61 protein-coding genes, 6 tRNA genes and 3 rRNA genes (1 of these 70 only partly in view) are annotated in these 54857 nt (G+C 55.3%); 61 read left to right on the top strand and 9 right to left on the bottom strand.

What is annotated here, in order from left to right; translation table 11 throughout:
* Positions 1-121: 121 nt before the first annotated feature.
* From A7J50_RS26450 to A7J50_RS26435, 4 genes are all read left to right on the top strand, one after another.
* Positions 122-715, top strand: a complete 594-nt coding sequence (locus tag A7J50_RS26450; protein ID WP_053258301.1) for an aminodeoxychorismate/anthranilate synthase component II — start codon at positions 122-124, stop codon at positions 713-715.
* Between the two features lie 9 nt (positions 716-724).
* On the top strand, positions 725-1774 hold the full coding sequence (gene trpD, locus A7J50_RS26445) for an anthranilate phosphoribosyltransferase (protein ID WP_064454373.1): 1050 nt from the start codon (positions 725-727) through the stop codon (positions 1772-1774).
* A complete protein-coding gene (trpC, locus tag A7J50_RS26440; protein ID WP_064454372.1) occupies positions 1771-2607 on the top strand; it encodes an indole-3-glycerol phosphate synthase TrpC in 837 nt (278 codons plus the stop codon). The genes trpD and trpC overlap by 4 nt, the downstream gene beginning before the upstream one ends.
* 143 nt (positions 2608-2750) lie before the next feature.
* Positions 2751-3446 (top strand): lipoate--protein ligase family protein, encoded by a 696-nt coding sequence (locus tag A7J50_RS26435; protein ID WP_064454371.1) that lies wholly within the window; start codon positions 2751-2753, stop codon positions 3444-3446.
* Here A7J50_RS26435 and crp read toward each other — a convergent pair.
* Positions 3443-4087, bottom strand: coding sequence for a cAMP-activated global transcriptional regulator CRP (crp, locus tag A7J50_RS26430; RefSeq protein WP_064454370.1), 645 nt, complete (start codon positions 4085-4087; stop codon positions 3443-3445). The genes A7J50_RS26435 and crp overlap by 4 nt on opposite strands.
* 249 nt (positions 4088-4336) lie before the next feature.
* Here crp and A7J50_RS26425 point away from each other — a divergent pair, with 249 nt between their 5' ends.
* Positions 4337-4759: an OsmC family protein gene (locus tag A7J50_RS26425; RefSeq protein WP_017138086.1), complete on the top strand. Its 423-nt coding sequence runs from the start codon at positions 4337-4339 to the stop codon at positions 4757-4759.
* A 64-nt stretch (positions 4760-4823) separates the two neighbouring features.
* Here A7J50_RS26425 and coq7 read toward each other — a convergent pair whose 3' ends face one another.
* From coq7 to hemJ, 6 genes are all read right to left on the bottom strand, one after another.
* The gene (gene coq7, locus A7J50_RS26420; RefSeq protein WP_053258296.1) at positions 4824-5471 is read right to left on the bottom strand and encodes a 2-polyprenyl-3-methyl-6-methoxy-1,4-benzoquinone monooxygenase; all 648 of its coding nucleotides are present in this window, start codon (positions 5469-5471) and stop codon (positions 4824-4826) included.
* A gap of 117 nt (positions 5472-5588) precedes the next feature.
* Entirely contained in the window at positions 5589-5927 is a 339-nt protein-coding gene (locus A7J50_RS26415; protein WP_003210943.1) for a histidine triad nucleotide-binding protein, read from the bottom strand.
* Between the two features lie 45 nt (positions 5928-5972).
* Complete coding sequence (locus A7J50_RS26410; RefSeq protein WP_064454369.1) at positions 5973-6761, bottom strand: SDR family NAD(P)-dependent oxidoreductase; 789 nt, start codon at positions 6759-6761, stop codon at positions 5973-5975.
* Positions 6762-6824: 63 nt separating this feature from the next.
* A complete protein-coding gene (locus A7J50_RS26405) occupies positions 6825-7790 on the bottom strand; it encodes a DUF805 domain-containing protein (RefSeq protein WP_064454368.1) in 966 nt (321 codons plus the stop codon).
* Positions 7791-7859: 69 nt separating this feature from the next.
* A complete protein-coding gene (locus A7J50_RS26400; protein ID WP_064454367.1) occupies positions 7860-8822 on the bottom strand; it encodes an NAD(P)H-dependent flavin oxidoreductase in 963 nt (320 codons plus the stop codon).
* 24 nt (positions 8823-8846) lie between these two features.
* Complete coding sequence (gene hemJ, locus A7J50_RS26395; RefSeq protein ID WP_064454366.1) at positions 8847-9275, bottom strand: protoporphyrinogen oxidase HemJ; 429 nt, start codon at positions 9273-9275, stop codon at positions 8847-8849.
* A 136-nt stretch (positions 9276-9411) separates the two neighbouring features.
* Between hemJ and argC the strand changes: the two genes are divergently transcribed.
* A complete protein-coding gene (gene argC, locus A7J50_RS26390) occupies positions 9412-10446 on the top strand; it encodes an N-acetyl-gamma-glutamyl-phosphate reductase (RefSeq protein ID WP_064454365.1) in 1035 nt (344 codons plus the stop codon).
* A gap of 164 nt (positions 10447-10610) precedes the next feature.
* Complete coding sequence (gene erpA / locus A7J50_RS26385) at positions 10611-10961, top strand: iron-sulfur cluster insertion protein ErpA (protein WP_003176443.1); 351 nt, start codon at positions 10611-10613, stop codon at positions 10959-10961.
* 78 nt (positions 10962-11039) lie between these two features.
* Here the strand turns inward: erpA and A7J50_RS26380 are convergent, their stop codons facing one another.
* Both A7J50_RS26380 and A7J50_RS26375 read right to left on the bottom strand, forming a co-directional pair.
* Complete coding sequence (locus A7J50_RS26380; protein WP_064454364.1) at positions 11040-12131, bottom strand: anhydro-N-acetylmuramic acid kinase; 1092 nt, start codon at positions 12129-12131, stop codon at positions 11040-11042.
* Between the two features lie 3 nt (positions 12132-12134).
* Positions 12135-13547 (bottom strand): peptidoglycan DD-metalloendopeptidase family protein, encoded by a 1413-nt coding sequence (locus A7J50_RS26375; protein ID WP_064454363.1) that lies wholly within the window; start codon positions 13545-13547, stop codon positions 12135-12137.
* Between the two features lie 209 nt (positions 13548-13756).
* Between A7J50_RS26375 and tyrS the strand changes: the two genes are divergently transcribed.
* From tyrS to A7J50_RS26105, 54 genes are all read left to right on the top strand, one after another.
* Positions 13757-14956 (top strand): tyrosine--tRNA ligase, encoded by a 1200-nt coding sequence (gene tyrS, locus A7J50_RS26370; RefSeq protein WP_064454362.1) that lies wholly within the window; start codon positions 13757-13759, stop codon positions 14954-14956.
* Positions 14957-15509: 553 nt separating this feature from the next.
* Positions 15510-17046, top strand: a 16S ribosomal RNA gene (locus tag A7J50_RS26365).
* A gap of 82 nt (positions 17047-17128) precedes the next feature.
* Positions 17129-17205 (top strand) — tRNA-Ile (locus tag A7J50_RS26360).
* Between the two features lie 30 nt (positions 17206-17235).
* A tRNA-Ala gene (locus A7J50_RS26355) sits at positions 17236-17311 on the top strand.
* Positions 17312-17561: 250 nt separating this feature from the next.
* Positions 17562-20453 (top strand): 23S ribosomal RNA (locus A7J50_RS26350).
* Positions 20454-20621: 168 nt separating this feature from the next.
* A 5S ribosomal RNA gene (gene rrf / locus A7J50_RS26345) occupies positions 20622-20737 on the top strand.
* Together the 16S, 23S and 5S rRNA genes with 2 tRNA genes alongside form the textbook arrangement of a ribosomal RNA operon.
* 168 nt (positions 20738-20905) lie before the next feature.
* Positions 20906-21865, top strand: a complete 960-nt coding sequence (birA, locus tag A7J50_RS26340) for a bifunctional biotin--[acetyl-CoA-carboxylase] ligase/biotin operon repressor BirA (RefSeq protein WP_064454361.1) — start codon at positions 20906-20908, stop codon at positions 21863-21865.
* On the top strand, positions 21855-22604 hold the full coding sequence (locus A7J50_RS26335) for a pantothenate kinase (RefSeq protein ID WP_064454360.1): 750 nt from the start codon (positions 21855-21857) through the stop codon (positions 22602-22604). The genes birA and A7J50_RS26335 overlap by 11 nt, the downstream gene beginning before the upstream one ends.
* A gap of 7 nt (positions 22605-22611) precedes the next feature.
* Positions 22612-23058: a hypothetical protein gene (locus A7J50_RS26330; RefSeq protein ID WP_064454359.1), complete on the top strand. Its 447-nt coding sequence runs from the start codon at positions 22612-22614 to the stop codon at positions 23056-23058.
* 142 nt (positions 23059-23200) lie between these two features.
* Positions 23201-23285, top strand: a tRNA-Tyr gene (locus tag A7J50_RS26325).
* 24 nt (positions 23286-23309) lie between these two features.
* Positions 23310-23383 (top strand) — tRNA-Gly (locus tag A7J50_RS26320).
* A 26-nt stretch (positions 23384-23409) separates the two neighbouring features.
* Positions 23410-23485 (top strand) — tRNA-Thr (locus A7J50_RS26315).
* A 161-nt stretch (positions 23486-23646) separates the two neighbouring features.
* Positions 23647-23722: transfer RNA gene (locus A7J50_RS26310), tRNA-Trp, on the top strand.
* A gap of 45 nt (positions 23723-23767) precedes the next feature.
* Positions 23768-24136 carry a preprotein translocase subunit SecE gene (gene secE, locus A7J50_RS26305; RefSeq protein WP_003194658.1) on the top strand — a complete coding sequence of 123 codons (369 nt, stop codon included), beginning with the start codon at positions 23768-23770 and terminating at the stop codon, positions 24134-24136.
* Between the two features lie 9 nt (positions 24137-24145).
* Entirely contained in the window at positions 24146-24679 is a 534-nt protein-coding gene (gene nusG / locus A7J50_RS26300) for a transcription termination/antitermination protein NusG (protein WP_003176436.1), read from the top strand.
* A gap of 117 nt (positions 24680-24796) precedes the next feature.
* Positions 24797-25228: a 50S ribosomal protein L11 gene (rplK, locus tag A7J50_RS26295; RefSeq protein WP_003210097.1), complete on the top strand. Its 432-nt coding sequence runs from the start codon at positions 24797-24799 to the stop codon at positions 25226-25228.
* On the top strand, positions 25228-25923 hold the full coding sequence (gene rplA, locus A7J50_RS26290) for a 50S ribosomal protein L1 (RefSeq protein WP_003232403.1): 696 nt from the start codon (positions 25228-25230) through the stop codon (positions 25921-25923). Before rplK ends, rplA begins: the two co-directional genes overlap by 1 nt.
* Before the next feature lie 199 nt (positions 25924-26122).
* Positions 26123-26623 carry a 50S ribosomal protein L10 gene (gene rplJ / locus A7J50_RS26285; RefSeq protein WP_056861893.1) on the top strand — a complete coding sequence of 167 codons (501 nt, stop codon included), beginning with the start codon at positions 26123-26125 and terminating at the stop codon, positions 26621-26623.
* A gap of 78 nt (positions 26624-26701) precedes the next feature.
* Positions 26702-27067, top strand: coding sequence for a 50S ribosomal protein L7/L12 (gene rplL, locus A7J50_RS26280; RefSeq protein ID WP_064454358.1), 366 nt, complete (start codon positions 26702-26704; stop codon positions 27065-27067).
* Positions 27068-27287: 220 nt separating this feature from the next.
* Entirely contained in the window at positions 27288-31361 is a 4074-nt protein-coding gene (gene rpoB / locus A7J50_RS26275) for a DNA-directed RNA polymerase subunit beta (RefSeq protein ID WP_064454357.1), read from the top strand.
* A gap of 64 nt (positions 31362-31425) precedes the next feature.
* Complete coding sequence (rpoC, locus tag A7J50_RS26270; protein ID WP_064454356.1) at positions 31426-35625, top strand: DNA-directed RNA polymerase subunit beta'; 4200 nt, start codon at positions 31426-31428, stop codon at positions 35623-35625.
* 216 nt (positions 35626-35841) lie between these two features.
* Complete coding sequence (gene rpsL, locus A7J50_RS26265; RefSeq protein WP_002555494.1) at positions 35842-36213, top strand: 30S ribosomal protein S12; 372 nt, start codon at positions 35842-35844, stop codon at positions 36211-36213.
* A 118-nt stretch (positions 36214-36331) separates the two neighbouring features.
* Positions 36332-36802 (top strand): 30S ribosomal protein S7, encoded by a 471-nt coding sequence (rpsG, locus tag A7J50_RS26260; protein ID WP_002555493.1) that lies wholly within the window; start codon positions 36332-36334, stop codon positions 36800-36802.
* A gap of 30 nt (positions 36803-36832) precedes the next feature.
* Positions 36833-38938: an elongation factor G gene (fusA, locus tag A7J50_RS26255; RefSeq protein ID WP_015886136.1), complete on the top strand. Its 2106-nt coding sequence runs from the start codon at positions 36833-36835 to the stop codon at positions 38936-38938.
* Positions 38939-38968: 30 nt separating this feature from the next.
* Positions 38969-40162, top strand: a complete 1194-nt coding sequence (gene tuf, locus A7J50_RS26250; protein WP_003176426.1) for an elongation factor Tu — start codon at positions 38969-38971, stop codon at positions 40160-40162.
* Between the two features lie 159 nt (positions 40163-40321).
* Positions 40322-40633: a 30S ribosomal protein S10 gene (gene rpsJ, locus A7J50_RS26245; protein WP_003186070.1), complete on the top strand. Its 312-nt coding sequence runs from the start codon at positions 40322-40324 to the stop codon at positions 40631-40633.
* 81 nt (positions 40634-40714) lie between these two features.
* Positions 40715-41350 carry a 50S ribosomal protein L3 gene (gene rplC / locus A7J50_RS26240; protein ID WP_007253310.1) on the top strand — a complete coding sequence of 212 codons (636 nt, stop codon included), beginning with the start codon at positions 40715-40717 and terminating at the stop codon, positions 41348-41350.
* Positions 41351-41362: 12 nt separating this feature from the next.
* The gene (gene rplD / locus A7J50_RS26235; RefSeq protein ID WP_003210082.1) at positions 41363-41965 is read left to right on the top strand and encodes a 50S ribosomal protein L4; all 603 of its coding nucleotides are present in this window, start codon (positions 41363-41365) and stop codon (positions 41963-41965) included.
* Positions 41962-42261, top strand: a complete 300-nt coding sequence (rplW, locus tag A7J50_RS26230; RefSeq protein WP_002555488.1) for a 50S ribosomal protein L23 — start codon at positions 41962-41964, stop codon at positions 42259-42261. The genes rplD and rplW overlap by 4 nt, the downstream gene beginning before the upstream one ends.
* Positions 42262-42275: 14 nt before the next feature.
* Positions 42276-43100 carry a 50S ribosomal protein L2 gene (gene rplB / locus A7J50_RS26225; protein WP_003210080.1) on the top strand — a complete coding sequence of 275 codons (825 nt, stop codon included), beginning with the start codon at positions 42276-42278 and terminating at the stop codon, positions 43098-43100.
* Positions 43101-43116: 16 nt separating this feature from the next.
* Complete coding sequence (gene rpsS / locus A7J50_RS26220; RefSeq protein ID WP_002555486.1) at positions 43117-43392, top strand: 30S ribosomal protein S19; 276 nt, start codon at positions 43117-43119, stop codon at positions 43390-43392.
* 11 nt (positions 43393-43403) lie between these two features.
* Positions 43404-43736 carry a 50S ribosomal protein L22 gene (gene rplV / locus A7J50_RS26215; RefSeq protein ID WP_003103908.1) on the top strand — a complete coding sequence of 111 codons (333 nt, stop codon included), beginning with the start codon at positions 43404-43406 and terminating at the stop codon, positions 43734-43736.
* Positions 43737-43749: 13 nt separating this feature from the next.
* Positions 43750-44436: a 30S ribosomal protein S3 gene (gene rpsC / locus A7J50_RS26210; protein ID WP_003176422.1), complete on the top strand. Its 687-nt coding sequence runs from the start codon at positions 43750-43752 to the stop codon at positions 44434-44436.
* Between the two features lie 12 nt (positions 44437-44448).
* Positions 44449-44862, top strand: coding sequence for a 50S ribosomal protein L16 (gene rplP / locus A7J50_RS26205; protein ID WP_003232424.1), 414 nt, complete (start codon positions 44449-44451; stop codon positions 44860-44862).
* Positions 44862-45053 (top strand): 50S ribosomal protein L29, encoded by a 192-nt coding sequence (gene rpmC / locus A7J50_RS26200; RefSeq protein ID WP_002555481.1) that lies wholly within the window; start codon positions 44862-44864, stop codon positions 45051-45053. The genes rplP and rpmC overlap by 1 nt, the downstream gene beginning before the upstream one ends.
* 2 nt (positions 45054-45055) lie before the next feature.
* Complete coding sequence (gene rpsQ / locus A7J50_RS26195; RefSeq protein ID WP_003176419.1) at positions 45056-45322, top strand: 30S ribosomal protein S17; 267 nt, start codon at positions 45056-45058, stop codon at positions 45320-45322.
* A gap of 23 nt (positions 45323-45345) precedes the next feature.
* Positions 45346-45714: a 50S ribosomal protein L14 gene (rplN, locus tag A7J50_RS26190; RefSeq protein WP_002555479.1), complete on the top strand. Its 369-nt coding sequence runs from the start codon at positions 45346-45348 to the stop codon at positions 45712-45714.
* Between the two features lie 11 nt (positions 45715-45725).
* The gene (gene rplX, locus A7J50_RS26185; protein WP_064454355.1) at positions 45726-46040 is read left to right on the top strand and encodes a 50S ribosomal protein L24; all 315 of its coding nucleotides are present in this window, start codon (positions 45726-45728) and stop codon (positions 46038-46040) included.
* A gap of 20 nt (positions 46041-46060) precedes the next feature.
* Positions 46061-46600 carry a 50S ribosomal protein L5 gene (gene rplE, locus A7J50_RS26180; protein WP_003176415.1) on the top strand — a complete coding sequence of 180 codons (540 nt, stop codon included), beginning with the start codon at positions 46061-46063 and terminating at the stop codon, positions 46598-46600.
* A gap of 13 nt (positions 46601-46613) precedes the next feature.
* Entirely contained in the window at positions 46614-46919 is a 306-nt protein-coding gene (gene rpsN, locus A7J50_RS26175) for a 30S ribosomal protein S14 (RefSeq protein WP_003176414.1), read from the top strand.
* Between the two features lie 208 nt (positions 46920-47127).
* Positions 47128-47520 (top strand): 30S ribosomal protein S8, encoded by a 393-nt coding sequence (gene rpsH / locus A7J50_RS26170; protein ID WP_010566853.1) that lies wholly within the window; start codon positions 47128-47130, stop codon positions 47518-47520.
* Positions 47521-47532: 12 nt separating this feature from the next.
* Positions 47533-48066: a 50S ribosomal protein L6 gene (rplF, locus tag A7J50_RS26165; RefSeq protein WP_003176412.1), complete on the top strand. Its 534-nt coding sequence runs from the start codon at positions 47533-47535 to the stop codon at positions 48064-48066.
* 10 nt (positions 48067-48076) lie between these two features.
* Positions 48077-48427, top strand: coding sequence for a 50S ribosomal protein L18 (rplR, locus tag A7J50_RS26160; RefSeq protein ID WP_003186037.1), 351 nt, complete (start codon positions 48077-48079; stop codon positions 48425-48427).
* A gap of 3 nt (positions 48428-48430) precedes the next feature.
* The gene (gene rpsE, locus A7J50_RS26155) at positions 48431-48931 is read left to right on the top strand and encodes a 30S ribosomal protein S5 (RefSeq protein WP_003176409.1); all 501 of its coding nucleotides are present in this window, start codon (positions 48431-48433) and stop codon (positions 48929-48931) included.
* A gap of 2 nt (positions 48932-48933) precedes the next feature.
* Positions 48934-49110 (top strand): 50S ribosomal protein L30, encoded by a 177-nt coding sequence (rpmD, locus tag A7J50_RS26150; RefSeq protein WP_003186033.1) that lies wholly within the window; start codon positions 48934-48936, stop codon positions 49108-49110.
* 3 nt (positions 49111-49113) lie between these two features.
* Entirely contained in the window at positions 49114-49551 is a 438-nt protein-coding gene (rplO, locus tag A7J50_RS26145) for a 50S ribosomal protein L15 (RefSeq protein ID WP_003176407.1), read from the top strand.
* Positions 49552-50880, top strand: coding sequence for a preprotein translocase subunit SecY (gene secY, locus A7J50_RS26140; protein ID WP_016969470.1), 1329 nt, complete (start codon positions 49552-49554; stop codon positions 50878-50880).
* A 27-nt stretch (positions 50881-50907) separates the two neighbouring features.
* Positions 50908-51024, top strand: coding sequence for a 50S ribosomal protein L36 (gene rpmJ, locus A7J50_RS26135; protein WP_002555468.1), 117 nt, complete (start codon positions 50908-50910; stop codon positions 51022-51024).
* A gap of 129 nt (positions 51025-51153) precedes the next feature.
* Complete coding sequence (rpsM, locus tag A7J50_RS26130) at positions 51154-51510, top strand: 30S ribosomal protein S13 (RefSeq protein ID WP_003210063.1); 357 nt, start codon at positions 51154-51156, stop codon at positions 51508-51510.
* Between the two features lie 30 nt (positions 51511-51540).
* Positions 51541-51930 (top strand): 30S ribosomal protein S11, encoded by a 390-nt coding sequence (rpsK, locus tag A7J50_RS26125; RefSeq protein ID WP_002555466.1) that lies wholly within the window; start codon positions 51541-51543, stop codon positions 51928-51930.
* Between the two features lie 18 nt (positions 51931-51948).
* On the top strand, positions 51949-52569 hold the full coding sequence (gene rpsD / locus A7J50_RS26120; RefSeq protein WP_003210056.1) for a 30S ribosomal protein S4: 621 nt from the start codon (positions 51949-51951) through the stop codon (positions 52567-52569).
* 22 nt (positions 52570-52591) lie between these two features.
* Positions 52592-53593 carry a DNA-directed RNA polymerase subunit alpha gene (locus A7J50_RS26115; protein WP_003176403.1) on the top strand — a complete coding sequence of 334 codons (1002 nt, stop codon included), beginning with the start codon at positions 52592-52594 and terminating at the stop codon, positions 53591-53593.
* Positions 53594-53634: 41 nt separating this feature from the next.
* Complete coding sequence (gene rplQ, locus A7J50_RS26110) at positions 53635-54021, top strand: 50S ribosomal protein L17 (RefSeq protein ID WP_007918448.1); 387 nt, start codon at positions 53635-53637, stop codon at positions 54019-54021.
* Between the two features lie 247 nt (positions 54022-54268).
* Positions 54269-54857, top strand: partial view of a catalase gene (locus A7J50_RS26105; protein WP_064454354.1) — the start only. 860 nt of this gene lie beyond the right edge of the window; 589 of the gene's 1449 nt are visible here — the first part of the coding sequence; it begins with the start codon at positions 54269-54271; its stop codon lies off the right edge, out of view.

Genomic DNA, 54857 nt, shown 5'->3' with positions numbered 1-54857 from the left:
CACCCGTTGTTCGACGCCCCTTGCCGGCTAACCCTGGCAACCGGAACGTGCGTCTGACAGCGGGACACTCTCTTGGAAGGCGGTCATTCGAAATCAGTGAATTCAAGAGGTTTGAACCCACATGTTGCTGATGATTGATAACTACGATTCCTTTACCTACAACGTTGTGCAGTACCTGGGCGAACTCGGTGCCGAGGTCAAGGTGGTGCGTAACGATGAACTGACGGTTGCCGAAATCGCTGCCCTGAACCCGGAGCGCATCGTGGTTTCGCCTGGCCCTTGCACGCCGACCGAAGCGGGCATCTCTCTCGAGGCCATCCAGTATTTCGCCGGCAAGTTGCCGATTCTGGGCGTGTGCCTGGGCCACCAATCCATCGGCCAGGCCTTTGGCGGTGATGTGGTGCGTGCGCGCCAGGTGATGCACGGCAAGACCAGCCCGGTGTTCCATAAAGACCTCGGTGTATTCCACGGCTTGAACCTGCCGGTGACGGTAACCCGCTACCACTCGCTGGTGGTCAAGCGTGAAACCCTGCCCGAGTGCCTGGAACTGACGGCCTGGACCCAACTGGAAGACGGCTCGGTCGACGAGATCATGGGCCTGCGCCACAAGACACTGAATATCGAAGGGGTGCAGTTTCACCCCGAGTCAATCCTGACCGAGCAGGGCTACGAGCTGTTCGCCAACTTTCTCAAGCAAAGCGGCGGCACGCGCTAAGGACTTTCCATGGATATCAAGACTGCCCTGAGCCGTATCGTCGGCCACCTGGACCTGAGCACCGCTGAAATGAGCGATGTGATGCGCGAGATCATGACCGGCCAATGCACCGATGCGCAGATTGGCGCGTTCATGATGGCGATGCGCATGAAGAGCGAAAGCATCGACGAAATCGTCGGCGCCGTATCGGTCATGCGTGAGCTGGCGGACAAGGTCGAACTCAAGACCCTCGACGGTGTGGTCGATGTGGTCGGCACCGGCGGTGACGGTGCGAATATTTTCAACGTATCCACGGCGGCGTCCTTTGTGGTCGCAGCGGCTGGCTGCACCGTGGCCAAGCACGGTAACCGTGCGGTCTCCGGCAAGAGCGGCAGTGCCGACCTGTTGGAAGCCGCCGGGATCTACCTGAACCTGACGCCAGTGCAAGTGGCGCGCTGCATCGACAGCGTCGGCATTGGCTTCATGTTTGCCCAGTCCCATCACGGCGCGATGAAACACGCCGCCGGCCCGCGCAAGGACCTCGGCCTGCGCACCCTGTTCAACATGCTCGGCCCGCTTACGAATCCGGCCGGTGTGAAACATCAGGTGGTAGGCGTGTTCAGCCAGGCACTGTGTCGGCCATTGGCTGAAGTCCTGCAGCGCCTGGGCAGCAAGCATGTGCTGGTGGTGCATTCCAAAGATGGCCTGGACGAATTCAGCCTGGCCGCCCCAACCTTTGTGGCGGAGCTGAAGAATGACGAGGTCACTGAATATTGGGTCGAGCCTGAAGACCTTGGTATGAAAAGCCAGAGTTTGCATGGACTGTCCGTAGAAAGCCCGGCAGCGTCTCTTGAGCTGATTCGTGATGCCCTGGGGCGCCGCAAGACTGAGAACGGCCAGAAAGCGGCAGAAATGATTGTGCTCAATGCCGGTGCGGCGCTGTATGCCGCGGATCACGCCTACAGTCTTAAAGAGGGCGTGGCCCTCGCTCATGATGCTCTGCACACCGGGCTTGCTCGCGAGAAACTCGAAGAGCTGGGTGCCTTTACTGCGGTGTTCAAAATGGAGAATGAAGGATGAGTGTTCCGACCGTTCTGGAAAAAATTCTGGCCCGCAAGGCTGAAGAAGTCGCCGAGCGCCGCGCCCGTGTCAGCCTGGCCGAGTTGGAAGGCCTGGCGAAAAGCGCCGATGCACCGCGTGGCTTTGCCAATGCCTTGATCAAGCAGGCCAAGGAAAAGCAGCCCGCCGTCATTGCCGAGATCAAAAAAGCTTCACCCAGCAAGGGCGTGATTCGCGAGATCTTCATTCCTGAAGACATTGCCAAGAGCTACGAGAAGGGCGGTGCCACGTGTTTGTCCGTGCTGACCGATATCGACTACTTCCAGGGCTCCGATCTGTTCCTGCAGCAGGCCCGCGCCGCGTGCAAGTTGCCCGTGATCCGCAAGGACTTCATGGTCGACCCTTACCAGATCGTCGAAGCCCGCGCCTTGGGCGCCGACTGCGTATTGCTGATCGTCTCCGCATTGGATGACGTGAAAATGGCGGAGTTGGCGGCAGTCGCCAAAAGCGTCGGCCTGGACGTGCTGGTCGAAGTGCACGACGGCGACGAACTTGAGCGAGCGCTGAAAACCCTCGACACACCGCTGGTGGGGGTCAACAACCGTAACCTGCACACCTTCGAAGTCAGCCTGGAAAACACCCTCGACCTGCTGCCACGTATTCCACGCGATCGCCTGGTGATTACCGAAAGTGGCATCGTCAACCGCGCCGATGTGGAACTGATGGAAATCAGCGGTGTGTATTCGTTCCTGGTGGGCGAGACCTTCATGCGCGCCGAGAACCCGGGCGCGGAACTGCAACGCCTGTTCTTCCCTGAGCGTGGCGTGGCCGTCAGCGGTTCGACCCTGGATTGATTGAAGTGCGGTTCAAATGTGGGAGCGGGCTTGCTCGCGAAGACGGAGTGTCAGTCGATAGATGTGCTCGCTGATCCACCGCATTCGCGAGCAAGCCCGCTCCCACATTTGGTTTTGTGTCTATTCATAGAAATAGGTGTTCGATGCTCAAGCCAGTGCCGATGACAGTTGAAGCAGGCCTTGCCGCCGAGCAGGACCTGCTGGCGGCCGTTTGCGCGGGCGAGCAAGAATTCGGCCTGCTGTTCTGGCAGCCCAGTGATCAGGCCTTGGTCATGCCGCGCCGGTTGAGCCGCTTGCCGGCTTTTGATGCGGCCAGCCAAGTCTCGGCCGATGCCGGTTGGCCGGTATTGCTGCGCGAAACCGGCGGTGAACCGGTGCCGCAGTCTGCTGCGACCGTTAATATTGCGCTGGTTTACGCACCGCCGCGCAGTGAAGGCGATCAAGGGCGGATCGAAACCGGCTACCAGCGTTTGTGCCAGCCGATCTGTGACTTTCTGATTGAGTTGGGCGGTGATGCCAGTGTCGGTGAGATTGACGGCGCCTTCTGCGATGGCCGTTACAACGTCAACCTCAACGGTCGCAAGATGGTGGGCACCGCCCAGCGCTGGCGGCAAAGCGGCGGCCGCCCGGTGGGCTTGGTGCACGGTGCTTTGTTGCTGGATAACGACCGCGAGGAGTTGATTGCGGCGGTCAATCGCTTCAATGAAGCGTGTGGCCTCGACCAGCGGGTGCGTGCCGACAGCCATATAGCCTTGCACGAGGCCCTTCCCGCGCCGGATGCGATCACCCGTCTGGATGCGTTGTACCGTCAGATGCTGGCCGGGTTCCTGCCGGTTTAACGCGTACCGAACACCACCATCGTCTTGCCTTTGACGTGCACGAGGTTGCGTTCTTCCAGGTCCTTGAGCACCCGACCGACCATTTCCCGTGAGCAGCCGACAATGCGCCCGATTTCCTGGCGCGTGACTTTGATCTGCATGCCGTCAGGATGGGTCATGGCGTCCGGTTGCTTGCACAGTTCCAGCAGGCAACGGGCCACGCGTCCGGTGACATCAAAGAACGCCAGGTCACCCACTTTGCGTGTGGTGTCGCGCAGCCGCTGGGCGATCTGACCGCTCAGGGCGTACAGGATGTCGGGATCATGCTGGGCCAGTTCGCGGAACTTCGTGTAACTGATTTCAGCGACTTCGCACTCGACCTTGGCCCGCACCCAGGCGCTGCGTTCCTGCTCTTTGCCCGCCTGTTCAAACAACCCCAGTTCCCCAAAGAAATCGCCGGTATTGAGGTAGGCGATGATCATTTCGCGGCCCTCTTCATCCTCGATCAGGATGGTGACCGAGCCCTTGATAATGAAGAACAGTGTTTCCGAACGTTCGCCCGCGCAGATGATGTTGTGCTTGGCCGGATAACGCCGGCGCTGGCAATGCATCAACAGTTTGTCGAGGTTCTTGATCTTGGGTGTGGGAGTAAGAGCAACCATGGTTGTATCCCGGAAAGACTGCACGGTGTGGTTGGATTTATTTTTTTATCCAGCGGTGTCGGCATTGAGACACGCTGTACAAAGGATGGCAATGCGCCATTGAATTGGCGCCAGCTTAACAGACACATTCTGCTTCGATTAAGGAATTTACCGGGCAAAGACTGCTATTTACAGCTTTCATGCTGGGCGCTGCTGTTTCAAAGCCCTGTGCTAAGCTGGCGACCCTTTTTTAGCAGTGGAGTCTGGGCGATGAAGGCACGCATCCAATGGGCGGGCGAGGCCATGTTCCTCGGTGAGTCGGGCAGTGGCCATGTAGTGGTCATGGATGGCCCGCCGGACGCCGGTGGCCGTAACCTGGGCGTACGCCCGATGGAAATGCTCCTGCTGGGGGTAGGCGGTTGCAGCAACTTCGACGTGGTCAGCATCCTGAAGAAATCCCGTCAGGCCGTGGAAAGCTGCGAAGCCTTCCTGGAAGCCGAGCGCGCCACCGAAGATCCCAAGGTGTTCACCAAGATCCACATGCATTTCGTGGTGAAGGGTCGGGCGCTGAAGGAAGCCCAGGTCAAGCGTGCCATTGAGCTGTCAGCTGAGAAGTATTGCTCGGCGTCGATCATGCTCGGCGCGGCCGGTGTGGCTATCACTCATGATTACGAGATCATTGAGTTAGGTTGAGACACACCGCAAAAGAAAAGGGCGCTTCGATAGCGCCCTTTTTTGTGGATCAGTTTTGACGCACTTAGATGCGATAGGTGCTTTTGGTCATCACTTTGGCCAGCAGGCTCATACCAAACCGCACCGGCGCCGGGAAGCGGAAGCCGCCCGCATCCAGTGCGCTATCTGCGTGATGTTCTTCATCAATACGCATCTGCTCAAGAATGGCGCGAGACTTTTCGTCCTCAGCCGGCAGTTGCTCCAGGTGTTCATCCAGGTGTTTGCAGACCTGATGTTCCGTGGCGGCGACAAAACCGAGGCTGACCTTGTCGCTGATCAAGCCGGCGGCGGCGCCGATACCAAACGACAAACCGTAAAACAGTGGGTTGAGCACGCTGGGATGGCTACCGAGCTGGCGAATGCGTTGCTCGCACCAGGCCAGGTGGTCGATCTCTTCTTCGGCCGCATGTTCCATCGCTGCCCGTACTTGCGGCAGCTTGGCGGTCAGCGCCTGGCCTTGGTACAACGCCTGGGCACAGACTTCTCCGGTATGGTTGATGCGCATCAGGCCGGCAACGTGGCGGGTGTCGGTCTCGCTCATCTGCGCGTCGGGCTGCACGATGGCAGGCGATGGGCGGTACGGTTGGCCGCTGAACGGCAACAGCGTGCGCATGGCCGTGTCGGCTTGCAGCAACAGACGGTCAATCGGCGAGTAGTGACGTTGGGTAGTCATGCTGACCTCCGGGAAGAATCTCGGCGGTCAGTTTACCGCAAGAGAGGGTGAAGCGTTTGCGCTGAGTCAAGGGCATTGGGTCGCAGCCCGGGGCTGCGACCGTGGTTGCAGGGTTGATCAGCCCGGTGGCCAGTTCATCTGGCGCTGACCCAGCACGTGCATATGAATGTGATAAACGGTCTGCCCGCCATCCTCATTGCAGTTCATGACCACGCGAAAGCCCTTCTCGCAGCCTTGCTCCACCGCCAATCGCTGAGCGGTGAACAAAATGTGTCCAGCGAGGGCTTTGTCTTCTTCGGTCAGGTCGTTGAGGGTACGAATAGGCTTTTTCGGAATCACCAGAAAATGCACGGGCGCCATTGGGGCAATATCGTGGAAGGCGAGGACCTGGTCATCTTCATAGATGATCTTCGCGGGTATTTCCCTGTTGATGATCTTGGTGAACAGAGTATCCACAGCTGTTTCTCCATTGTGAAAGTGCAGGGGAGTGTACCCAGCCAGTCAGCGTGGGCAATAGGCCTTGTTGATCGCACCGGCGATCTTGCGTGTCAGCCAGCGAGGGCTGAAACGCGGGCTGAAGGCCAGCCAACGGTTGCGTCGCCCGGGAATGATGATGGCTTTGTTTCTTTCCAGCGCACGCACGGTGTAGAGCGCAACTTCTTCGGGGCTCATCAGTTGCTTGCTGCGGTCCAGCTTGGCGGTGTCCATTTGGGCGGTGCCGAAGAACGCAGTGCGCGTAGGGCCGGGGCACAGTACCGAGACTTTGATGCCGCAGGTCTTCAACTCTTCGCGCAAGCCTTCGGAGAAGTGCAACACATACGCCTTGCTGGCGTAGTAACTGCTCATCCACGGGCCAGGCTGAAAGGCTGCGACCGAGGCAACGTTGAGAATCTGGCCCCCACCATTGAGGGCCATGGCGTTACCAAGGGCATGGCACATGCGGGTCAGGGCCAGGATGTTGACTTCGATCAGGTCTTGTTCAGTCATCCAGTCCTGGGCCAGGAATGGCCCGCTGGTGCCCATGCCGGCGCAATTGACCAGCAGGTCTATCTGGCGCTCACCTTCTTCAAGTTCCAGCAGAAACCCGGACAAGCGCAGCGGCTCGCCCAGGTCGCAGGCACGAAACAGCACCTCGACGCCGAAGCGTTGAGTCAATTCAATTGCAATGCTTTCCAACTGATCACGCTGGCGGGCCACCAGAATCAAGCTGCGGCCGCGACGGGCCAGTGCTTCGGCCAAAGCCAGGCCGATGCCGCTGGAGGCACCGGTGATCAGAGCGTAACGGGTCATGCCTTTCTCCATCGCAACGCCGCCGGGCCTGTGACAGAGGCATCACAGGCGGCGGGCGTTTCTTCACTGTTCTGGAGAGTCTACAGGTTCGGCCGTGTCGTCAGCACTTTGCGCGCCTTCTTCTTCATCAACAGTGACGCTTTGATCGGTGGCGTCATCGGAGGTGATGGAGCTGCTTTCGTAACTGCTGTCCATATTGGCTTCGAGTTGGTTCAAGTAGCCGTTCATACCCAGCGCCACCACAATGGCGAACATCACCGGAATGAATGCCAGCCACAGGGCAGCCAACACTTTTACCGCGGTGGAGTTGCGCGGAGGCGGCGCGCCGTATTGGTTGGCGCCTGCATTACCCGGCAATACCAGCAACAGGATCGGGAAGACGCTGTTCACCAAAGGCACCAGGTGCAGGAACCACAGCCAGCCCGACCAACCCAGGTCGTGCAGGCGTTGCACACCGATTTGCACACTGACCCAGACAATCGCAACAACCAGCGCGAAGCCCAGCAGCGAGCCGAGAATGATGCCGGCGGTCGGTGAGGCGGTCGCCACGGCAAAGCTCGCGGTGCTGATGATGCCGCCAGCGACCAGCATTGCCAGGGTCAACACCAGCGTCCAGGCGAGATACCGGAGACGGCCGATACGCCCGTTGATGGTGAAGACCTTGAGTGTCGAGTACTCCTCGGTGTGGTCACCCACTGCCGCACGCGGCGGAGCATAGGGCGAAGCAGCGGAACGCGAGAAGTCAGACGCGCGGGTATCCGTCTCGTGAGCTTCGGCCAGGCTGAAGGCCACGGGTTGCTCAGGTTCGATACGTGCATCGACCCCGGCGTTTTTCAGCGCCGTGAGGTAGGTTTCGGCATCGGAGCGGGACAGGTCACGCTTGAGCGCGACCGGGCGGCCGGTAAAAAGCTTTTCGATGGCTGCCACATCGCTTTTGAACAGTTCGGCGAGGTTCAGCTTGGCAGTGGTGCTTTCGACACCCGGGAGCAGGGCTCCGTCAAACACAATCTTGAAACGGTTGTCGCTCATGCGGGCATCCTTGTCACTTGAATCAGGGAAGGAGTACAGGCCGACTTCGGTCAGCAGGCCTGGCGGTTATCAGCGTGGCCAGCGAAGTTGTGCCGAGTGCTCGCGTGCCTTGCGGTATTCGGCATCCAGGCGGGCAATCAGTTCATCGACGCTGGGCAAATCATTAATCTCACCGACGCCCTGGCCGGCGGACCATACGGTCTTCCAGGCTTTGGCTTCGTCGCTCAACGGCTTGAGCTTGGAGCCGAAGTTTACTTCACCTTTGCCTTGTAAGGCAGCGAGGTCGAAACCGGCGTTTTCCAGGCTTTGGCGCATGAAGCTCGCCGGTACGCCGGAGACTGCGGGAGTGTGCACGATGTCGGCGGCGCGCGATGTGAGCAGCATCTCTTTATAGGCATCCGGGGCGTGGCTTTCAGTGGTGCCGATAAAGCGCGTGCCGAAATAGGCGAGGTCTGCGCCCAGCACTTGGGCGGCGAGGATCTCGTGCCCATGGTTGAGGCAGCCGGCCAGCAGCAGGGTTTTATCGAAGAATTGGCGAATCTCGGCAATCAGAGAAAATGGGCTCCACGTGCCGGCATGGCCACCGGCGCCTGCGGCCACGGCAATCAGGCCATCAACACCGGCTTCTGCGGCTTTCTCGGCATGGCGCCGAGTGGTCACGTCGTGAAACACCAGGCCGCCGTAGCTGTGCACGGCATCGACCAACTCCTTTACTGCGCCCAGGCTGGTGATGACGATCGGCACTTTGTGCTCGACGCAAATCGCCAAGTCGGCTTCCAGGCGTGGGTTGCTGTTGTGCACGATCAGGTTCACGGCATATGGCGCAGGGTTGTCCAGTTGCGCCAGGCCCGCTTCGATTTCTTCCAGCCAGGCCTTGAAGCCGCTGCTCTCGCGCTGGTTGAGCGCCGGGAAACTCCCGACCACCCCATTGCGACAGCACGCCAGGACCAGTTGCGGGTTGGAAATCAGAAACATCGGCGCCGCCACCACGGGCAGGCGCAGACGTTGTTCGAGCAAAGCAGGCAGTGACATTGGAGGTACCCCGAGTAATTGAAATTAGAACGGTTTGACCACGACCAAAATTACGATAGCCAGCAATATCAGAACGGGCACTTCGTTGAACCAGCGATAAAAGACATGGCTGCGGGTGTTTTCGCCACGGGCGAAGCGTTTTACCTGGGCGCCGCACATATGGTGGTAGCCGATGAGCAGCACCACGAGCGTCAGCTTGGCGTGGATCCACGCGCCGGATTGAAAGATGGCGGGGTTGAGGTAGATCAGCCAGCCGCCGAACACCAGGCTGGCAATCATCGCCGGGCCCATGATGCCGCGGTAGAGCTTGCGCTCCATGATGCTGAAGCGTTCTTTGCTGACGGTGTCTTCACTTTGGGCGTGGTAGACGAACAGGCGTGGCAGGTAGAACAGCGCGGCAAACCAGCAGACGATACTGACGATGTGGAAGGCTTTGACCCATAGATAGAGCATTTCTAGTTATTCCCAGGTTCACGGTAACTGAAGATAGTAGTGGCTCATGCGCCCTTACGTCACGTTGGCGGTTGTCGCAGGACGATACGGCCCCTATTATCGACGGCTTTCCAGTGGGTTCGTTGAGGGCAGGTTTATGGTCAAGGTCGGTATCGTCGGCGGCACGGGTTACACCGGTGTCGAGTTGCTGCGTCTGTTGGCTCAGCATCCGCAAGCTGAGGTGGTGGTCATCACTTCCCGATCCGAGGCCGGGCTGGCCGTTGCCGATATGTACCCGAACCTGCGAGGCCACTACGACGGCCTGGCGTTCAGCGTTCCGGACATCAAGACCCTTGGCGCGTGTGATGTGGTGTTCTTTGCTACCCCGCACGGAGTGGCCCATGCACTGGCTGGCGAACTGCTTGCTGCCGGTACCAAAGTCATCGACCTGTCGGCTGACTTCCGTTTACAGGACGCCGATGAGTGGGCCAAGTGGTACGGCCAGCCGCATGGCGCCCCTGAGTTGTTGGAGGAGGCGGTGTATGGCCTGCCGGAAGTCAATCGCGAGCAAATCAAGCAAGCGCGCCTGATTGCGGTGCCAGGTTGCTATCCAACCGCGACGCAGTTGGGGTTCCTGCCATTGCTGGAAGCGGGGTTGGCGGATACTTCGCGCCTGATCGCGGACTGCAAGTCGGGTGTCAGCGGCGCCGGTCGTGGTGCTGCAGTGGGTTCTCTGTACTCCGAGACGTCGGAAAGCATGAAGGCCTATGCAGTAAAAGGGCATCGTCACTTGCCTGAAATCCGCCAGGGGCTGCGTCGTGCTGCCGGTAAGGATGTGGGCCTGACCTTCGTTCCGCACCTGACGCCGATGATCCGTGGCATTCACTCCACGCTGTACGCAACCGTTGTTGATCGCTCGGTAGACCTGCAGGCGCTGTTTGAAAAGCGCTATGCCAATGAACCGTTCGTCGATGTGATGCCTGCCGGCAGTCACCCCGAAACCCGCAGCGTGCGCGGTGCAAACGTGTGCCGTATTGCGGTTCATCGGCCGCAGGATGGCGACCTGGTGGTGGTGTTGTCGGTGATCGATAACCTGGTCAAGGGCGCGTCGGGCCAGGCGGTACAGAACATGAACATCCTGTTTGGCCTGGATGAGAAGCTGGGCCTGTCCCACGCAGGCATGCTGCCTTAAGGCTTCGCGGTTGATTGCCAAAGGCCCGATGATCGGGCCTTTTGTGTTTTTAATGGCGGCAGCGCAGATTGATATACCGTAACAATAGTTGACCGCTTTTCTAGGAGAAGCGGATAATGCCCGCCATTACGCATATGGCGGCGGTACGCCGGGAGATTATCAGCATGAGCGTTGAATCCTTCACCCCCACGGCTTTGCAATTCACCCACGGTGCTGCGCACAAGGTGAAGAGCCTGGTCGATGAAGAGGGTAATGATCGCTTGAAGCTGCGCGTATTCGTTACGGGCGGCGGTTGTTCAGGGTTTCAGTACGGTTTTACCTTCGATGAAGATGTAGCCGATGACGACACCATCGTTGAGCGCGAGGGCGTCAGCCTGGTCGTGGACCCGATGAGCTTCCAATACCTGGCAGGTGCCGAGGTGGATTACCAGGAAGGTCTTGAAGGTTCGCGTTTCGTGATCAAAAACCCTAACGCCACCACGACCTGTGGTTGCGGGTCTTCGTTCTCGATCTGATCGGCAACGGAAACAAAAACGCCGCTTGGCTTAATAGGCCAAGCGGCGTTTTGCTGTCTGCAGATTCTGAAGGGGTAGTCAGGCGGGATAGATCGCGCCCAGTATCCGCAGCCCGTGTGCGCCGGTGACGCTGGGGCGGTTGGCGGCGATGCCTTCCAGGCAGCAATGGGCCAGCCAGGCGAAGGCCATGGCTTCAACCCAGTCGGGGTCCACGCCGTAAGTCGCGGTGCTGCTGACCAGGGTGGATGGCAACAGCGCCGCCAAACGGCTCATCAGTGCGGCGTTATGCGCGCCGCCGCCACACACCAGTAACGTTTCGGTGTCGGCTTGTGCCGCTTGCAGGGACTCGACGATGGTCAACGCGGTCAGTTCAAGCAGGGTTGCTTGTACATCCCGGGGTTGGAAGGCTGGCAATCTGCCAAGGTGATGTTGCAGCCATCCCAGGTTGAAGACTTCACGCCCGGTACTTTTGGGGCCCCGGGTCAGGAAGAATGGGTCGCTGAGTAGCGCGTTAAGCAACTGAATCTCGACTTTGCCACTGGCGGCCCATTGGCCGTCGCGATCAAATTGTTCGCCACGTTGATGGTGAATCCAGGCGTCGAGCAGGACGTTGCCTGGGCCGCAGTCGAAGCCGGCTACAGGTTTGCCGGTCTCGATCAGGCTAAGGTTGCTGAACCCGCCGATATTCAACACCGCGCGGTTGCCGGTATGTTCCCCGAACAATGCTTCATGAAAGGCAGGCACTAATGGTGCGCCCTGGCCCCCGGCGGCGACATCGCGACTGCGAAAATCACTGACGACAGTAATGCCAGTTAGCTCGGTCAGCAGGGCCGGGTTGCCGATCTGTACGGTAAAGCCCCGTGCAGGTTCGTGGCGAATAGTCTGGCCGTGGCTGCCAATTGCGCGAATGTCATGAGGCGTGAGGTGCTGCTGGCCCAGCAAGGCGTGGATGCCTTGGGCTGCAAGTGTCACCCAGTGTTGCTGGGCAATGGCCGAACGAGCGATTTCGTCCGGGCCGCTGGCGCAGAGGCTTAGCAGCTCTGCGCGCAGGGTGTCTGGCATAGGGATGTAGTGCGTGGCGATCAAGTTGATCGCCGGGTTTTGTTCGATCAGGGCGATATCCAGGCCATCAAGGCTGGTCCCGGACATCACACCTATATAGAGCGGCATACCTTAACGCTTCGCCGAGGCCAGCAGGGTGGAGCGCTCCTGGTCCATGCGTGCCATCAACGGCTGGCTTTGTTGCAGGAAGCGCGCGCGCTCGGCTTTGGCGATGGGGTCGGCCATCGGCAGCTTCTGACCCAATGGATCGACGTGGACGCCATTCACCTGGAACTCATAGTGCAAATGCGGGCCGGTGGACAGGCCCGTGGTGCCGATGTAGCCGATCACCTGGCCTTGCTTCACGTTACTGCCCGTGGAGACGCCTTTGGCGAACCCTTGCATATGGCCGTACAGCGTGCGGTAGGTGTTGCCGTGCTGGATGATTACGGTATTGCCGTAGCCACCGCGACGTCCGGCCAGCAGGACCTTGCCGTCCCCGGCCGCTTTGATTGGCGTGCCGCGTGGAGCGGCATAGTCGACGCCTTTGTGGGCGCGAATTTTGTTCAGGATTGGATGCTTGCGACCCATGGAGAAGCGCGAGCTGATGCGAGCAAAGTCCACTGGCGTGCGGATGAAGGCTTTGCGCATGCTATTGCCGTCAGCCGTGTAGTAGCTGCTATTGCCTTGTTTGTTGGTGTAGCGCACAGCGGTGTAGGTCTTGCCGCGGTTGGTGAAGCGCGCGGAAAGAATGGCGCCGGTGCCGACCACCTTGCCGTTGGCGACTTTTTGTTCGTATATCACGTCGAATTCGTCACCCTGGCGAATGTCCTGGGCGAAATCGATGTCGTAGCCAAACACGCTGGCCATGTCCATGGTCATGCTGTGTGACAAGCCGGCGCGGGCGGCCGATTGTGACAATGAGCTGTTGATCACACCGTGTACGTAGGCGTAGCGCATAACCGGTTTGGTGGTGATGCGGTTGAAGGCAAAGCCTTTGGCGCCCTTGGTGAGGGTAATGCTCTCGAGGTCGCTGACATTACTATGCAGATTCTTCAACTGGCCATTGGGTGCCAATTCGAACTCAAGCTTCTGGCCGTGTTTGAGCTGGGTGAATTGCTTGGCTTGTTTATCGCTGGCCAGCACCTCATTAACAGTAGCAGTGGGCAGGCCGACCTTTTCGAACAGCGTTGAAAGCGTATCGCCTTTGGCGACGATTACTTCGCGGTGCAGGGGATTCTTTGGGACAACCGCTGCAGGCTGCTCTTGAGCGGCGTGTTGAGTGTCTTCGGGAGTGCTTTCTATCTGTGCAAATGGTGATTCGGCTGGTGCGTTTGTGGCTTGTTGCGCGTCGGAAGCGTCTTGATCTTGTGTCAGTTGTTCAACTGGACTTTCCAGGTCAAGGCTCAGGGATGTTCGTTTGGCTTCTACGTCACTGGAAGGGAATACCAGGAGTGCCAGGCTGAGAAGGGCGGCGATACCACTTGCGGCGAGCAGGTGGGTCTTCGGGTAAAGCGGCGGCGCTTTAGACGGTTCTGTGGTCATAAGTAATTTTGACTTTGAAGATGAAATGGAAAAGATGAATGACATGATGAAGATGAAATAACTGTATAAAATATAACCAAATCATCTGTGGCGCAAGCTCGCGAACGCTGGGCTTGCTGAACGGTGTCCGTGCGCAGGGCAAAACTTGTAATTAGTCCCTGATCTTGTATGGTTGGTTCCCTTTTGAATCTGAGCCTTGCGGGTCTGTTATGAAGTCGGTTGAAGAGCAGCTAGCGCTGATAAAACGTGGTGCGGAAGAACTGTTGGTCGAGGCCGAGCTGATCGAAAAGCTCAAGCGTGGCCAACCCCTGCGTATCAAGGCTGGCTTTGATCCGACAGCGCCGGATCTACACCTGGGTCACACCGTGCTTATTAATAAGCTGCGCCAGTTCCAGGAACTGGGGCACCAGGTGATCTTCCTTATAGGTGACTTCACCGGGATGATCGGTGATCCGAGCGGCAAGAGCGCGACGCGTCCGCCGTTGACTCGTGAGCAGGTTCTCGATAATGCCGAGACCTATAAGACCCAAGTGTTCAAGATTCTCGATCCGGCCAAGACCGAGGTGGCATTCAACTCCACCTGGATGGATCAGATGGGGCCGGCGGATTTCATTCGCCTGACATCCCAGTACACCGTAGCGCGCATGCTTGAGCGTGATGACTTCGACAAGCGCTACTCCACCAATCAGCCTATCGCTATCCATGAGTTCCTCTACCCGCTGGTACAAGGGTATGACTCGGTGGCATTGCGCGCAGACGTTGAGCTGGGCGGCACTGACCAGAAGTTCAACCTGCTGATGGGGCGTGAGCTGCAGCGCGCATACGGTCAAGAGGCCCAGTGCATTCTGACCATGCCGTTGCTGGAGGGGTTGGACGGCGTCAAGAAGATGTCCAAGTCCTTGGGTAACTATGTGGGTATCCAAGAAGCGCCGGGTGTTATGTACGGTAAGCTGGTTTCGATTCCAGATGCATTGATGTGGCGTTACTTCGAGCTGTTGAGCTTCCGCTCGATGGACGAGATTAATGCACTGCGCGCTGAAGTCGAGGCGGGCGCCAATCCGCGTGATGTGAAGATCAAGTTGGCGGAAGAGATTGTGGCGCGCTTCCATGGTGAGGAGGCTGCGGCCAATGCTCACCGTGCAGCGGGTAACCGTATGAAGGATGGCGAGCTGCCGGATGATCTGCCGGAGATCGAATTGACTGCTGCTGAGGCGATGCCGATTGCTGCCGTCCTTAATAAGGCGGGTCTGGTGAAGAATTCCGCGGTTGCTCGCGACCTTTTGGGTTCCGGTGGTGTGCGTATAGATGGTGAGGTTGTGGATCGCACCTTTATATACGAGCTGGGCGCTACCCACGTTTGCCAGGCCGGCAAGAAGGCATTTGCGCGTATTACGCTCAAATCCGAATAAAGCTGGAATTAGGTGTTGACGGCGATTTATATCTGTCTATAATTCGCCCCACTTCCGGCGCAGTCGAAACGGAAAACTCCTTGGTAAACAAAGAATTACGCAGAGTTCGACAGCGAGTTGCTTCAGTTCATCGAAGCCCAGAAGGAGTTGGTAGGGCAGTGTTGTTTGGCTCTATTAACGTTTCGATCCTCTCGGTCGAAAGCGGAGAAAAAGAGGTGTTGACAGCAGCGTGTAACGCTGTAGAATTCGCCTCCCGCTAACGAGAGATCGGAAGCGCAAGTGGTTGAAGTTGTTGAAGAATTCTTCGAAAACTTCTGAAAATAATCACTTGACAGCAAATGAGGCTGCTGTAGAATGCGCGCCTCGGTTGAGACGAAAGATCTTAACCAACCGCTCTTTAACAACTGAATCAAGCAATTCGTGTGGGTGCTTGTGGAGTCAGACTGATAGTCAACAAGATTATCAGCATCACAAGTTACTCCGCGAGAAATCAAAGATGTAACCAACGATTGCTGAGCCAAGTTTAGGGTTTCTTAAAAACCCAAAGATGTTTGAACTGAAGAGTTTGATCATGGCTCAGATTGAACGCTGGCGGCAGGCCTAACACATGCAAGTCGAGCGGTAGAGAGAAGCTTGCTTCTCTTGAGAGCGGCGGACGGGTGAGTAATGCCTAGGAATCTGCCTGGTAGTGGGGGATAACGTTCGGAAACGGACGCTAATACCGCATACGTCCTACGGGAGAAAGCAGGGGACCTTCGGGCCTTGCGCTATCAGATGAGCCTAGGTCGGATTAGCTAGTTGGTGAGGTAATGGCTCACCAAGGCGACGATCCGTAACTGGTCTGAGAGGATGATCAGTCACACTGGAACTGAGACACGGTCCAGACTCCTACGGGAGGCAGCAGTGGGGAATATTGGACAATGGGCGAAAGCCTGATCCAGCCATGCCGCGTGTGTGAAGAAGGTCTTCGGATTGTAAAGCACTTTAAGTTGGGAGGAAGGGCATTAACCTAATACGTTGGTGTTTTGACGTTACCGACAGAATAAGCACCGGCTAACTCTGTGCCAGCAGCCGCGGTAATACAGAGGGTGCAAGCGTTAATCGGAATTACTGGGCGTAAAGCGCGCGTAGGTGGTTTGTTAAGTTGGATGTGAAATCCCCGGGCTCAACCTGGGAACTGCATTCAAAACTGACTGACTAGAGTATGGTAGAGGGTGGTGGAATTTCCTGTGTAGCGGTGAAATGCGTAGATATAGGAAGGAACACCAGTGGCGAAGGCGACCACCTGGACTAATACTGACACTGAGGTGCGAAAGCGTGGGGAGCAAACAGGATTAGATACCCTGGTAGTCCACGCCGTAAACGATGTCAACTAGCCGTTGGGAGCCTTGAGCTCTTAGTGGCGCAGCTAACGCATTAAGTTGACCGCCTGGGGAGTACGGCCGCAAGGTTAAAACTCAAATGAATTGACGGGGGCCCGCACAAGCGGTGGAGCATGTGGTTTAATTCGAAGCAACGCGAAGAACCTTACCAGGCCTTGACATCCAATGAACTTTCTAGAGATAGATTGGTGCCTTCGGGAACATTGAGACAGGTGCTGCATGGCTGTCGTCAGCTCGTGTCGTGAGATGTTGGGTTAAGTCCCGTAACGAGCGCAACCCTTGTCCTTAGTTACCAGCACGTAATGGTGGGCACTCTAAGGAGACTGCCGGTGACAAACCGGAGGAAGGTGGGGATGACGTCAAGTCATCATGGCCCTTACGGCCTGGGCTACACACGTGCTACAATGGTCGGTACAGAGGGTTGCCAAGCCGCGAGGTGGAGCTAATCCCACAAAACCGATCGTAGTCCGGATCGCAGTCTGCAACTCGACTGCGTGAAGTCGGAATCGCTAGTAATCGCGAATCAGAATGTCGCGGTGAATACGTTCCCGGGCCTTGTACACACCGCCCGTCACACCATGGGAGTGGGTTGCACCAGAAGTAGCTAGTCTAACCTTCGGGAGGACGGTTACCACGGTGTGATTCATGACTGGGGTGAAGTCGTAACAAGGTAGCCGTAGGGGAACCTGCGGCTGGATCACCTCCTTAATCGACGACATCAGCTGCTCCATAAGTTCCCACACGAATTGCTTGATTCATTGAAGAAGACGATAAGAAGCAGCCCGAAATTGGGTCTGTAGCTCAGTTGGTTAGAGCGCACCCCTGATAAGGGTGAGGTCGGCAGTTCGAATCTGCCCAGACCCACCAATTTTGTGTGGGAAACGCCTGTAGAAATACGGGGCCATAGCTCAGCTGGGAGAGCGCCTGCCTTGCACGCAGGAGGTCAACGGTTCGATCCCGTTTGGCTCCACCACTACTGCTTCTGAAGTTTTGAAAGCTTAGAAATGAGCATTCCATCGTTAAGGTGGTGAATGTTGATTTCTAGTCTTTGATTAGATCGTTCTTTAAAAATTTGGGTATGTGATAGAAAGATAGACTGAACGTTACTTTCACTGGTAACGGATCAGGCTAAGGTAAAATTTGTGAGTTACTCGTAATTGAGTATTATCGAATTTTCGGCGAATGTTGTCTTCACAGTATAACCAGATTGCTTGGGGTTATATGGTCAAGTGAAGAAGCGCATACGGTGGATGCCTTGGCAGTCAGAGGCGATGAAAGACGTGGTAGCCTGCGAAAAGCTTCGGGGAGTCGGCAAACAGACTTTGATCCGGAGATGTCTGAATGGGGGAACCCAGCCATCATAAGATGGTTACCTTACACTGAATACATAGGTGTATGGAGCGAACCAGGGGAACTGAAACATCTAAGTACCCTGAGGAAAAGAAATCAACCGAGATTCCCTTAGTAGTGGCGAGCGAACGGGGACTAGCCCTTAAGTGGCTTTGAGATTAGCGGAACGCTCTGGAAAGTGCGGCCATAGTGGGTGATAGCCCTGTACGCGAAAATCTCTTAGTCATGAAATCGAGTAGGACGGAGCACGAGAAACTTTGTCTGAATATGGGGGGACCATCCTCCAAGGCTAAATACTACTGACTGACCGATAGTGAACTAGTACCGTGAGGGAAAGGCGAAAAGAACCCCGGAGAGGGGAGTGAAATAGATCCTGAAACCGTATGCGTACAAGCAGTGGGAGCCCACTTTGTTGGGTGACTGCGTACCTTTTGTATAATGGGTCAGCGACTTATTTTCAGTGGCGAGCTTAACCGAATAGGGGAGGCGTAGCGAAAGCGAGTCTTAATAGGGCGTCTAGTCGCTGGGAATAGACCCGAAACCGGGCGATCTATCCATGGGCAGGTTGAAGGTTGGGTAACACTAACTGGAGGACCGAACCGACTACCGTTGAAAAGTTAGCGGATGACCTGTGGATCGGAGTGAAAGGCTAATCAAGCTCGGAGATAGCTGGTTCTCCTCGAAAGCTATTTAGGTAGCGCCTCATGTATCACTGTAGGGGGTAGAGCACTGTTTCGGCTAGGGGGTCATCCCGACTTACCAAACCGATGCAAACTCCGAATACCTACAAGTGCCGAGCATGGGAGACACACGGCGGGTGCTAACGTCCGTCGTGAAAAGGGAAACAACCCAGACCGTCAGCTAAGGTCCCAAAGTTATGGTTAAGTGGGAAACGATGTGGGAAGGCTTAGACAGCTAGGAGGTTGGCTTAGAAGCAGCCACCCTTTAAAGAAAGCGTAATAGCTCACTAGTCGAGTCGGCCTGCGCGGAAGATGTAACGGGGCTCAAACCATACACCGAAGCTACGGGTATCACGTAAGTGATGCGGTAGAGGAGCGTTCTGTAAGCCTGTGAAGGTGAGTTGAGAAGCTTGCTGGAGGTATCAGAAGTGCGAATGCTGACATGAGTAACGACAATGGGTGTGAAAAACACCCACGCCGAAAGACCAAGGTTTCCTGCGCAACGTTAATCGACGCAGGGTTAGTCGGTCCCTAAGGCGAGGCTGAAAAGCGTAGTCGATGGAAAACAGGTTAATATTCCTGTACTTCTGGTTATTGCGATGGAGGGACGGAGAAGGCTAGGCCAGCTTGGCGTTGGTTGTCCAAGTTTAAGGTGGTAGGCTGGAATCTTAGGTAAATCCGGGATTCTAAGGCCGAGAGCTGATGACGAGTCATCTTTTAGATGACGAAGTGGTTGATGCCATGCTTCCAAGAAAAGCTTCTAAGCTTCAGGTAACCAGGAACCGTACCCCAAACCGACACAGGTGGTTGGGTAGAGAATACCAAGGCGCTTGAGAGAACTCGGGTGAAGGAACTAGGCAAAATGGCACCGTAACTTCGGGAGAAGGTGCGCCGGTGAGGGTGAAGGACTTGCTCCGTAAGCTCATGCCGGTCGAAGATACCAGGCCGCTGCGACTGTTTATTAAAAACACAGCACTCTGCAAACACGAAAGTGGACGTATAGGGTGTGACGCCTGCCCGGTGCCGGAAGGTTAATTGATGGGGTTAGCTAACGCGAAGCTCTTGATCGAAGCCCCGGTAAACGGCGGCCGTAACTATAACGGTCCTAAGGTAGCGAAATTCCTTGTCGGGTAAGTTCCGACCTGCACGAATGGCGTAACGATGGCGGCGCTGTCTCCACCCGAGACTCAGTGAAATTGAAATCGCTGTGAAGATGCAGTGTATCCGCGGCTAGACGGAAAGACCCCGTGAACCTTTACTATAGCTTTGCACTGGACTTTGAATTTGCTTGTGTAGGATAGGTGGGAGGCTTTGAAGCGTGGACGCCAGTTCGCGTGGAGCCAACCTTGAAATACCACCCTGGCAACTTTGAGGTTCTAACTCAGGTCCGTTATCCGGATCGAGGACAGTGTATGGTGGGTAGTTTGACTGGGGCGGTCTCCTCCTAAAGAGTAACGGAGGAGTACGAAGGTGCGCTCAGACCGGTCGGAAATCGGTCGTAGAGTATAAAGGCAAAAGCGCGCTTGACTGCGAGACAGACACGTCGAGCAGGTACGAAAGTAGGTCTTAGTGATCCGGTGGTTCTGTATGGAAGGGCCATCGCTCAACGGATAAAAGGTACTCCGGGGATAACAGGCTGATACCGCCCAAGAGTTCATATCGACGGCGGTGTTTGGCACCTCGATGTCGGCTCATCACATCCTGGGGCTGAAGCCGGTCCCAAGGGTATGGCTGTTCGCCATTTAAAGTGGTACGCGAGCTGGGTTTAGAACGTCGTGAGACAGTTCGGTCCCTATCTGCCGTGGACGTTTGAGATTTGAGAGGGGCTGCTCCTAGTACGAGAGGACCGGAGTGGACGAACCTCTGGTGTTCCGGTTGTCACGCCAGTGGCATTGCCGGGTAGCTATGTTCGGAATAGATAACCGCTGAAAGCATCTAAGCGGGAAACTAGCCTCAAGATGAGATCTCACTGGGACCTTGAGTCCCCTGAAGGGCCGTCGAAGACTACGACGTTGATAGGTTGGGTGTGTAAGCGCTGTGAGGCGTTGAGCTAACCAATACTAATTGCCCGTGAGGCTTGACCATATAACACCCAAGCAATTTGCATGCTCCGAGCTGAAAAGCGAAAGAGACCAGATTGCGGTGTGTGAAGACGATAGAACCGAAAGTTCGAATCTCACAAAACACCGAAAGCTGTCACATACCCAATTTGCTGAAGCGAGGCCAACTGGCCACGACTCAGTACCCGAATTTCTTGACGACCATAGAGCATTGGAACCACCTGATCCCATCCCGAACTCAGCAGTGAAACGATGCATCGCCGATGGTAGTGTGGGGTTTCCCCATGTGAGAGTAGGTCATCGTCAAGATTAAATTCCAAAACCCCTGTTTGCTAACGCAGACAGGGGTTTTTTTTTGGGCGGTCGAAAAGTGCAAAGGGGCTTATTGCGGCCGCCTACAGTGCTAAACCCCGTCCTTTCTATGCAATGGCCTTATGCATGGCTATCATGCGTGCCTCATTGTGAGGCGATACTTGCATGCTGACGTTGTTAGAACTTCTGAAAGATGGCCGATTCCACTCTGGAGAAGCGCTGGGTGCTGCCTTGGGCGTCAGTCGCAGTGCTGTTTGGAAGCAGCTCCAGCATCTTGAGTCTGAATTGAACCTGCCCATTCATAAAGTCCGTGGCAAGGGGTATCAGCTTGCGTCCCCGTTGGTTTTCTTGAGCGCTAAAGAAATTGAAGCGAATGCTGCTTCTTTGGTGTGGCCCGTTTACATCTCTGACTCCATTGACTCCACTAATGCCGAAGCCTTGCGCCTTGTCGGCGCAGGCTGCACGGCGCCATTTCTGGTGCTTGCAGAGCAGCAAACTGCAGGAAGGGGTAGGCGAGGCCGTAAGTGGGTTAGCCCGTTTGCTCAGAATGTGTATTACAGCCTTGTCTTGCGCATTGACGGCGGGCTGCGGCAGTTAGAGGGGCTCAGTCTTGTTGTCGGCTTGGCGGTCATGCAGTGCCTCCGCGAGCTGGGTGTGAAAGGCGCGGCCTTGAAGTGGCCAAACGATGTCCTGGTGGGGCACAAAAAAATTGCCGGTATCTTGCTTGAATTGGTAGGAGATCCTGCAGACATCTGCCACGTTGTCCTTGGAATAGGTATCAACGTAAACATGCAAAAGGCTGCGGAGGTCGATCAGCAGTGGACTTCAGCACAGCTGGAAACAGGTTCTACTGTCGATCGCAATGACCTGGTTGCACGGCTGGGGCTGCAATTGCAAAGTTATCTGCAGCGACATAAAGCTTTCGGCTTTACTGCGCTCCAAGAAGAGTGGGAGCAAAATCATTTGTGGCAGGGACGGGCCGTATCCCTCATTGCGGGCGTTAACCAGATTGATGGGATTGTGCTAGGGATCGACCACCAAGGCGCGCTGCGCTTGAATGTCGATGGTGTCGAGAAAATATACAGCGGTGGTGAGTTAAGCCTGAGGTTGCGTGATGATTCTTGAGCTCGACTGTGGGAATAGCTTTATCAAATGGCGTGTACTCGATTCGCACATGGCTGGGGTATCTTCCGAAGGTATTGTCGGTTCGGATCTCGCATTGATTGAGAGTCTGGTAGCGATACCAGGGCTGTCTCTGACGCGTTGCCGTTTGGTGAGTGTTCGTGCTTCGCAGGAGACTGGGCAGTTGGTTGAGGCGTTGCAGGGGGCTTTTGGTGTTGTCGTCTCCTGTGCTGCTCCGGCGCGAGAAATGGCTGGCGTTCGTAATGGCTACGAAGAGTATGAGCGTCTTGGGCTTGATCGTTGGTTGGCAATGCTGGGGGGGTTCAAGTTAGCGTCAGGGGCCTGTCTGGTGCTCGACTTTGGTACGGCGGCGACTGCAGATTTCATTGCTGCTGACGGTGAACACCTTGGCGGCTTTATATGTCCAGGGATGCCCCTCATGCGCAGTCAACTGCGAACCCACACTCGCAAGATTCGCTACGACGACGTTGCGGCCGAGCAAGCTGTGGAGCGCCTCTCGCCCGGTCGAACGACTGTGGAGGCGGTTGAGCGAGGTTGTACGCTAATGCTCAGGGGGTTTGTATTGACTCAGCTTGAGCTGGCTCAAAGCTATTGGGGCGATAATTTCACGGTTTTTCTAACGGGTGGGGATGCTGACCTGGTCTCGGATGCTGTGCCGCAGGCTCGCCATGTTCCGGATCTGGTTTTTGTTGGTCTGGCGATGGCGTGCCCTTTGTCCTGAGGTATTTATGCGTTGGCTGTTTTTGCTTTTGCTCGTTCTCAATGCCTTCTATTACATTTGGCATCAACAAGAAGCGCCGTTGCGCGCTAAGGACGTAACGCCCCTGAGTCTCTATAAGGGCTCTCAGCAGGATATTCGCCTGTTAAGTGAGTCTTCTGATCCAATGGTTCGGCGTGATCGAGTAAAGGCCCCGGACGCACAAAATACCTGCTTATACATAGGTGGTTTTACTGATCAGAGGCAGGCGCAGTCGATGGAGCAGCGCCTTACAAGCCTGGATATAAAGGTCAAGGTGCAATTGCTCAATACTGCTGAGGCATCCGGCTACTGGCTCCGTGTAGCGCCGGAAAGCAGGCGCCTGGCTGACGATCTGCCGTTTGAAAACCTTGCTAAGGAATTCAATGAGTTAAAACATAAAATAATGTTGTGCGAAGGCGTTGCAACTGTCGAATAGTTTGAATAGAATGGCGCCCGCTTCGCAGTGAAGACCTTTACGGTCTACAGCGTGAAGCGAAGGTCAACGCAGCTAACCTCATATTTTTAATGAGAAAATGCTTGACAGAAGGCCGGCGTGATGTAGAATGCCGGCTCGCTTAGGAGGGGTTCCCGAGCGGCCAAAGGGATCAGACTGTAAATCTGACGTCTACGACTTCGAAGGTTCGAATCCTTCCCCCTCCACCATTTTTAGCGTGAGCTGCAAGCTCCGCGGGTATAGTTTAGTGGTAGAACCTCAGCCTTCCAAGCTGATGATGCGGGTTCGATTCCCGCTACCCGCTCCAAGTTTGCAGGTTGTGCACGGTGTTTTGCTCTTGTAGCTCAGTTGGTAGAGCACACCCTTGGTAAGGGTGAGGTCAGCGGTTCAAATCCGCTCAAGAGCTCCATATAACAAGGCAGATATGAAAATATCTGCCTTTGTTTTAACAGCTGCCTCGGCTTGATAGTGTTGTATCTGGCTTTGTCGTCAGGTGATTTCAAGTCTGTTGGGGTTGGTTGTTGTAATGTCTTTTTCAGGCCTGCATAATGGTCGGCCTGATTTTGTTTTAGGTCAGTAGCTCAATTGGCAGAGCGACGGTCTCCAAAACCGTAGGTTGGGGGTTCGATTCCCTCCTGACCTGCCAGATTCACGTGGTGTATCTGGCTTTCTTTTCACAGGATCTTCATAGATGACTCCTAAGGCTGAAGCTCAAAGCTCTCGTTTCGATCTCGTCAAGTGGCTCGCCGTAGTCGCGTTGGTGGTCGTAGGCGTTGTTGGCAATCAGTATTATTCTGCTTCGCCGATCCTGTACCGTGTGCTCGCTTTGCTGGCCCTTGCTGCTGTAGCTGCCTTTGTAGGCCTGCAGACTGCCAAAGGCAAGTCTTTCGCGGTCCTGGTAAAGGAAGCTCGCACCGAAATCCGTAAAGTCGTTTGGCCGACTCGCCAAGAAACCACGCAGACCACGTTGATCGTTGTGGCTGTTGTTCTGGTTATGGCGTTGCTGTTGTGGGGGCTTGATTCCCTGCTCGGCTGGCTTGTTTCCTTGATTGTTGGCTAAGGGTGTCCCGTGGCTAAGCGTTGGTACGTTGTGCATGCTTACTCGGGTTACGAGAAGCATGTTATGCGCTCTTTGCTAGAGCGCGTAAAGCTGGCAGGCATGGAAGATGGCTTCGGCGAAATTCTGGTTCCCACTGAAGAAGTGGTTGAAATGCGGAATGGTCAGAAGCGCAAAAGCGAACGCAAGTTCTTCCCTGGCTACGTGCTGGTTCAGATGGACATGAATGAAGGTACTTGGCACTTAGTCAAGGACACTCCTCGTGTCATGGGCTTCATTGGCGGTACTGCCGATAAGCCTGCTCCTATCACTGACAAAGAGGCGGAAGCGATTCTGCGTCGTGTTGCTGATGGTAGCGACAAACCTAAGCCGAAGACGTTGTTCGAGCCGGGTGAGGTTGTTCGTGTCACAGATGGTCCGTTTGCTGATTTCAACGGAACCGTCGAAGAAGTTAACTACGAAAAGAGCCGGATCCAAGTGGCAGTGCTCATTTTCGGTCGCTCTACTCCGGTAGAGTTGGAGTTCAGCCAGGTCGAGAAGGTCTAGCTGAGCAAGCATCCCAACCCCGCAGCCTTAGGCTGTGGGGTTTTGTCGTCACTGGGATAAACGCGCAAGTAACCGGGGAGCCTTTCGAGGCGTTTGAACCCGTAATTGGAGTGCCTCATGGCCAAGAAGATTACCGCTTACATCAAGCTGCAAGTGAAGGCCGCTCAGGCCAACCCAAGTCCACCTGTCGGCCCGGCTCTGGGTCAGCACGGCGTGAACATCATGGAATTCTGCAAGGCCTTCAACGCCCGTACTCAGGGTATTGAGCCAGGTCTGCCGACTCCAGTGATCATCACTGTATACAGCGACCGTAGCTTCACTTTCGAAACCAAGTCGACCCCGGCTTCGGTTTTGTTGAAGAAGGCTGCAGGTCTGACTAGCGGTTCCGCTCGTCCTAACACCGTTAAGGTTGGCACCGTAACTCGTGCTCAGCTGGAAGAAATCGCGAAAACCAAAAACGCGGATCTGACTGCAGCTGATATGGATGCAGCCGTGCGTACCATCGCCGGTTCTGCTCGTAGCATGGGCCTTAACGTGGAGGGTGTGTAATGGCTAAGCTGACCAAGCGCCAAAAGGCTATCGCCGGCAAAATCGAAGCAGGCAAGGCCTACAACTTTGTAGACGCTGCTGCCCTGCTGACTGAGCTGTCGACTGTCAAGTTCAGCGAGTCCGTTGACGTTGCTGTAAACCTGGGTGTTGACCCACGTAAATCCGACCAGGTCGTTCGTAGCGCTACTGTGCTGCCACACGGTACTGGCAAGACTGTACGTGTTGCTGTCTTCACCCAAGGCCCAGCAGCTGAAGCTGCTCTGGCCGCCGGCGCCGATCGCGTTGGTATGGACGACCTGGCTGCCGAAATGAAAGGCGGCGACCTGAACTACGACGTAGTTATTGCTTCCCCGGATGCAATGCGCGTTGTAGGTCAGCTGGGCCAGATCCTCGGTCCACGTGGTCTGATGCCTAACCCTAAAGTCGGCACCGTAACGCCAGACGTAGCTACCGCGGTTAAAAACGCCAAGGCTGGTCAGGTTCGTTATCGCACCGACAAAAACGGCATCATTCACACCTCCGTTGGCAAAGTCGGCTTCGACGCCGTCAAGCTGAAGGAAAACGTTGAAGCCCTGATCGCTGATCTTAAGCGTATCAAGCCAGCTTCCTCGAAAGGTATCTACGTTAAGCGCGTTACCCTGAGCACCACTATGGGCCCAGGTCTGGTCATCGACCAAGGCTCGCTGGACGTATAAGACACAAGTTGTCGCGAGAGATCGCGGCAACTGAAAAAATTGGGGTCCCTGCCTGGCGGGGGCTATCCAAGACCGTAGGCGGCGCAAGCCTTAAACCTCAAGCCTACGCAGATGGTGCTCCCGGTTCCTTACCGAATCAGACACCAAAACGACATCCGGCTTCGGCCAGATGAAACGGTAACAAGCAGGAGTTAAACCCGTGGCAATTAATCTCGAAGACAAGAAGGCCATCGTCGCTGAAGTCAACGAGGCTGCCAAAGCTGCTCTGTCCGCTGTCGTGGCTGATGCCCGTGGTGTGACAGTAAGCGCTATGACCGGACTCCGTAAAGAGGCTCGTGAAGCTGGCGTATACGTACGTGTTGTACGTAATACCCTGCTCAAGCGCGCTGTTGCTGACACTGAATACAGTGTCCTCAACGACGTGTTCACTGGCCCGACTCTGATCGCGTTCTCCAAAGATCATCCGGGTGCTGCTGCCCGTTTGTTCAAGGAATTCGCCAAGAGTCAGGATAAGTTCGAGATCAAGGCAGCTGCGTTCGAGGGCAAGTTCCTCGCAGCTAACCAAATCGACGTACTGGCAACACTGCCGACCCGTAACGAAGCTATTTCTCAGCTGATGAGCGTGATTCAAGGCGCTACCAGCAAGTTGGCTCGTACTCTGGCCGCAGTTCGCGAGCAAAAAGAAGCTGCCGCAGCCTAAGGCTGAGCGACTTCTTTCGCGTATTTTTGTTTATTTCGATGGCCGCGTAGGCCGTCCCCCAATTCAGGAAATACAGCAATGTCTATCTCCCAAGACGATATCCTCAACGCCGTAGCTGAAATGTCGGTTCTGCAGGTTGTTGAGCTGATCAAAGCTTTCGAAGAAAAATTCGGCGTTTCCGCTGCCGCTGCTTCTGCTGGCCCAGCTGCTGCCGCAGTTGTTGCTGAAGAGCAAACCGAATTCAACGTCATGCTGCTGGAAGCTGGCGAGAAGAAAGTAAACGTGATCAAGGCAGTACGTGAACTGACCGGTCTGGGCCTGAAAGAAGCCAAGGCTGTAGTTGACGGCGCTCCTGCCCAGGTTCTGGAAGCAGTGTCGAAAGACGCCGCTGACAAAGCCAAAGCAGTGCTGGAAGAAGCAGGCGCTAAAGTCGAGCTGAAGTAAGCATCGACCTTGCGTCTCCAGCCCAAGCGTTAAGCTGAAGGCTGATGGCTGGTGGCTCTTGCCACCGGCCTTTTTCCGTTCTTGGCTGTCGACTCGGTCGCCGCCATTAACGCGCTGTAGCCACCCGATGCGGTGGTGCAAACCATGGGGTTTGCGAGATTTTCTGGCTGCTCCCGTCGGGAGGGGCCAAACAAGCAGGTGACCAAGCTGGGGAACGCTGATGGCTTACTCATATACTGAGAAAAAACGTATCCGCAAGGACTTTAGCAAGTTGCCGGACGTCATGGATGTCCCGTACCTTCTGGCTATCCAGCTGGATTCGTATCGTGAATTCTTGCAAGCGGGAGCGACTAAAGATCAGTTCCGCGACGTGGGCCTGCATGCGGCCTTCAAATCCGTTTTCCCGATCATCAGCTACTCCGGCAATGCTGCGCTGGAGTACGTGGGTTATCGCCTGGGCGAACCGGCATTTGATGTCAAAGAATGCGTGTTGCGCGGTGTTACGTACGCCGTACCTTTGCGGGTAAAAGTCCGTCTGATCATTTTCGACAAAGAATCGTCGAACAAAGCGATCAAGGACATCAAAGAGCAAGAAGTCTATATGGGCGAAATCCCATTGATGACTGAAAACGGTACCTTCGTTATCAACGGTACCGAGCGCGTTATCGTTTCCCAGCTGCACCGTTCCCCGGGCGTGTTCTTCGACCACGACCGCGGCAAGACGCACAGCTCCGGTAAGCTCCTGTACTCCGCGCGGATCATTCCGTACCGCGGCTCGTGGTTGGACTTCGAGTTCGACCCGAAAGACTGCGTGTTCGTGCGTATCGACCGTCGTCGTAAGCTGCCGGCCTCGGTACTGCTGCGCGCGCTCGGCTATACCACTGAGCAAGTGCTGGATGCTTTCTACACCACCAACGTATTCAGTCTGAAGGATGAAACCCTCAGCCTGGAACTGATTGCTTCGCGTCTGCGTGGTGAAATTGCCGTCCTGGATATCCAGGATGAAAATGGCAAGGTCATCGTTGAAGCCGGCCGCCGTATTACCGCGCGCCACATCAACCAGATCGAAAAAGCCGGTATCAAGTCGCTGGACGTGCCTCTGGACTACGTCCTGGGTCGCACCACTGCCAAGGTCATCGTTCACCCAGCTACAGGCGAAATCCTGGCTGAGTGCAACACCGAGCTGAACACCGAGATCCTGGCAAAAATCGCCAAGGCTCAGGTTGTTCGCATCGAGACCCTGTACACCAACGACATCGACTGCGGTCCGTTCATCTCCGACACACTGAAGATCGACTCCACCAGCAACCAATTGGAAGCGCTGGTCGAGATCTATCGCATGATGCGTCCTGGTGAGCCACCAACCAAAGACGCTGCCGAGACCCTGTTCAACAACCTGTTCTTCAGCCCTGAGCGCTATGACCTGTCTGCGGTCGGCCGGATGAAGTTCAACCGTCGTATCGGTCGTACCGAGATCGAAGGTTCGGGCGTGCTGTGCAAGGAAGATATCGTCGCGGTACTGAAGACCCTGGTCGACATCCGTAACGGTAAAGGCATCGTCGATGACATCGACCACCTGGGTAACCGTCGTGTTCGCTGCGTAGGCGAAATGGCCGAGAACCAGTTCCGCGTTGGCCTGGTGCGTGTTGAGCGTGCGGTCAAAGAGCGTCTGTCGATGGCTGAAAGCGAAGGTCTGATGCCGCAAGACTTGATCAACGCCAAGCCAGTGGCTGCCGCGGTGAAAGAGTTCTTCGGTTCCAGCCAGCTCTCGCAGTTCATGGACCAGAACAACCCGCTCTCCGAGATCACCCACAAGCGCCGTGTTTCCGCACTGGGCCCGGGCGGTCTGACGCGTGAGCGCGCAGGCTTTGAAGTTCGTGACGTACACCCGACTCACTACGGTCGTGTATGCCCGATTGAAACGCCGGAAGGTCCGAACATCGGCCTGATCAACTCCCTGGCCGCTTATGCGCGCACCAACCAGTACGGCTTCCTTGAGAGCCCGTACCGTGTCGTGAAAGACGCTTTGGTCACCGACGAGATCGTGTTCCTGTCCGCCATCGAAGAAGCTGATCACGTGATCGCTCAGGCTTCGGCCACGATGAACGACAAGAAAATGCTGATCGACGAGCTGGTAGCTGTTCGTCACTTGAACGAGTTCACCGTCAAGGCGCCGGAAGACGTCACCTTGATGGACGTATCGCCGAAGCAGGTAGTTTCGGTTGCAGCGTCGCTGATCCCGTTCCTGGAACACGATGACGCCAACCGTGCGTTGATGGGTTCCAACATGCAGCGTCAAGCTGTACCCACCCTGCGCGCTGACAAGCCGCTGGTAGGTACTGGCATGGAGCGTAACGTAGCCCGTGACTCCGGCGTTTGCGTCGTGGCTCGTCGTGGCGGCGTGATCGACTCTGTTGATGCCAGCCGTATCGTGGTTCGTGTTGCCGATGACGAAGTTGAAACTGGCGAAGCCGGTGTCGACATCTACAACCTGACCAAATACACCCGCTCGAACCAGAACACCTGCATCAACCAGCGTCCGCTGGTGAGCAAGGGTGATCGCGTTCAGCGTAGCGACATCATGGCAGACGGTCCTTCCACCGATATGGGTGAGCTGGCACTGGGTCAGAACATGCGCATCGCGTTCATGGCCTGGAACGGTTACAACTTCGAAGACTCCATCTGTCTCTCTGAGCGTGTGGTTCAGGAAGATCGTTTCACCACGATCCACATTCAGGAACTGACCTGTGTGGCGCGTGACACCAAGCTTGGGCCAGAGGAAATCACTGCAGACATCCCGAACGTGGGTGAAGCTGCACTGAACAAACTGGACGAAGCCGGTATCGTTTACGTAGGTGCTGAAGTTGGCGCAGGCGACATCCTGGTGGGTAAGGTCACTCCGAAAGGCGAGACCCAACTGACTCCGGAAGAGAAGCTGTTGCGTGCCATCTTCGGTGAAAAAGCCAGCGACGTTAAAGACACTTCCCTGCGCGTACCTACCGGTACCAAGGGTACTGTCATCGACGTACAGGTCTTCACCCGTGACGGCGTTGAGCGTGATGCTCGTGCACTGTCCATCGAGAAGACTCAACTCGACGAGATCCGCAAGGACCTGAACGAAGAGTTCCGTATCGTTGAAGGCGCGACCTTCGAACGTCTGCGTTCCGCTCTGGTAGGCCACAAGGCTGAAGGCGGCGCAGGTCTGAAGAAAGGTCAGGACATCACCGACGAGATCCTCGACGGTCTTGAGCACGGCCAGTGGTTCAAACTGCGCATGGCTGAAGATGCTCTGAACGAGCAGCTCGAGAAGGCCCAGGCCTACATCGTTGATCGTCGCCGTCTGCTGGACGACAAGTTCGAAGACAAGAAGCGCAAACTGCAGCAGGGCGATGACCTGGCTCCAGGCGTGCTGAAAATCGTCAAGGTTTACCTGGCAATCCGTCGTCGCATCCAGCCGGGCGACAAGATGGCCGGTCGTCACGGTAACAAAGGTGTGGTCTCCGTGATCATGCCGGTTGAAGACATGCCGCACGATGCCAATGGCACCCCGGTCGACGTCGTCCTCAACCCGTTGGGCGTACCTTCGCGTATGAACGTTGGTCAGATCCTTGAAACCCACCTGGGCCTCGCGGCCAAAGGTCTGGGCGAGAAGATCAACCGTATGATCGAAGAGCAGCGCAAGGTTGCTGACCTGCGCAAGTTCCTGCACGAGATCTACAACGAGATCGGCGGTCGCAACGAAGAGCTGGACACCTTCACTGACCAGGAAATCCTGGATCTGGCGAAGAACCTGCGCGGCGGCGTTCCAATGGCTACCCCGGTGTTCGACGGTGCCAAGGAAAGCGAAATCAAGGCCATGCTGAAACTGGCAGACCTGCCAGAAAGCGGCCAGATGCAGCTGTTCGACGGCCGTACCGGCAACAAGTTTGAGCGCCCGGTTACTGTTGGCTACATGTACATGCTGAAGCTGAACCACTTGGTAGACGACAAGATGCACGCTCGTTCTACCGGTTCGTACAGCCTGGTTACCCAGCAGCCGCTGGGTGGTAAGGCTCAGTTCGGTGGTCAGCGTTTCGGGGAGATGGAGGTCTGGGCACTGGAAGCATACGGTGCTGCTTACACTCTGCAAGAAATGCTCACAGTGAAGTCGGACGATGTGAACGGTCGGACCAAGATGTACAAAAACATCGTGGACGGCGATCACCGTATGGAGCCGGGCATGCCCGAGTCCTTCAACGTGTTGATCAAAGAAATTCGTTCCCTCGGCATCGATATCGATCTGGAAACCGAATAACACGTGACGCGAATCGAGAGCGGGGCTGTTTAGCCCGCTCTCTGCTCCGCCAGGAGGAAAGGCCTTGAAAGACCTACTGAATTTGCTGAAAAACCAGGGTCAAGTCGAAGAGTTCGACGCCATCCGTATTGGATTGGCATCGCCTGAGATGATCCGTTCGTGGTCGTTCGGTGAAGTTAAAAAGCCGGAAACCATCAACTACCGTACGTTCAAACCTGAGCGTGACGGCCTGTTCTGCGCCAAGATCTTTGGCCCGGTAAAGGATTACGAGTGCCTGTGCGGTAAGTACAAGCGCTTGAAGCACCGTGGTGTGATCTGCGAGAAGTGCGGCGTTGAAGTTGCGCTGGCTAAAGTTCGTCGTGAGCGCATGGCGCACATCGAACTGGCTTCGCCGGTTGCCCACATCTGGTTCCTGAAATCGCTGCCATCCCGTATCGGCTTGCTGATGGACATGACCCTGCGTGATATCGAACGCGTTCTCTACTTCGAGAGCTATGTCGTTATCGATCCAGGCATGACCACCCTTGAAAAAGGTCAGCTGCTGAACGACGAGCAGTACTTCGAAGCGCTGGAAGAGTTCGGCGACGATTTTGATGCCCGCATGGGTGCCGAAGCTGTCCGCGAACTGCTGCACGCTATCGACCTGGAACACGAGATTGGCCGTCTGCGTGAAGAAATTCCGCAAACCAACTCCGAAACCAAGATCAAGAAGCTGTCCAAGCGTCTGAAGTTGATGGAGGCCTTCCAAGGTTCCGGCAACTTGCCAGAGTGGATGGTGCTGACCGTTCTGCCGGTTCTGCCGCCAGACCTGCGTCCGCTGGTACCGTTGGATGGCGGTCGCTTCGCGACTTCCGACCTCAACGACCTGTACCGTCGCGTGATCAACCGTAACAACCGCTTGAAGCGTCTGCTCGATCTGTCCGCACCGGACATCATCGTGCGCAACGAAAAGCGTATGTTGCAAGAAGCTGTCGATGCTCTGCTCGACAACGGTCGTCGTGGCCGCGCTATCACTGGTTCGAACAAGCGTCCTCTGAAATCCTTGGCTGACATGATCAAGGGTAAGCAAGGTCGTTTCCGTCAGAACTTGCTCGGTAAGCGTGTTGACTACTCAGGTCGTTCGGTAATTACCGTAGGCCCGACCTTGCGTCTGCACCAGTGCGGTCTGCCTAAGAAGATGGCTCTTGAGCTGTTCAAGCCGTTCATCTTCGGTAAGCTGGAAATGCGCGGTCTCGCGACTACCATCAAAGCGGCCAAGAAAATGGTCGAGCGCGAACTGCCTGAGGTTTGGGACGTTCTCGCTGAAGTAATTCGCGAACACCCGGTTCTCCTCAACCGTGCACCGACCCTTCACCGTCTGGGTATCCAGGCGTTTGAACCGGTACTGATCGAAGGTAAGGCTATCCAGCTGCACCCTCTGGTCTGTGCTGCGTACAACGCCGACTTCGACGGCGACCAAATGGCCGTGCACGTACCGCTGACACTGGAAGCCCAGTTGGAAGCGCGCGCGTTGATGATGTCGACCAACAACATTCTGTCGCCAGCCAACGGTGAGCCAATCATCGTTCCGTCGCAGGACGTTGTATTGGGTCTGTACTACATGACGCGTGAAGCGATCAACGCCAAGGGCGAAGGTCGTGTGTTCGCTGACCTGCAAGAAGTTGACCGTGTGTTCCGTGCCGGCGAAGCCGCACTGCATGCCAAGGTCAAAGTGCGGATCAACGAAACCGTCAACGACCGTGATGGCGGCAGCGTGAGCGGCACTCGTATTGTCGACACTACTGTCGGCCGTGCGCTGCTGTATCAGGTTGTGCCAAAAGGTCTGTCGTACGACGTCGTCAACTTGCCGATGAAGAAAAAGGCGATCTCCAAGCTGATCAACCAGTGCTACCGCGTGGTTGGTTTGAAAGAGACTGTGATCTTCGCTGACCAGTTGATGTACACCGGCTTTGCATACTCGACCATTTCCGGCGTTTCCATCGGTGTTAACGACTTCGTTATCCCGGATGAAAAAGCCCAGATCATCAATGCTGCTACTGATGAAGTGAAAGAAATCGAAAGCCAGTACGCCTCCGGCCTGGTAACCCAGGGCGAGAAGTACAACAAAGTGATCGACCTTTGGTCCAAGGCCAACGACGAAGTGTCGAAGGCGATGATGGCTAACCTCTCGAAAGAGAAGGTTATCGACCGTCATGGCGTAGAAGTCGATCAAGAGTCGTTCAACTCGATGTACATGATGGCCGACTCGGGCGCACGGGGTTCTGCTGCGCAGATCCGTCAGCTCGCCGGTATGCGTGGCCTGATGGCCAAGCCGGACGGTTCCATCATTGAAACGCCGATTACTGCGAACTTCCGTGAAGGTTTGAGCGTACTTCAGTACTTCATCTCTACTCACGGTGCTCGTAAGGGTCTTGCGGATACCGCGTTGAAAACTGCTAACTCCGGTTATCTGACTCGTCGTCTGGTAGACGTGGCGCAAGACTTGGTTGTGACTGAAGTCGACTGCGGCACCGAACACGGTCTGCTGATGACTCCGCACATCGAAGGCGGCGACGTTGTAGAGCCGCTGGGTGAGCGCGTACTGGGTCGAGTAATCGCCCGTGACGTATTCAAGCCAGGTACCGAGGAAATTATCGTTCCTGCCGGCACACTGGTAGACGAGAAGTGGGTCGAGTTCATTGAACTCAACAGCATCGACGAAGTGATTGTTCGCTCGCCGATCAGCTGCGAAACCCGCTACGGCATTTGCGCCAAGTGCTACGGCCGTGACTTGGCTCGTGGTCACCAGGTGAACATCGGTGAAGCGGTCGGCGTTATCGCTGCCCAGTCCATCGGTGAGCCGGGTACCCAGTTGACCATGCGTACGTTCCACATTGGTGGTGCGGCAAGCCGGACCTCCGCAGCTGACAGTGTTCAGGTGAAGAATGGCGGTACCGTCCGTCTGCACAACCTGAAACACGTTGAGCGAGTGGATGGTTGCCTGGTTGCTGTGTCCCGTTCCGGTGAGCTGGCAATCGCTGATGACTACGGTCGTGAGCGCGAGCGTTACAAGCTGCCGTACGGTGCCGTGATTTCGGTTAAAGAAGGTGACAAGGTCGACGCTGGCGCAATCGTGGCCAAGTGGGATCCGCACACTCACCCAATCGTTACCGAAATGAAAGGTACCGTGACCTACGTGGGCATGGAAGAAGGCATCACGATCAAGCGTCAGACTGACGAATTGACCGGTATGACCAACATTGAAGTACTCGACGCGAAAGATCGTCCAGCTGCCGGTAAAGACATCCGTCCTGCCGTGAAGATGGTCGATGACAACGGCAAGGACTTGTTGCTGCCAGGCACTGACGTAATCGCTCAGTACTTCCTGCCAGCCAACGCCCTGGTCGGTGTAGCGGATGGTGCGAAGATCGCGATCGGTGATGTTATCGCTCGTATCCCGCAAGAAACTTCGAAGACCCGTGACATCACCGGTGGTCTGCCGCGTGTTGCCGACTTGTTCGAAGCTCGTCGTCCGAAAGAAGCGTCGATTCTGGCTGAAGTCAGCGGTACCATCGCGTTCGGTAAAGAGACCAAAGGCAAGCGCCGTCTGGTCATTACCCCGAACGACGGTAGCGATCCGTATGAAGAGCTGATTCCGAAGTGGCGTCACCTGAACGTCTTCGAAGGCGAACAGGTAAACCGCGGCGAAGTTATCTCCGACGGCCCGAGCGATCCACACGACATCCTGCGTCTGCTGGGTGTGAGTGCGCTGGCCAAGTACATCGTTAACGAGATCCAGGACGTTTACCGTCTGCAAGGCGTTAAGATCAACGATAAGCACATCGAGACCATCCTGCGTCAGATGCTGCGTAAAGTTGAAATCGCTGAATCCGGCGATTCCAGTTTCATCAAGGGCGACCAGATGGAACTGACTCACGTACTGGTAGAAAACGAACGTCTGGGCGCGGATGACAAATTTGTCTCCAAGTTCACTCGTGTGTTGCTGGGTATCACCAAGGCGTCGTTGTCCACTGAGTCGTTCATCTCGGCGGCCTCCTTCCAGGAGACCACTCGCGTACTGACCGAAGCAGCGGTAACCGGCAAGCGCGATTACCTGCGCGGCCTGAAAGAAAACGTGGTTGTGGGTCGTCTGATCCCGGCGGGTACCGGTTTGGCTTACCACAGCGAGCGCAAGCGCCGCCGTGATGCTGACAAGCCGCTGCGCGTAAGCGCCAGTGAAGTGGAAGCTGCACTGACCGAAGCGCTGAACTCAAGCGGTAACTGAGTTCTGCGATAAATAAGTCTGGGCCCTGGCAGCCCCATTCGTCGGATCGAGGCAGGTTTGCCCCGGTTCGACGAGAGGGGAGGTCGGGGCCTTGCCTTGACTGGGGACAAGATCCTCTTTAGACTCTTGTACCCCTAAATTTGGCGGGAATTCGTTCCTGCCATTTTGCTTTTCTTGCAAGACAATAGCGTCGCAAGACAACAGTGGAGCTAGTAGATGGCAACTATCAACCAGCTGGTACGTCAGCCGCGTAAGCGTATCGTCGAGAAATCCGACGTGCCTGCGCTGCAGAACTGCCCGCAACGTCGTGGCGTATGCACTCGCGTGTATACCACTACGCCGAAAAAACCTAACTCGGCACTGCGTAAAGTATGCCGTGTGCGTCTGACCAACGGTTTCGAGGTTTCCTCGTACATCGGCGGTGAAGGCCACAACCTGCAAGAGCACAGCGTGGTACTGATCCGCGGCGGTCGTGTAAAAGACTTGCCAGGTGTTCGTTACCACACCGTACGCGGCTCCTTGGATACTTCCGGCGTTAAAGGTCGTAACCAGGGTCGTTCGAAGTACGGTACCAAGAAGCCTAAGTAGTAGCGGCTTTTTGTAAAACTGAATCATCTTATTTTCTGAGTCGATAAGAGTAAGGTCGGAGGCGTCCCGCAAGGGCACCGATTCCGAGCGAACCTGAAGACCGTTTGAGGGCTTATCCATGCCAAGAAGACGCGTAGCAGCCAAGCGCGAAGTGCTTGACGATCCAAAATACGGAAGCCAAATTCTGGCCAAGTTCATGAACCACGTGATGGAAAGCGGCAAGAAAGCCGTTGCCGAGCGTATCGTTTATGGCGCGCTGGAAAAGGTTAAAGAACGCAAGAACAGCGACCCCCTGGAAATCTTCGAGAAAGCTCTCGACGCCATCGCTCCGCTGGTCGAAGTGAAGTCGCGCCGTGTAGGCGGTGCTACTTACCAGGTTCCGGTTGAAGTTCGTCCGTCCCGTCGTAACGCCCTGGCAATGCGCTGGTTGGTAGACTTCGCCCGTAAGCGCGGCGAGAAGTCTATGGCTCTGCGTTTGGCTGGCGAACTGTTGGACGCTGCTGAAGGTAAAGGTGCTGCTGTTAAGAAGCGTGAAGACGTGCACCGTATGGCTGAAGCTAACAAAGCTTTCTCGCACTACCGCTTCTAATCTTAGCTTCACTAATTTTGCGAGGGCTTTATGGCTCGTACTACTCCGATTAGCCGCTACCGTAACATCGGTATCGTTGCTCACGTGGATGCTGGTAAAACCACCACCACCGAGCGCGTACTGTTTTACACCGGCAAAAGTCACAAGATGGGCGAGGTGCATGACGGCGCCGCGACCACAGACTGGATGGTTCAGGAGCAGGAGCGTGGTATTACCATTACTTCTGCTGCTATTACCGCCTTCTGGAAAGGTTCCGAGAAGCAGTACAAGGATGAGCACCGCTTCAACGTAATCGATACCCCGGGCCACGTAGACTTCACTATTGAAGTTGAACGTTCCCTGCGCGTACTCGACGGCGCTGTCGTTGTGTTCTGCGGTACCTCGGGTGTTGAGCCTCAGTCGGAAACCGTATGGCGTCAAGCCAACAAATACGGCGTTCCACGTCTTGTTTATGTAAACAAGATGGACCGTGCCGGTGCTAACTTCCTGCGCGTGATCGGTCAGATCAAGCAGCGCCTGGGTCACACCCCGGTGCCAATCCAGTTGGCTATCGGTTCCGAAGACAACTTCCAGGGCCAGATCGATCTGCTGACCATGGAAGCTGTTTACTGGAACGATGCTGACAAGGGTATGGTTCCTGTTCGCAAGCCTATCCCTGCTGAATTGCAGGAACTGGCTGACGAATGGCGCAACAACATGGTTGAAGCTGCGGCCGAAGCCAACGAAGAGCTGATGAACAAGTACCTCGAAGGTGAAGAACTCACCAACGTGGAAATCAAGGCCGCTCTGCGTCAGCGTACTATCGCTGGTGAGATCGTCTTGGCTGTTTGCGGTTCCTCGTTCAAGAACAAGGGCGTCCCCCTGGTTCTCGATGCTGTGATCGACTACCTGCCAGCACCAGTGGATATTCCTGCCATCAAGGGTACTGACCCGGATGACGAGACTATCGAGCTGGAGCGTCATGCAGACGACGCAGAACCGTTCTCCGCTCTGGCATTTAAAATTGCCACTGACCCATTCGTGGGTACCTTGACCTTCGTCCGCGTTTACTCGGGCGTGTTGAACTCCGGCGACGGCGTGATCAACTCGGTTAAAGGCAAAAAAGAGCGCGTGGGTCGTATGGTGCAAATGCACGCAAACGCCCGTGAAGAGATCAAGGAAGTACGCGCTGGTGACATCGCGGCCTTGATCGGCATGAAGGACGTCACCACCGGTGAGACTTTGTGCAACGCTGACAAGCCAATCATCCTGGTTCGCATGGACTTCCCGGAGCCGGTTATTTCGGTTGCCGTAGAGCCTAAGACCAAGGATGACCAGGAAAAAATGGGTATCGCTCTGGGCAAGCTTGCTCAGGAAGATCCATCTTTCCGCGTCAAAACTGATGAAGAGACTGGTCAAACGATCATCTCCGGCATGGGCGAGTTGCACCTGGACATCCTGGTTGATCGGATGCGCCGTGAGTTCAACGTCGAAGCCAACATCGGTAAGCCTCAGGTTTCCTATCGTGAGCGCATCACGAAGAACTGTGAAATCGAAGGCAAGTTCGTTCGTCAGTCCGGCGGTCGTGGTCAGTTCGGTCACTGCTGGATCCGTTTTGCTCCTGCTGACGAAGGTCAGGAAGGTCTGCAATTCGTGAACGAAGTAGTAGGTGGTGTGGTTCCTAAGGAATACATCCCTGCTATCCAGAAGGGTATCGAAGAGCAGATGAAGAACGGTGTTGTTGCCGGCTATCCGCTGATCGGCCTGAAAGCAACCGTTTTTGACGGTTCTTACCACGACGTCGACTCCAACGAGATGGCGTTTAAGGTGGCTGCTTCCATGGCAACCAAGCAACTGGCCCAGAAGGGCGGTGGTGAGTTGCTTGAGCCAATCATGGCGGTAGAAGTTGTTACACCTGAAGACTATATGGGTGATGTCATGGGCGACCTTAACCGTCGTCGCGGCATGATCTTGGGCATGGAAGACACGGTTTCCGGCAAAGTGATTCGCGCCGAGGTTCCGTTGGGTGAGATGTTCGGTTATGCGACCGACGTTCGCTCCATGTCTCAGGGTCGCGCAAGCTACTCTATGGAATTCAAAAAATACAACACAGCTCCGGCGCACATCGCTGAAACTGTATCCAAAAAACAAGGCTGATTCAGTCCTTTAGGCAAGGAGTTAATTGTCGTGGCTAAAGAAAAATTTGATCGTTCCCTACCGCACGTCAACGTTGGCACCATCGGTCACGTTGACCACGGTAAAACCACTCTGACTGCTGCTCTGACTCGCGTTTGCTCCGAAGTATTCGGTTCGGCAATCGTTGATTTCGATAAAATCGACAGCGCACCAGAAGAAAAAGCTCGTGGTATCACCATCAACACCGCGCACGTTGAATACAACTCGCTGATCCGTCACTACGCTCACGTTGACTGCCCAGGTCACGCTGACTATGTGAAGAACATGATCACCGGTGCTGCCCAGATGGACGGCGCGATTCTGGTTTGTTCGGCCGCTGATGGTCCGATGCCACAGACCCGTGAGCACATCCTGCTGTCCCGTCAGGTTGGCGTTCCGTACATCGTGGTTTACCTGAACAAGGCTGACCTGGTAGACGACGCTGAGCTGCTGGAACTGGTTGAGATGGAAGTGCGCGATCTGCTGAGCACTTACGACTTCCCAGGTGACGACACTCCGATCATCATCGGTTCTGCTCGTATGGCTCTGGAAGGCAAAGACGATAACGAAATGGGCACCACGTCCGTTCGTAAATTGGTTGAAACTCTGGACAGCTACATCCCAGATCCAGTTCGTGTTATCGACAAGCCGTTCCTGATGCCAATCGAAGACGTATTCTCGATCTCCGGTCGTGGTACTGTTGTGACTGGTCGTATCGAGCGCGGTATCGTTAAGGTTCAAGATCCACTGGAAATCGTTGGTCTGCGTGACACTACTGTCACCACCTGCACCGGTGTTGAAATGTTCCGTAAGCTGCTCGACGAAGGTCGTGCTGGCGAGAACTGCGGCGTTCTGCTGCGTGGTACCAAGCGTGACGACGTTGAGCGTGGCCAGGTTCTGGTTAAGCCAGGTTCGGTTAAGCCGCACACCAAGTTCGAAGCTGAAGTGTACGTATTGAGCAAAGAAGAAGGCGGTCGTCACACTCCGTTCTTCAAAGGCTACCGTCCACAGTTCTACTTCCGTACTACTGACGTGACTGGTAACTGCGAGCTGCCGGAAGGCGTTGAAATGGTTATGCCAGGCGACAACATCAAAATGGTTGTTACCCTGATCAAAACCATCGCAATGGAAGACGGTCTGCGTTTCGCTATCCGCGAAGGCGGCCGTACCGTTGGTGCTGGCGTTGTAGCTAAAATCATCGAGTAATTATCTCTTTTGAGATTGCCTTGATGTTTTGAAAAGGCCCCCGCTCAGCGGGGGCCTTTTTTATTGGGTTGACACCTATCTGGGCCGTCTATAGAATTGCGCCTCCTTTTAACGGGCGTATTGCGCTCGCTGGGAATAGCAGCCGGAGTCTGAAATCCAATGCAAAATCAGCAAATCCGTATCAGGTTGAAGGCTTTTGACCATCGCCTGATCGACCAATCCACCCAGGAAATCGTGGAAACCGCGAAACGTACTGGTGCACAAGTGCGTGGTCCAATTCCACTGCCTACCCGTAAAGAGCGGTTCACCGTTCTGGTCTCCCCGCACGTCAACAAAGACGCGCGTGACCAGTACGAGATCCGTACTCATAAGCGCGTACTGGACATCGTCCAGCCAACGGATAAAACCGTTGATGCACTTATGAAGCTTGATCTGGCGGCCGGTGTGGAAGTACAGATCAGCCTCGGCTAAGACTTGGGTCTTAGTCGTGTAACGCTCTGAAATGGGCGGCCATAGCGGGTGAAAGCCCCGTACACTCATGAGGTTTACAACATGACTATTGGTGTAGTCGGTCGTAAATGCGGTATGACCCGTATTTTCACCGAAGAAGGTGTCTCCATTCCGGTTACGGTCATTGAGATCGAACCGAATCGCGTCACCCAGTTCAAAACTGAAGAGACCGATGGCTATCGTGCAGTGCAAGTCACTGTCGGCGAGCGTCGTGCTTCGCGCGTGACTGCTGCTCAAGCAGGTCACTTCGCTAAAGCAAACGTTGCAGCTGGTCGCACTGTTATGGAGTTCCGTCTTGAAGAGGGTGACTACCAGGCTGGCGATCTGATCAACGCTGAAATCTTCGCTGCTGGTCAACTGGTTGATGTAACCGGTCAGTCCAAAGGTAAAGGCTTCCAGGGTACGATCAAGCGTTGGAATTTCCGTGGCCAAGACAACACTCACGGTAACTCCGTTTCCCACCGCGTCCCGGGCTCTATTGGCCAGTGCCAGACTCCTGGTCGTGTATTCAAGGGCAAAAAAATGTCCGGTCATATGGGCGCTGAGCGCGTGACCGTGCAGTCCCTCGAAGTAGTGCGCGTCGACGCTGAACGCAATCTGTTGTTGGTCAAGGGTGCTGTTCCTGGCGCTACTGGCGGCAACCTGGTTGTACGTCCAGCGGCCAAGGCTCGCGGTTAAGGGGAAGCTGACATGCAATTAAATGTAAATGACGCTCAAGCGATCGAAGTTTCCGAACTGACGTTTGGCGGCGAGTTCAACGAGACGCTGGTTCACCAAGCAGTCGTGGCCTACATGGCCGGCGGCCGTCAAGGTAGCAAGCAGCAAAAGACCCGTTCCGACGTTCGTGGTGGCGGTAAGCGCCCTTGGCGTCAGAAAGGTACTGGCCGCGCTCGTGCCGGTACTATCCGTAGCCCAATCTGGCGTGGCGGTGGTACCACTTTCGCAGCTCGTCCACAGGATCACACTCAGAAGCTCAACAAGAAGATGTACCGCGCAGCATTGCGCTCCATCCTTGCTGAACTCGTGCGTACTGATCGTCTGGTCGTGGTTCAGGACTTCGCTGTTGAAGCACCGAAAACCAAAGATCTGCTGAACAAGCTGAACGGCATGGGCCTGACTGACGTCTTGATCGTGTCTGAAGCTGTTGATCAGAACCTGTACCTGGCTGCTCGCAACCTGCCACACGTTGATGTACGTGACGTGCAAGGTTCCGATCCAGTTAGTCTGATCGCATACGACAAGGTGTTGATCACCGTGTCGGCCGTGAAGAAATTCGAGGAGCTGCTGGGATGAACCAGGAACGCGTATTTAAAGTTCTGCTTGGCCCGCACGTTTCCGAAAAGGCTACGGTTCTGGCTGACAAGAAAGGCCAGTTCGTTTTCAAGGTTGCAACTGACGCAACCAAGCTGGAAATCAAGAAGGCCGTCGAAAGCCTGTTCAGCGTGAAAGTTGAGCGTGTTACTACCCTGAATGTTCTGGGTAAGAGCAAGCGCACTGCTCGCGGTCTGGGCAAGCGTAATGACTGGAAGAAGGCAGTTATCTCCCTTCAGCCAGGCCAAGATCTCGATTTCAGCAGCAGTGCTGAGTAAGGAAGGGGTGCATCATGGCAATCGTTAAATGCAAACCGACTTCCCCTGGCCGCCGTTTTGTGGTCAAGGTGGTCAACCAGGAGCTGCATAAAGGCGCTCCTCACGCACCGCTGCTCGAGAAGAAATCGAAGACTGGTGGTCGTAACAACAATGGTCGTATTACCACTCGTCACATTGGTGGTGGCCATAAACAGCATTATCGTCTGGTCGACTTCCGTCGCAACGACAAAGATGGCATCGCTGCCACTGTCGAACGTATCGAATACGATCCAAACCGTACTGCTCACATCGCTCTGCTGCTGTACGCAGATGGCGAGCGTCGCTACATCATCGCCCCTAAAGGCGTGAGTGCTGGTGACCAGCTGATCGCAGGTGCTCTGGCACCGATCAAGCCGGGCAACGCTCTGCAACTGCGTAACATTCCAGTTGGTAGCACCGTACACGGCATCGAATTGAAGCCAGGTAAAGGCGCGCAAATCGCTCGTTCCGCTGGTGCTTCGGCTCAGCTGATCGCTCGTGAAGGTGTCTACGTGACCCTGCGTCTGCGTTCTGGTGAGATGCGTAAAGTGCTGGCTGAATGCCGCGCGACCCTGGGTGAAGTCTCGAACTCCGAGCACAGCCTGCGTTCGCTGGGTAAAGCTGGTGCCAAACGCTGGCGTGGCGTTCGCCCAACCGTTCGTGGTGTTGCCATGAACCCGGTTGACCACCCACACGGTGGTGGTGAAGGTCGTACCTCTGGTGGTCGTCATCCGGTATCGCCATGGGGCTTCCCGACTAAGGGCGCGAAGACTCGTGGTAATAAGCGTACCGACAAAATGATCGTCCGTCGTCGCAAGTAAATAGAGGGATACGACAGTGCCACGTTCTCTGAAAAAAGGTCCTTTTATTGATCTTCACCTACTGAAGAAGATCGAAGTGGCGGCGGAAAAGAATGATCGCAAACCGGTGAAAACCTGGTCGCGTCGTTCGATGATCCTGCCACAAATGGTCGGTCTGACCATCGCAGTACACAACGGTCGTCAACACGTCCCAGTTCTCGTTAACGAAGACATGGTCGGCCACAAACTAGGCGAGTTTGCCGGTACCCGCACTTATCGTGGGCACGTGGCAGACAAGAAAGCCAAGCGTTAAGGGGTTAGGAAATGGAAGTAGCCGCTAAGTTGTCGGGCGCTCGAATCTCCGCCCAGAAAGCCCGCTTGGTCGCCGACCAGATCCGCGGGAAGAAGGTGGGCGAAGCGCTCAACCTGTTGGCTTTCAGCAGTAAGAAAGCCGCCGAGATCATGAAGAAAGTGCTGGAGTCGGCCGTAGCCAACGCCGAGCATAACGAAGGCGCAGACGTTGATGACCTGAAGGTCAGCACCGTTTTCGTCAACGAAGGGCGTTCGCTGAAGCGCATCATGCCACGTGCCAAAGGCCGTGCTGATCGCATCGTCAAGCGGTCTTGCCATATCACTGTCAAGGTTGCTGACAAGTAACGGAGTCGAAGAGATGGGTCAGAAAGTACATCCCATTGGCATTCGCCTGGGAATCGTCAAGGAGCACACCTCCGTCTGGTACGCAGACGGTCGGACTTATGCGGACTATTTGTTCGCTGATCTGAAGGTGCGTGAGTATCTCCAAGACAAACTAAAAAGCGCGTCCGTAAGCCGTATCGATATCCATCGTCCGGCGCAAACTGCACGTATCACCATCCACACCGCTCGTCCAGGTATCGTTATCGGGAAGAAAGGTGAAGATGTTGAGAAACTGCGTCAGGACCTGACCAAGCAAATGGGTGTGCCTGTGCACATCAATATCGAAGAGATCCGTAAGCCGGAGCTCGACGGTATGCTGGTTGCGCAGAGCGTAGCTCAGCAGCTGGAGCGTCGCGTAATGTTCCGTCGCGCTATGAAGCGCGCCGTACAGAACGCCATGCGCATTGGTGCCAAAGGCATCAAAATCCAAGTGAGCGGTCGTCTCGGCGGTGCTGAAATCGCACGTACTGAATGGTATCGCGAAGGTCGTGTGCCACTGCACACCCTGCGTGCCGACATCGACTATGCCAACTACGAAGCTCACACCACTTACGGTGTGATCGGTGTAAAGGTTTGGATCTTCAAAGGCGAAGTAATTGGTGGTCGCCAAGAAGAACTGAAACCACAAGCACCAGCGCCTCGTAAAAAAGCTGCTAAGTAAGGGGTACGCCAAATGTTGCAACCAAAGCGTACGAAGTTCCGCAAGCAGATGACAGGCCACAACCGTGGTCTGGCTCAGCGCGGTAGCAAAGTCAGCTTCGGCGAGTTCGCGCTGAAGTCTGTAGCTCGTGGTCGTCTCACCGCTCGTCAGATCGAGTCAGCGCGTCGTGCTCTGACCCGTCACGTTAAACGTGGCGGCAAGATCTGGATCCGTGTATTCCCGGACAAGCCGATTTCCAAAAAGCCCCTCGAAGTTCGGATGGGTAAAGGTAAGGGTAACGTGGAATACTGGGTAGCCCAGATTCAGCCAGGCAAAGTCCTGTATGAAATCGAGGGTGTAACTGAAGAGCTGGCGCGTGAGGCTTTTGCCCTGGCTGCTGCAAAGCTGCCGCTCGCCACCGCCTTTGTTAAACGGACGGTGATGTGATGAAAGCGAATGAACTTCGTGAAAAATCCGCACAGCAGCTGAACGAGCAACTGCTCGGCCTGCTGCGCGACCAGTTCAATCTGCGTATGCAGAAAGCAACTGGCCAGTTGGGGCAGTCTCATCTGCTCTCGCAAGTTAAGCGTGACATTGCTCGCGTGAAGACTGTGCTCAACCAGCAGGCAGGTAAGTGATCATGGCTGAAGCCGAAAAGACTGTCCGTACGCTGACTGGCCGTGTTGTCAGCGACAAGATGGACAAAACCATCACCGTTTTGATCGAGCGTCGCGTTAAGCACCCGATCTACGGTAAATATGTTAAGCGTTCGACTAAGCTGCACGCGCACGACGAAACCAACCAGTGCCACATCGGCGACAAAGTCACTATTCGTGAAACTCGTCCGCTGGCCAAGACTAAGTCTTGGGCACTGGTTGATGTTCTCGAACGCGCTGTGGAAGTCTAAGGACTAGGGGTCGGAGAAATTATATGATTCAGACTCAATCCATGCTCGATGTGGCCGATAACAGCGGCGCTCGCCGTGTTATGTGCATCAAGGTGCTGGGTGGCTCCCATCGTCGTTACGCTGGTATCGGTGACATCATCAAAGTTACCGTGAAGGAAGCAATTCCTCGCGGTAAGGTGAAAAAAGGCCAAGTGATGACTGCTGTTGTAGTCCGCACTCGTCACGGCGTACGCCGTGCAGATGGCTCCATTATCCGCTTTGATGGCAACGCTGCTGTTCTTCTGAACAACAAGCAAGAGCCGATCGGCACCCGTATCTTTGGGCCAGTGACCCGTGAACTTCGTACTGAGAAGTTCATGAAGATCGTCTCGCTCGCCCCAGAAGTGCTGTAAGGAGATCCGACATGCAAAAGATTCGTCGTGACGACGAGATCATCGTGATCGCCGGCAAAGACAAAGGTAAGCGCGGTAAGGTGCTTAAGGTTCTCACTAATAACCGTCTGGTTATCGGCGGTCTGAACCTGGTTAAGCGTCATACCAAGCCTAACCCGATGTCGGGCGTACAAGGCGGTATCGTCGAAAAAGAAGCTCCGCTGGATGCTTCTAACGTCGCCATTTTCAACGGCGAAACCAACAAGGCTGACCGCGTTGGTTTCAAAGTAGAAGATGGCAAGAAAATTCGTGTCTTCAAGTCGACCCAAAAAGCGGTTGATGCTTGAACACTGCTAGGTAGAAGACCATGGCACGACTAAAAGAGATTTACTGGAAAGAAATCGCACCGAAGCTTAAGGAAGAACTTAAGCTTTCGAACGTGATGGAAGTTCCACGCGTTACCAAAATCACCCTGAACATGGGTCTGGGCGAAGCGGTCGGCGACAAAAAAGTCATCGAACACGCCGTTGCTGACCTGGAAAAGATCACCGGTCAAAAAGTCGTTGTGACTTACGCTCGGAAATCCATCGCTGGCTTTAAAGTCCGTGAAGGTTGGCCGATCGGCGTCAAAGTGACTCTGCGCCGTGAGCGTATGTACGAATTCCTGGATCGTCTGCTGTCGATCTCCCTGCCTCGGGTCCGCGACTTCCGCGGCCTGAATGCCAAGTCCTTCGATGGTCGTGGTAACTACAGCATGGGCGTGAAAGAGCAGATCATCTTCCCGGAAATCGACTACGACAAGATCGATGCTCTTCGCGGTCTGGACATCACCCTGACCACCACTGCCAAGAACGATGATGAAGGCCGCGCTCTGCTGCGTGCGTTCAAATTCCCGTTCCGCAACTGATTGGAGTAGGACCATGGCCAAGATGAGCATGAAAAACCGCGAGCTGAAGCGTCAGCTCACGGTTGCCAAGTACGCCAAGAAGCGTGCAGCACTGAAAGCAATCATCGTTGATCTGAACGCAAGTCCAGAAGCACGTTGGGAAGCTACAGTAGCTCTGCAGAAGCAGCCACGTGACGCAAGCGCTTCGCGCATGCGTAACCGCTGCCGCCTGACCGGTCGTCCACACGGCGTTTACCGCAAGTTCGGCCTTGGCCGTAACAAACTGCGTGAAGCGGCAATGCGTGGTGACGTACCAGGTCTGGTTAAAGCCAGCTGGTAAGTACTTTCAGAGTCCAGGCGGTTGGTATCGCAAGATACTGACCGCCGGTGGCCTTGAATCTGGAACAAGCCCCTTTTGGGGCTTGTTTCATTTCTGGAGTGTGTCTAAAATACGCGGCTCGCCTGAGCCCGTGTGTTTTGCGCTCGGAGATTCTCGGCGACATATGTAGCCGCAAGGCTAATTTTTTTGTATTAGGAGCGTCTAGCCCATGAGTATGCAGGACCCGTTAGCGGACATGCTAACTCGTATCCGTAATGCCCAGATGGCTGAAAAGTCCGTCGTAAGCATGCCATCTTCCAAGTTGAAGGTAGCTGTTGCCAAAGTCCTGAAAGACGAAGGCTACATTGCGGGTTATCAGATCAGCAGCGAAACCAAGCCACTGCTGTCCATCGAGCTGAAGTACTTCGAAGGCCGTTCGGTCATCGAGGAAGTGAAGCGCGTTAGCCGTCCAGGCCTGCGTCAGTACAAGTCCGCCGAAGATCTGCCGAAAGTTCGTGGCGGTCTGGGCGTGTCTATCGTCTCCACCAACAAAGGTGTGATGACGGATCGTGCTGCGCGCGCTGCCGGTGTCGGCGGCGAAGTTCTTTGCACTGTGTTCTAAGGGGGGATAAGCATGTCTCGCGTCGCTAAGAACCCCGTTAAGCTGCCAGCCGGTGTCGAAGTAAAATTCGCAGGCCAACAGCTTTCGGTGAAGGGTGCCAAGGGCACTCTTGAACTGAATATCCATTCGTCCGTTGAGATCGTTGAAGAAGCTGGTGAGCTGCGTTTCGCTGCTCGCAATGGCGATCAACAAACTCGCGCAATGGCCGGTACCACGCGTGCGTTGGTAAACAACATGGTCCAAGGCGTAAGCCAAGGCTTCGAGCGTAAGCTCCAGCTGGTCGGTGTTGGTTACAAAGCGCAAGCAAAAGGCACGGTTTTGAACCTGGCCCTTGGCTTCTCGCACCCAGTGGATTACGAACTGCCGGAAGGCATCACCGCTGAGACCCCTAGCCAAACCGATATCCTGATCAAGGGTATTGATAAGCAGCTGGTAGGTCAGGTGGCCGCTGAGATCCGCGACTTCCGTCCACCAGAGCCGTACAAAGGCAAAGGTGTGCGCTACGCGGACGAAGTCGTCCGTCGTAAAGAAGCCAAGAAGAAGTAGGGCATAGCAAATGACCGACAAAAAAGTTACTCGACTGCGTCGCGCTCGCAAAGCACGCCTGAAAATGCACGAACTCGAAGTCGTGCGTCTCTGCGTGTTCCGCTCGTCGCAGCACATCTACGCCCAGGTCATCTCGGCCGACGGCAACAAAGTCCTGGCAAGCGCCTCGACTTTGGATAAAGAACTGCGTGATGGTGCCACTGGCAACATCGACGCGGCCACTAAGGTTGGCCAGCTGGTCGCTACGCGTGCTAAGGCCGCTGGCGTCTCGCAAGTGGCTTTCGACCGCTCTGGCTTCAAGTACCACGGTCGCGTGAAAGCGCTGGCTGATGCTGCTCGTGAAGCTGGGCTGGAGTTCTAAGTTATGTCAAATAACGACCAAAAGCGCGACGAAGGCTACATTGAGAAGCTGGTTCAAGTTAACCGCGTAGCCAAAACCGTTAAAGGCGGCCGTATCTTCACTTTCACCGCGTTGACCGTGGTGGGTGATGGTAAAGGGCGTGTTGGCTTCGGCCGTGGCAAGTCACGTGAAGTGCCTGCTGCGATCCAGAAGGCAATGGAAGCTGCTCGTCGCAACATGATCCAAGTTGATCTGAACGGCACCACGCTGCAGTACGCAATGAAGTCTGCCCATGGCGCTTCGAAGGTGTACATGCAGCCTGCTTCTGAAGGTACCGGTATCATCGCTGGCGGCGCTATGCGTGCTGTCCTCGAAGTTGCTGGCGTTCAGAACGTTCTGGCCAAGTGCTACGGCTCGACTAACCCGGTAAACGTGGTTCACGCCACTTTCAAGGGTTTGAAAGCTATGCAATCTCCTGAGTCCATTGCTGCCAAGCGCGGCTTGACTGTCAAGGAGATCTTCTGATCATGGCTACCGTTAAAGTAACGCTGATCAAAAGCATGACCGGCCGCATCCCTAACCACAAACTGTGCGTTAAAGGTTTGGGTCTGCGTCGCATCGGTCACACTGTAGAAGTCCTGGATACTCCCGAGAATCGCGGGATGATCAACAAGGCTTACTACATGCTGCGTGTAGAGGGTTAATCGATGAAACTCAATGATCTGAGTCCAGCGCCGGGTTCCCGTCGCGAAAAGCATCGTCCGGGCCGTGGTATCGGTAGCGGTTTGGGTAAGACTGGTGGCCGTGGCCACAAAGGTCAAACCTCCCGCTCCGGTGGCACCATCGCTCCTGGCTTTGAAGGCGGTCAACAGCCGCTGCATCGTCGCCTGCCTAAGTTCGGTTTCGTATCCCTGAAAGCCATGGATCGCGCAGAAGTGCGTCTGTCCGAGCTGGCTAAAGTGGAAGGCGACATCGTTACTGTGCAGACCCTGAAAGATGCCAACGTGATCAACGTCAACGTACAGCGTGTGAAAATCATGCTGTCCGGTGAAGTGACTCGCGCTGTCACTATCGGCAAGGGAATCGGCGCCACCAAAGGTGCGCGTTCGGCTATCGAAGCAGCTGGCGGCAAGTTCGAGGAATAAATGGCTAAGCAAGGTGCTCTCTCAGCGCTCGGCAAAGGCGGTATGTCTGAACTTTGGGCTCGTCTGCGTTTTCTGTTCCTGGCGATTATCGTCTACCGAATAGGCGCACACATCCCGGTTCCAGGTATCAACCCGGACCGACTCGCAGACCTGTTTCGACAGAATGAGGGGACCATTCTTAGCTTGTTCAACATGTTTTCCGGCGGCGCGCTGGAACGGATGAGTATCTTTGCACTGGGGATCATGCCGTACATTTCGGCATCGATCATCATGCAACTGATGACCGCCGTCAGCCCGCAGCTGGAGCAGTTGAAGAAGGAAGGTGAAGCTGGCCGTCGCAAGATTAGCCAGTACACCCGCTACGGCACTGTCGTTCTCGCCCTGGTTCAAGCTATCGGCATGTCCGTTGGTTTGGCGGGGCAGGGCGTTGCGTTCACTGGTGACTTTGGCTTCTATTTCGTCGCAGTATCCACGTTTGTGGCTGGTGCGATGTTCATGATGTGGCTGGGTGAGCAGATTACTGAGCGTGGTGTTGGTAACGGTATCTCGATGTTGATTTTCGCAGGTATCGTCGCCGGTCTTCCGAGAGCAATTGGGCAGTCTTTCGAGTCTGCACGTCAGGGTGATATCAACATCTTCGCTCTGGTTGCCATCGGTTTGCTGGCAGTAGCGATTATCGGTTTTGTGGTGTTCATTGAGCGTGGTCAGCGTCGTATTGCTGTTCACTACGCCAAGCGTCAGCAGGGCCGCAAGGTTTTTGCTGCGCAGACCAGCCACTTGCCGCTGAAAGTGAATATGGCCGGTGTAATTCCGGCAATTTTCGCGAGCAGCATTTTGCTGTTTCCGGCTTCGTTGGGTACCTGGTTTGGTCAGTCTGAAAATATGGGCTGGCTGCAGGACCTCTCTCAGTCGATCGCTCCTGGTCAGCCGTTGAATATTCTGCTGTTTAGTGCAGGGATTATTTTCTTCTGCTTCTTCTATACGGCGTTGATGTTCAATCCGAAAGACGTAGCGGAAAACCTGAAGAAGTCCGGTGCCTTTATTCCGGGCATCCGTCCAGGTGAGCAGTCTGCACGCTACATTGATGGCGTTCTGACTCGTTTGACCCTGTTCGGTGCTCTATATATGACGGCCGTGTGCTTGTTGCCCCAGTTCCTGGTGGTTGCAGCAAACGTTCCGTTCTACCTTGGCGGGACCTCGTTGCTGATCGTGGTCGTGGTTGTGATGGACTTCATGTCCCAAGTACAATCGCACCTCGTTTCGCACCAGTACGAATCCCTGATGAAGAAAGCCAACCTGAAGGGTTACGGCAGCGGCATGTTGCGCTGAGTACCCATAAGGTTCGAGGAGTTGGTGATGAAAGTTCGTGCATCGGTGAAAAAGCTGTGCCGTAACTGCAAAATTATTCGCCGCGAAGGTGTTGTTCGAGTAATTTGCAGCGCGGAACCGCGTCACAAACAGCGCCAAGGCTGAGTGTGATCCGCTTGAAGCCCGGCAGCTAGTGCGCTGCCGGGTTGATTATTTGTTATTACAGCGATATTATCTCGCGCCCTATTTCTTGGCTTCCGGGGCGTAGGTAGCTGTCAATTGGAGTCCCACTGAATGGCCCGTATTGCAGGCGTTAACATTCCAGATAACAAGCACACTGTTATCTCGCTGACCTACATCTATGGTGTTGGTCGCACTACTGCGCAGAAAATTTGCGCAGATACTGGGGTAAACCCAGCCGCAAAGATCAAAGATCTGAGCGACGAGCAGATTGAGCTGTTGCGTGGCGAAGTGGCGAAGTTCACCACTGAAGGTGACCTGCGTCGCGAAATCAACATGAAAATCAAGCGTTTGATGGACCTCGGTTGCTACCGTGGTCTGCGTCATCGTCGCGGTCTTCCAGTACGCGGTCAGCGTACCAAGACTAACGCGCGTACCCGTAAAGGTCCGCGTAAGCCGATCCGCAAGTAATCGCCCACGCGAATCGACAGGAAATTAATCATGGCAAAACCTGCTGCTCGTCCTCGTAAAAAAGTTAAAAAGACAGTGGTTGATGGCATCGCCCACATCCATGCATCTTTTAACAACACAATCGTGACCATCACCGACCGTCAAGGTAACGCGCTGTCTTGGGCTACCTCTGGTGGTTCGGGTTTCCGCGGTTCCCGCAAGTCCACCCCGTTCGCTGCTCAAGTAGCTGCTGAACGTGCTGGTCAAGCTGCGCTGGAATACGGCCTGAAAAACCTCGACGTTAACGTCAAAGGTCCAGGTCCAGGTCGTGAGTCTGCTGTCCGTGCTTTGAACGGCTGTGGCTATAAGATCGCCAGCATCACCGACGTGACGCCAATCCCGCACAACGGGTGCCGTCCGCCGAAGAAGCGCCGCGTGTAATCCAGGAGATTGTAAAGAATGGCTCGTTACATTGGTCCAAAATGCAAACTCGCTCGTCGCGAAGGCACCGATCTCTTCCTGAAGAGCGGCGTGCGCGCGATCGAATCGAAGTGCAACATTGAAGCAGCACCTGGTATCCACGGCCAACGCCGCGGTCGCCAGTCCGATTACGGCACCCAACTGCGTGAAAAGCAGAAGGTCCGTCGTATCTACGGCGTTCTCGAGCGCCAGTTCAGCGGCTACTACAAAGAAGCTGCTGGCAAGAAAGGTGCAACCGGTGAAAACCTGCTGCAACTGCTCGAATGCCGTCTGGACAACGTTGTATACCGTATGGGCTTTGGTTCGACTCGTGCCGAATCCCGTCAGCTGGTATCGCACAAATCCGTCAGCGTAAACGGCCAAACCGTTAACGTGCCGTCTTACCAGGTTCGTGCTGGTGACGTGGTCGCGATTCGCGAGAAAGCAAAAAACCAACTTCGCATTGTCCAAGCTCTCGATCTGTGTGCCCAACGTGGCCGCGTAGAATGGGTAGAAGTAGACACTGAGAAGAAGTCGGGCGTTTTCAAGAACGTTCCTGCTCGCAGTGATCTGTCCGCCGACATCAACGAAAGCCTGATTGTCGAGCTCTACTCCAAGTAAGGGCTAGAAAATAGGTGCATCCATGCAGATTTCGGTAAATGAGTTCCTGACACCCCGCCACATTGATGTGCAGGTTGTCAGTCCAACCCGCGCCAAGATCACTCTCGAGCCTCTCGAGCGTGGTTTTGGCCACACCCTGGGCAACGCGCTGCGCCGCATCCTGTTGTCCTCAATGCCCGGCTGTGCAGTAGTCGAGGCCGAGATTGACGGTGTGCTCCACGAGTACAGCGCCATCGAAGGTGTACAGGAAGACGTAATTGAAATCCTGTTGAACCTTAAAGGTCTGGCTATCAAGCTGCACGGTCGTGACGAAGTTACGCTGACCTTGTCGAAGAAGGGTTCGGGGGTGGTTACCGCTGCCGATATTCAGCTGGATCATGATGTCGAGATCGTTAACCCCGATCACGTAATCGCTAACCTGGCGTCTAACGGCGCCCTGAACATGAAGCTCACTGTAGCTCGTGGTCGTGGTTATGAACCGGCCGACTCGCGTCAGAGCGATGAAGACGAAAGCCGCAGCATTGGTCGCTTGCAGCTTGACTCTTCGTTCAGCCCGGTTCGCCGTATCGCATACGTGGTGGAAAACGCCCGTGTCGAGCAGCGTACTAACCTGGACAAGCTGGTTATTGATCTGGAAACCAACGGTACTCTGGATCCTGAAGAGGCTATTCGCCGCGCTGCAACCATTCTGCAACAGCAGTTGGCTGCGTTCGTCGACCTCAAAGGTGACAGCGAACCAGTGGTAATCGAGCAGGAAGACGAGATCGATCCGATCCTGCTTCGCCCGGTTGACGATCTGGAACTGACTGTACGTTCGGCTAACTGCCTTAAGGCGGAAAACATTTACTACATCGGTGACCTGATTCAGCGTACCGAAGTAGAACTGTTGAAGACTCCGAACCTGGGCAAGAAATCCTTGACTGAAATCAAGGACGTTCTGGCCTCCCGCGGTCTGTCCCTCGGCATGCGCCTCGACAACTGGCCGCCTGCAAGTCTTAAGAAGGACGACAAGGCGACTGCCTGATCGTCGTAATCACCGAACGTGAGTTTGGTAAGGAATGAACCATGCGTCATCGTAAAAGTGGTCGTCACCTGAGCCGTACCAGCTCGCACCGCAAGGCCATGTTCCAAAACATGGCGGTGTCGCTGTTCGAGCACGAGCTGATCAAAACTACACTGCCGAAAGCTAAAGAACTGCGTCGCGTTGCTGAGCCGCTGATCACTTTGGCCAAGACAGACAGCCTGGCTAACCGCCGTCTGGCTTTCGACCGTACTCGTTCGAAAGCTATCGTTGGTAAGCTCTTCAACGACCTGGGCAAGCGTTATGCTACCCGTGAGGGTGGCTACCTGCGCATCCTCAAGTGCGGTTTCCGCACTGGCGACAACGCGCCTATGGCGTACGTCGAGTTGGTTGATCGTGCTACTGCCGGCGAAGCTGTAAGCGCCGAGTAAGACGACAGTCTGCAACGAAGAACCGGGCCTAGTGCCCGGTTTTTTGTGCGCGTAATAAAAGCCGTCTATATTCCTCACGTCGCTGCCGGTGCTCTCGCACATCCAAAGCTACTTGCCAGGACGGTTCGTTAGTTATTTTCTATCAAAGTCCATGATTTAATGCATTTGATGGTGTCATCTTGATGGTCAATACTCCCTCCAAGCCGATTAGCCGGCAGTTCCTAGCCTGACCTGAGGAAGATTGAGCATGAGCCAGAACAAAATCCTGACCACCGCCAGCGGTGCGCCTGTCGCCGATAACCAGAACTCCCGCACCGCCGGTCCTCGTGGGCCCTTGTTGCTCGACGATTTCCATCTGATCGAAAAGCTTGCGCATTTCAACCGTGAAAACATTCCCGAGCGCCGTGTGCACGCCAAAGGCTCGGGTGCTTACGGCACGTTCACTGTGTCCCGTGACATTACTCAGTACACCAGCGCTAAGCTGTTCGAGACCGTCGGGAAACAAACACCGACCTTCCTGCGATTCTCTACGGTAGGTGGCGAGCGCGGTTCGGCTGACACCGAGCGCGATCCACGCGGTTTTGCCTTGAAGTTCTACACTGACGAAGGGAACTGGGACATCGTGGGTAACAACACGCCAGTATTCTTCATCCGCGACCCGCTGAAGTTTCCGGACTTTATCCACACCCAAAAGCGCCTGCCGCAAAGCAACCTGAAAAGTGCGCAGATGATGTGGGACTTCTGGTCGCACTCTCCAGAAGCACTGCACCAGGTCACCATCCTGTTTTCGGATCGGGGCATTCCTGACGGCTACCGTCACATGCACGGCTTCGGCA

The organism is Pseudomonas antarctica (assembly GCF_001647715.1).
Taxonomy (GTDB): Bacteria; Pseudomonadota; Gammaproteobacteria; order Pseudomonadales; family Pseudomonadaceae; genus Aquipseudomonas; species Aquipseudomonas antarctica_A.
The sequence above is the reverse complement of the archived record's forward strand: the minus strand, read 5'-3'. Positions and strand labels throughout refer to the sequence as shown.

Coding starts and splice junctions, on each gene's coding strand:
- rplC (WP_007253310.1), top strand. CDS start 40,715: ATGACTATTGGTGTAGTCGGTCGTAAATGCGGTATGACCCGTATTTTC.
- birA (WP_064454361.1), top strand. CDS start 20,906: ATGCTGACGTTGTTAGAACTTCTGAAAGATGGCCGATTCCACTCTGGA.
- trpC (WP_064454372.1), top strand. CDS start 1,771: ATGAGTGTTCCGACCGTTCTGGAAAAAATTCTGGCCCGCAAGGCTGAA.
- rplX (WP_064454355.1), top strand. CDS start 45,726: ATGCAAAAGATTCGTCGTGACGACGAGATCATCGTGATCGCCGGCAAA.
- coq7 (WP_053258296.1), bottom strand. CDS start 5,471: ATGACTACCCAACGTCACTACTCGCCGATTGACCGTCTGTTGCTGCAA.
- rpmD (WP_003186033.1), top strand. CDS start 48,934: ATGGCTACCGTTAAAGTAACGCTGATCAAAAGCATGACCGGCCGCATC.
- rpsH (WP_010566853.1), top strand. CDS start 47,128: ATGAGTATGCAGGACCCGTTAGCGGACATGCTAACTCGTATCCGTAAT.
- secY (WP_016969470.1), top strand. CDS start 49,552: ATGGCTAAGCAAGGTGCTCTCTCAGCGCTCGGCAAAGGCGGTATGTCT.
- rpsJ (WP_003186070.1), top strand. CDS start 40,322: ATGCAAAATCAGCAAATCCGTATCAGGTTGAAGGCTTTTGACCATCGC.
- trpD (WP_064454373.1), top strand. CDS start 725: ATGGATATCAAGACTGCCCTGAGCCGTATCGTCGGCCACCTGGACCTG.
- crp (WP_064454370.1), bottom strand. CDS start 4,087: ATGGTTGCTCTTACTCCCACACCCAAGATCAAGAACCTCGACAAACTG.
- hemJ (WP_064454366.1), bottom strand. CDS start 9,275: ATGCTCTATCTATGGGTCAAAGCCTTCCACATCGTCAGTATCGTCTGC.
- A7J50_RS26335 (WP_064454360.1), top strand. CDS start 21,855: ATGATTCTTGAGCTCGACTGTGGGAATAGCTTTATCAAATGGCGTGTA.
- rpmC (WP_002555481.1), top strand. CDS start 44,862: ATGAAAGCGAATGAACTTCGTGAAAAATCCGCACAGCAGCTGAACGAG.
- rpsG (WP_002555493.1), top strand. CDS start 36,332: ATGCCAAGAAGACGCGTAGCAGCCAAGCGCGAAGTGCTTGACGATCCA.
- A7J50_RS26375 (WP_064454363.1), bottom strand. CDS start 13,547: ATGACCACAGAACCGTCTAAAGCGCCGCCGCTTTACCCGAAGACCCAC.
- A7J50_RS26405 (WP_064454368.1), bottom strand. CDS start 7,790: ATGAGCGACAACCGTTTCAAGATTGTGTTTGACGGAGCCCTGCTCCCG.
- rplQ (WP_007918448.1), top strand. CDS start 53,635: ATGCGTCATCGTAAAAGTGGTCGTCACCTGAGCCGTACCAGCTCGCAC.
- rpsC (WP_003176422.1), top strand. CDS start 43,750: ATGGGTCAGAAAGTACATCCCATTGGCATTCGCCTGGGAATCGTCAAG.
- A7J50_RS26330 (WP_064454359.1), top strand. CDS start 22,612: ATGCGTTGGCTGTTTTTGCTTTTGCTCGTTCTCAATGCCTTCTATTAC.
- rplA (WP_003232403.1), top strand. CDS start 25,228: ATGGCTAAGCTGACCAAGCGCCAAAAGGCTATCGCCGGCAAAATCGAA.
- tyrS (WP_064454362.1), top strand. CDS start 13,757: ATGAAGTCGGTTGAAGAGCAGCTAGCGCTGATAAAACGTGGTGCGGAA.
- rplL (WP_064454358.1), top strand. CDS start 26,702: ATGTCTATCTCCCAAGACGATATCCTCAACGCCGTAGCTGAAATGTCG.
- rplP (WP_003232424.1), top strand. CDS start 44,449: ATGTTGCAACCAAAGCGTACGAAGTTCCGCAAGCAGATGACAGGCCAC.
- rplO (WP_003176407.1), top strand. CDS start 49,114: ATGAAACTCAATGATCTGAGTCCAGCGCCGGGTTCCCGTCGCGAAAAG.
- rpsL (WP_002555494.1), top strand. CDS start 35,842: ATGGCAACTATCAACCAGCTGGTACGTCAGCCGCGTAAGCGTATCGTC.
- A7J50_RS26380 (WP_064454364.1), bottom strand. CDS start 12,131: ATGCCGCTCTATATAGGTGTGATGTCCGGGACCAGCCTTGATGGCCTG.
- erpA (WP_003176443.1), top strand. CDS start 10,611: ATGAGCGTTGAATCCTTCACCCCCACGGCTTTGCAATTCACCCACGGT.
- rplE (WP_003176415.1), top strand. CDS start 46,061: ATGGCACGACTAAAAGAGATTTACTGGAAAGAAATCGCACCGAAGCTT.
- rplR (WP_003186037.1), top strand. CDS start 48,077: ATGACCGACAAAAAAGTTACTCGACTGCGTCGCGCTCGCAAAGCACGC.
- rpsE (WP_003176409.1), top strand. CDS start 48,431: ATGTCAAATAACGACCAAAAGCGCGACGAAGGCTACATTGAGAAGCTG.
- A7J50_RS26115 (WP_003176403.1), top strand. CDS start 52,592: ATGCAGATTTCGGTAAATGAGTTCCTGACACCCCGCCACATTGATGTG.
- rplF (WP_003176412.1), top strand. CDS start 47,533: ATGTCTCGCGTCGCTAAGAACCCCGTTAAGCTGCCAGCCGGTGTCGAA.
- A7J50_RS26435 (WP_064454371.1), top strand. CDS start 2,751: ATGCTCAAGCCAGTGCCGATGACAGTTGAAGCAGGCCTTGCCGCCGAG.
- rpsN (WP_003176414.1), top strand. CDS start 46,614: ATGGCCAAGATGAGCATGAAAAACCGCGAGCTGAAGCGTCAGCTCACG.
- rplD (WP_003210082.1), top strand. CDS start 41,363: ATGCAATTAAATGTAAATGACGCTCAAGCGATCGAAGTTTCCGAACTG.
- A7J50_RS26425 (WP_017138086.1), top strand. CDS start 4,337: ATGAAGGCACGCATCCAATGGGCGGGCGAGGCCATGTTCCTCGGTGAG.
- rpsK (WP_002555466.1), top strand. CDS start 51,541: ATGGCAAAACCTGCTGCTCGTCCTCGTAAAAAAGTTAAAAAGACAGTG.
- rpmJ (WP_002555468.1), top strand. CDS start 50,908: ATGAAAGTTCGTGCATCGGTGAAAAAGCTGTGCCGTAACTGCAAAATT.
- fusA (WP_015886136.1), top strand. CDS start 36,833: ATGGCTCGTACTACTCCGATTAGCCGCTACCGTAACATCGGTATCGTT.
- rplB (WP_003210080.1), top strand. CDS start 42,276: ATGGCAATCGTTAAATGCAAACCGACTTCCCCTGGCCGCCGTTTTGTG.
- rpsM (WP_003210063.1), top strand. CDS start 51,154: ATGGCCCGTATTGCAGGCGTTAACATTCCAGATAACAAGCACACTGTT.
- A7J50_RS26410 (WP_064454369.1), bottom strand. CDS start 6,761: ATGACCCGTTACGCTCTGATCACCGGTGCCTCCAGCGGCATCGGCCTG.
- rpsD (WP_003210056.1), top strand. CDS start 51,949: ATGGCTCGTTACATTGGTCCAAAATGCAAACTCGCTCGTCGCGAAGGC.
- A7J50_RS26450 (WP_053258301.1), top strand. CDS start 122: ATGTTGCTGATGATTGATAACTACGATTCCTTTACCTACAACGTTGTG.
- rplK (WP_003210097.1), top strand. CDS start 24,797: ATGGCCAAGAAGATTACCGCTTACATCAAGCTGCAAGTGAAGGCCGCT.
- secE (WP_003194658.1), top strand. CDS start 23,768: ATGACTCCTAAGGCTGAAGCTCAAAGCTCTCGTTTCGATCTCGTCAAG.
- rplW (WP_002555488.1), top strand. CDS start 41,962: ATGAACCAGGAACGCGTATTTAAAGTTCTGCTTGGCCCGCACGTTTCC.
- rplN (WP_002555479.1), top strand. CDS start 45,346: ATGATTCAGACTCAATCCATGCTCGATGTGGCCGATAACAGCGGCGCT.
- rpsQ (WP_003176419.1), top strand. CDS start 45,056: ATGGCTGAAGCCGAAAAGACTGTCCGTACGCTGACTGGCCGTGTTGTC.
- rpoB (WP_064454357.1), top strand. CDS start 27,288: ATGGCTTACTCATATACTGAGAAAAAACGTATCCGCAAGGACTTTAGC.
- rplV (WP_003103908.1), top strand. CDS start 43,404: ATGGAAGTAGCCGCTAAGTTGTCGGGCGCTCGAATCTCCGCCCAGAAA.
- argC (WP_064454365.1), top strand. CDS start 9,412: ATGGTCAAGGTCGGTATCGTCGGCGGCACGGGTTACACCGGTGTCGAG.
- A7J50_RS26400 (WP_064454367.1), bottom strand. CDS start 8,822: ATGTCACTGCCTGCTTTGCTCGAACAACGTCTGCGCCTGCCCGTGGTG.